The organism is Candidatus Hydrogenedentota bacterium, assembly GCA_019637335.1.
Taxonomy (GTDB): domain Bacteria; phylum Hydrogenedentota; class Hydrogenedentia; order Hydrogenedentales; family JAEUWI01; genus JAEUWI01.
In genome coordinates this window covers 1-57,671 of sequence record JAHBVV010000017.1, presented here as the reverse complement: position 1 = coordinate 57,671, position 57,671 = coordinate 1, and the positions used below count along the sequence as shown (strand labels likewise).

Sequence of the window (57,671 nt, the reverse complement as noted above, 5' to 3'; positions counted from 1 at the left end):
GCGCGGTCCTCTTCCAGGACTGGAGCTCCCTCGTGGCATTCCTGAAGTCCATGGCCCTCGCCGGGCTTGCGGGCGCCCTCCTCTCGGCGGCGGGATTCCGCGCGCCCGACCGCATGTTCCAGCGGGAAGGCCTGGCCCTGGTGGGCGTGGGCTGGCTCGTGACAGCGGCGGTCAGCGCGCTGCCCTTCATCCTGAGCGGAACGCTCACCCCGGTGGACGCCTACTTCGAGGCCATGTCGGGCCTGACAACCACCGGATCAACCGTTCTGACAGATATCGAGGCCGTGCCGCCCAGTATCCTCTTCTGGCGCTCCTTCACCCACTGGATCGGCGGCATGGGCATCATCGTCCTGTTCGTGGCGGTCCTGCCGTACATGGGGGCGGGCGGAAAGCAGCTCTTCAAGTCGGAATCGCCCGGCCCCGACCCGCGCGGCCTGAGCCCCCGAATCAAGGACACCGCAACCACCCTCTGGACCATGTATGTCGGTTTGACCGCCGTCCAAACCGCCCTGCTGATGCTCGCCGGCATGAACCTGTACGACGCCCTCACCCATACCTTCGGCACCCTGGCCACCGGCGGCTTCAGCCCGCGCGCGGATAGTATCGCCGCGTTCGACAGCCTGGCGGTCGAAGTGATCATTATCGTATTCATGGTGCTGGCCGGCACGAATTTCGGCCTCTACTTCGCCATGCTGCACCACGACTGGATGGCCCCCTTCAAGAACACGGAGTGGAAGGCCTACATCCTGATTCTCGCGATCGCGTCCTTCCTCATTACGATAAACCTGATGGGCGTGCAGGGGCGCATCGCGGTTGATACGGCCGCGCCGCCCCCGCCGGACTACAGCGCGGGCGAGGCGGCCCGCCACGCGGCATTCATGACGGTCTCCCTGATGACGACCACCGGCTATGGCACGGAGGATTTCGACAAGTGGCCCTACTTCTCGCGCATGCTGCTGGTCATACTGATGTTTGTGGGCGGTTGCGCCGGCTCCACCGGCGGGGGAATCAAGGTCGTTCGCTTCATTATGCTCTTCAAGATGGCCTACTGGCGGCTTGAAAACACCTTCCGCCCCAAGACCGTCCGCCCGATCCGCATCAACGGGCAAGTCGTGGACGAAGGCACGCAGCGGACCGTCTACGCATTCTTCTTCATCCACATGATTCTCTTTGCGGCGGGTTGCCTCTACATGTCCCTGCTCGGGCTACCGTTCCAGACGGCGATGACCTCCGTTGTCGCAACGCTGAACAATATTGGCCCCGGCCTGGAACACGTGGGGGCCGTGGAGAATTTCGCGTTCATTCCCGCCTCGGGCAAGTTGTTCCTGAGCCTGTGCATGGCGATGGGCCGCCTCGAACTCTTCAGTATCTGCGTCCTGCTGCTTCCCGCCTTCTGGAAACACAGCTGACCGCGCCGTGAAGGTGTTTCCCCGAGGCGCCGCGCGCGGCCAGCCCCCATTGCCCCGGCCCCGCAAGCCCCCTTACCTGGAATCGGCTTCGCCGTCGCGCGCACCGGGAGCGTAGCCGGCCAGCCGCTCGCGCAAGATCTTCCGCCCCCGGTACAGGCGGGACATGACCGTGCCGATGGGGCAATCCATGTACTCCGCGATTTCCTTGTAGGATTTCTCCTCCAGATCCGCCATGATGACCGCATCGCGGAAGTCCCGCGGAAGATCATCCACGGCGGCGCGGACTTCGTCGTCCAGCAGTTCGAGCATGTCCTGGACGCGATCCCCCACCGGCGCGGGCGGGATCGCGGTCTCCGCCGTATCCGCGCTGGAAAGCTCGACGGCCAGGGGCGTCCGCGCGCGCTTGCGATACTCGTTGATGAAGGTGTTGCGGAGAATCGTCAGAAGCCACGCCTTGATATACGTGCCTTCCTTGAACTTGTCGTGGAAGCGGAGGGCCTTGACGAGCGCGTTCTGCGTAAGATCATCGGCGTCGGCCGCGTTGCGGGTAAGGCGCAAGGCCACGGCATGGAGCATGTCCATATGCTCCAGCACGAGGTCTTCGAATTCTTTGGAACGCTGCGACAACGAAATGATCCCACCCCGGGGTACCGGCGGCCCGGCCGGGCGCCGGCCATGGCGGAGTCCACGGTGCCGCCGAGAGCCGCGGGCGCGCCATATGCTCGCGCCGGATAGTAGCAGGTCGTTTCGGGGCGAGTCAAAGCACGCGAGGCCCAATAGCCGCGGAATTCGCCTTCTTCGCTACCAAACTATAGCGCCTTTCCCGGACGTATCGGGGCCCGCGGCAAGCCGCTCCGCGCACGGCCTGATTCGCCCCGCGGGGCGCACTCAGAGCGCGGCGCTTTCGCACGCTTCGATTCTTGCGCGGAGCGGGTCCCAGGCGGCGTCCGCGAGTTCGGGGTCGTCCGCCAGGATCGCCTCCGCGCGGCGCCGCGTGCGGTCCAGCAGGCGCGCGTCCCCGGCCCACGCCGCCGCGTGCGGATCGTCGAAACCGGCCTGCCGGAATCCCGTCACTTCCCCCGGGCCGCGCAGACGGAGATCCGCCTCCGCCAGGTCGAACCCGCTGCTCATCTCGCAAAAGATCCGCAGCCGCTCGCGCCCCTCTTTTGTCGCGGGCTTGCCGAGCAAGAAGCAGTAGGATTGAGCGTCCCCCCGGCCCACGCGACCGCGCAACTGGTGCAGCTGGGTCAGCCCGAACTGGGACGCGTTCTCGATGAGCATTGTGGTCGCGTTGGGCACGTCAATGCCCACCTCGATGACCGTCGTGCTGAACAGCACATCCACCTCGCCCGCCGAAAAGCGCCGCATGATCTCGTCCTTCTCGCCCGCATCGAGCCGCCCGTGGATACAGGCGGTGCGCAGGCCGGAAAGCGGGCCGGTGGAAAGCTCCGCGAAGTGATCCTCCACCGCCGTGCTGTCCTGTCGAAGCTCGGACGCCTCCACCAGCGGGCACACGATAAAGCTCTGGCGGCCAAGCCGCGCCTGGTCCGCCACATAGGCATAGCAACCAGCCACCTTGCTCTCCGGGATATAGCGTGTCTTGACCGGCTTCCGTCCCGGCGGAAGGCTGTCGATAACCGACAGATCCATGCCGCCATACAGCGTCATCGCGAGTGATCGGGGGATGGGCGTCGCGGTCATATGCAGCACGTCCGGGCGCTCGCCCTTCTCCGCCAGCGCATTGCGTTGCGCCACGCCGAAGCGGTGCTGCTCGTCGATGATGACCAGCCCAAGGCGCTGGAAAGTCGTCGATTGCTGAAATAGCGCCTGCGTCCCCACGACGATCCCCGCCGCGCCCGCCGCAACGCCACGCCGTATGGATCGCGCGCCCCGCTGGCTGCCCGTAAGCAGTTCAACGCGAACCCCGAGCGGCTCAAACAGCGCCCGCAGGGTCTTGAACTGCTGTTCCGCGAGAAGCTCCGTCGGCGCCATGTAAGCCGCCTGGAAGCCGCTGTCGATCGCGGCGGCAACCGCATGCGCCGCGACAATCGTCTTCCCGGATCCAACATCCCCCTGCACCAGGCGCGTCATGGGGCGCGGCTCGGCCATGTCCCGGAGTATCTCCGCGATGCACCGCTCCTGGGCTTCGGTGAGCTTGAAGGGCAACTGGCGATCGAGGGCCTTGAACAGCGGCCCGTTCATGTGGTGTGCTACGCCCTCCTCCCCCCGGCGGTGCAGACGCTTCCGCAGAACGCCGATCTGGATGGTGAGCAGCGATTCGAAAATGAGGCGCGCGCGCGCGGCCTCCGCCGCCTCGCTGCTCTCGGGAAAGTGGATCTGCCGCAGGCACGCGCCCAGTGGGGCCAGCCCTTCCGCGGCGCGCACCGCGGGCGGCAGCGTTTCCGGAATGGTCCCGTCCACGCGATCGAGCGCCTCGGCGATCCACGTGCGCAGCATCCGCTGGGTGACTTTCTCGGTCAGCCGGTAAATCGGCACAATCCGGCCCGTATGCAGCCCCGCGCCCGCCCCCGCTTCCAACACCTCGAACTCCGGGCTCTTGAGCGCCAGCCCCTTGTACTCCTCCACAACCCCGTGGAACACCCCCGTCACCCCGGGCCGCAACGTCGAGTTCGCCAGGTAACCCCGCCCGAAAAACGTCGCCTTGATCGCGCCGGTGTCGTCCTCCAGCACGAGCACCGCCATGGATCCGCGCCCCCGCATCCGCACGTTTCGCGCTTCCTTCACCCGGGCCTCGAACGTGACGGTTTCGCCCCTGGCCGCCTCCGAAATCGGGGTAAGGCGCCGGCGGTCCTGGTAATCGCGCGGGAAGTGGTACAGCAGTTCACGCACGGTCGCCAGGCCCAGCTGTTGCAGGAGCGACGCCCGTTTCGGGCCGATTCCAGGCAGATCGCCGAGCGGCGTGTCGAGGAGAAGCGGTTCTTTCTTCGCGGAGTCGGGCATGGGCGGGCACGATAGCGCGCCGGGGAATCCGCGCGCAAGCCCGCCGCACACTGCAGACCGAAAATGTTGCGCTACCGCGCCATGGATTGGCAATCTCGCGGCGATACCGCGGCGCAATCGCGTTGTTTGCCCTCCGTCACGCGGAAGGCGCCCGCCGGTTGCGTTTTCCGGCGTTTCTTGGCTAGGATCAACGGCCCGGCGAATTGGTTGGCCGCGGGTCGCTGCCTGGCGTGCATTTCCCGGTGTCACTGGCGCGTCGTACCGTTAGAAGGATGCTGCCTCCATGATTTACAAGTACGCCGGATTCCTGAAGACGGTGCTGGAGCGCCACGATCCGGAAGGCCGCGCCGCCGCCGAGTACGTCGAGTTTACCGCCGAAGAAATTGCCCATTGGGCGCTCGTGGATGATCCGGCCGATCGCGAATGGCAGTCGATCCCGGCCGAACGTGTGCAGACCGCTTCGGGGGTAAGCCTCATCGGGCATTTCGAAGGCGTCCGGCCGATTGACAGCCTCCCGTCGAGCGACCCCAGCTTCTGGGTATCGCTCAGTTCCCGGCGGAGCCAGGACAGCCGCTTTCCGATTGACCTCAACCGCTACCCCGTGGCGGAGATCACCTACCGCTGCATTTCCATGTCCGCGCGCCCGGCCTGGGTGCTGAGCTACCGCGGCGGAACCCACTTTGACGCCCTGGAACCGGCCCAATCCTGGCAGACCGCTGCGCGCCTCGTGCAACATCACGGATTCCCCCGCTTCATCGACCATTGCGCATTCCGGCTCTACGCGACCAAGCGCAAGACCGAGACCTTCGAGATCCAGTCCATCCGATTCCGCGGCCTGAGCACCAGGGAGCACGCCGCCTGCTACGGGCCGGATAGCGGGCGCCATCCGATGGCGGAAGCCCCGCAATATCCGTTGCTCAACGAGTTCCTCCCGCTCGGTGTCTACATGAAGGCGGGCACCGCCAAGCGCATGGCGGATTGCATGGAGATTTCGTTTCGCGACTACTGGCGGTTCGCCCTGGAGGATATTGCCCGCCACCACCACAACAGCGTCGCCATCGAGGAGATCGACCGCCTCACCCCCTCGGAATGGCGCGAAGTGCTGGGCCTGGCGGATTCGTACGGAATCCGCGTGCTGGCCCACCACCACTGGCCGCGCGACGAATTCCAGCGCGACCCCGACAAGCTGATCGATCGCGATATCCGGCCCTTCGCGGATTCGCCCGCCATACTCGGCTGGGCCATCCAGGACGAGCCCCCGTCCCAATCCTTCAAGATGCACGTGGACGCCCAGGCGCGCATTCAGGAGGCGGACCCCAACCATCCGCTCGCCGCGATACACCGGGACACAACCAACGTTCCCCTGTTCGGCCCGCACTTCCCCGTCACCGGGATCTCCCATTTCAAGTCCCACGCCCCCTGGGAACTGGGCGATACCGTCCGCGAACACTACCCCCTCGCGCGGGGCCAGCAACTGTGGGTGGTCGCGCCGGCTTTCGTATTCTCGACGGACACGCCCGAATGGAATACGAGCCCGGAAATGCGCCTCATGATCAACCTGGCCTTTGCCAGTGGCGCGCGCGGATGGTTCGCGTTTGTCTACCACAACGACCCGATCTGGGTGCAGGGGAACACCCAGCGATCCCTCACTGGTCCGTTCCTCAACTTCAGCGACAACTGGGCGGAGCTCGGGCACCGGGTGGAGCGCTTCTTCGCCCTGGCCCCCCTCGTGCTGAACGCCACGCCCTGCGCCGAGCCCGAAGATTGCCCGTTCAAGATCACCTGGCAGGAACACTCCCGCTCCCAGCGCCCGGAAGGCGTGCCGGCAATCCAATGGAGCTGGCTCGCCGGTTCCGACTACCGGCTGCTCTACGTGATAAGCAACGAACTTACGGAAGTCACCACCGTCTACATCGAGGCGCCCGATTCCCCGCCCGCCGGCCTCGAAGCCTATGACGTCTCCGATTTCGTTCGCAGCCGGCTCTGGTCCCCCATGCCCTGGCGCCGCCACCTCGAAATGTTCCCCGGCCAGGGCCAGGTCATCCTCCTCGCCACAAACGGCGTCGCCGAACGATGGCGGGACGAGGTCGCCCTGCGCCTGCAGGAACAGGACCGCCGCCAGATCGCCCTCGATCTGAGCCTGGCCCGCCGGTACAACCTGGATATCCGCGAGGTCCATCGCAAACTGCGCCAGGCCGGCACGGGAAGCGCAATGGAGGAAGCCCAGCGGTCGCAGGAAGCGCGGGAACATCTCGTCAACCTGCTCTACCATGCCCCGGCGCTGGCCTCCGCGCGAACCAATCTCATCGGCGCGGGCGCCGCCCTGTGCGCCTGCGACGGAGCGCTCTGCCGCCTGCTCGGCAACGGGCGCGTGGATCCGGCCTTCGAACTGGGCCAGGAAGTGCTCCCACTCGCCCGCCGCATGGCCCGGCTCCGGCTCAACGTGCGCCGGAACCACGACGTGGACATTATTTCCGAGACCCAGGCGGTGACGCGGGAAGCCCTCGCCCTCATGGACCGGATCCGTGCGGTGCGGTGACGCGATATTGCGGGCCGCCGCCCCGCTGCGATAGGGTGAAGGCCCCGGACTCTATTCAATGGGGTCACACCCTGCCGCAGTGCAGCACGCGGCGCGCTCGGGCCAGGATTCGAAAGCAGACCATGATAAAAAACGCCAGCTACCAGTATTACGAGTTCTTCGCCGGCGGGGGCATGGCCCGCGCGGGTCTCGGCGACCGCTGGGACTGTCTCTTCGCAAACGATTTCGACCCCTCCAAGGCCCGTTCATACCGGGCCAATTGGCCGGGTGACGACTTGTTCGTCGGCGACGTCAGGCACATCACAACCGATCAACTGCCCGGCGCGGCCCACCTGGCCTGGGCCTCCTTCCCCTGTCAGGACCTGTCTCTGGCCGGAAACGGCGCCGGCCTCAACGGCGATCGCTCGGGAACCTTCTGGCCGTTCTGGAAACTCATGACGGACCTGAATCGGGAGGGCCGCGCCCCGGCGATCATCGTGCTGGAGAATGTCTGCGGCGCGATTTCGTCCCATGGCGGCCGCGATTTCGCCTCCATCTGCGACGCCCTCAACAGGCAGGGCTACCGCTTCGGCGCCGCCGTCGTCGACGCCGTCCACTTTCTGCCACAATCGCGCCCCAGGCTCTTCATCATCGCCGCGCGCGCCGATCTCGATATCCCCGCCCGCCTCACCGGCGATTCTCCACACCCCGTATGGCACACGAAAGCCCTCCGGGGCGCGGTGGAGGCCCTGAAACCCGGACTCCGGAAGCGCTGGATTTGGTGGGACTTCCCGGAACCCGCACCGCGCGAGACGCGCCTGGCGGACCTCATCGAACCCAACCCGCACGATGTCGCCTGGCACACCCCCGATCAGACGGCGAAGCTCCTCGGGATGATGAGCGACCTGAACCGGCAAAAACTCGAACAGGCGAAGGCGGAAGGCCGGCGGATTGTCGGGACTCTCTACAAGCGGACCCGCCCCGATGGCCCGGGCCGGAAAGTACAGCGCGCCGAAGTCCGGTTTGACGGTATTGCCGGCTGCCTGCGAACCCCGGCCGGCGGCTCCAGCCGACAGCTAATCATGGTGGTGGAGGGCGCATCGGTGAGGACCCGACTCCTCTCGGGCCGCGAGGCCGCGCGCCTGATGGGGCTGCCCGACACCTACACCTTACCCGCCAACTACAACGAGGCGTACCACTTGACGGGGGACGGTGTGGCCGTTCCCGCCGTTCGTCACCTCGCGGAGCATCTGATTGAGCCGCTACTGAAGTCGAATAAATCTTCCTCGAAGCACGCCGCATGAGCGCCGCGACGCCGGGGTCCACGCCCCGATTCAGCGATCCTGATGCCTGAAGACCCCGAATCCCGCAGCCGCACCATGCGCGCGGTGAAATCCAAAGACACCGCCCCGGAAATGCTCGTTCGGCGCATGATTCACGCCGAGGGTTTCCGGTACCGGCTGCACGATCCGTCCCTGCCCGGTAAGCCCGACCTGGTGTTCAAATCGCGCCGCAAGGCAATCTTCGTGCACGGCTGCTTCTGGCATGGCCACTCCTGCAAACGCGGCGCCCGCATCCCCGCGACCAACCGGGACTACTGGCGGCGAAAGATCCAGGCCAATGTGGATCGGGACAAGAAGCACCGCGCCGCGCTGCACGCCCTCGGCTGGGACGTGCTCACCGTCTGGGAGTGCGAAACCCGCGATCACGACGCCCTGCGAAGCCGTATTCTGGCCTTTCTCGGCAGGTAAATTCCCGGGCCGCCCCGCCCGCCCATTCGGGTCTCCCGCACAGGCTCCCGCGCGGCCTAAGTCCCGCGCGCGCGTTGACTTGATAACGGCCCGCTTGCTATACTCTCCAATCCCGTGACGCGCGTGTGGCGCCTGTGTGCCCGCGCTGTCGTATGCCCGGAAAGCAGGCCCGCGGGCCTGGCCGTGCAACACAGGGGCGTGGCCAAGTGGTAAGGCACCTGCTTTTGGTGCAGGTCATCGTGGGTTCGAATCCTACCGCCCCTGCCATTTAGAACTTCCGCGCCGGCTTTGCCCGGTAGAGGATCGGCATCCCGGTGGCCTACACGAGCGATTTGAAAGTTTTCAGCGGCGGCGCCTCCGAGACGCTCACCGCCGGCGTTTGCGACCATCTCGGTTGCAGCCCGGCCCGGGCGAACGTGGGCCGCTTCTCGGACGGCGAAATCCGCGTGCAGATCGCGGAGAATATCCGCGGGCGCGACGTGTTCCTCGTGAACAGCACCTCGCCGCCGGTCAACCGGCACCTGATGGAACTGCTGATCATGATCGACGCGGCGCGGCGCGCCTCGGCCGAACGGATCACGGCGGTGATGCCCTATTTCGGCTACGCCCGCCAGGACCGGAAAGACAAGGCTCGCGTGCCGATCACGGCGAAGCTCGTGGCGAATCTACTGACGGCCGCGGGCGCCAACCGCGTGCTGACGGTGGACCTGCACTGCGGGCAGATACAGGGTTTTTTTGACATACCGCTGGATCACCTGTCCGCGGAAGTGGTCTTCGTCAACCACCTGAAGAGCCGTCTGGCCCTCCAGGAGGACTTGATGGTGGTTTCGCCGGACACCGGCAGCGTGGGGCGCGCGCGCGAGTTCGCGAACCGGCTGGGCGTTCCGCTCGCCATTGTGGACAAGCGCCGCCCGAAGGAAAACGTGGCCGAAGTGATGAATATCATCGGGGACGTGCGCGGGAAACACGCGCTCCTGTTCGATGACATGATAGATACCGCGGGAACGCTGGCCAAGGCGGCCAACGCGATAAAGGCGCACGGGGCGCTCTCCGTGCGCGCCTGCGCCACCCATCCGGTCTTCAGCGGGCCGGCGCTGGATAACATAGAGAACTCGGAACTCGAAGAAATACTGGTTTGCGATTCAATCCCGTTGTCGGAAAAGGCCCGGAGCAGTTCCAAGGTTAAGGTGCTCTCGCTGGCGGCCCTGATTGGAGAGGCAATTCGCAGAATTCACAAGGATGAATCGGTAAGCAACCTGTTCAAGGGTTGAAGCCGGCTCGGAGGCCCAAGCGGATATCATGGAAATTCAAACGATTAAGGTGAAGACGCGCAGCGAGACGGGGAAAGGCCCCGCCCGGCGCAAGCGTTCGGCCGGCAGCATTCCCGCCGTAATCTACGGCGAGAACAAGGACGCCGTCGCGATCACGGTGGATGCGAAAGCCTTCTCCGCGCTCGTGCACGGCAGCCAGGGCGAGCACGCCGTGGCGCGCGTCGAGGTGGAAGACAAGCCCGAGCTCAGCGGCCCGATCCTCATCAAGGCGGTGCAGCACCACCCGGTCAAGTCCCACATCGTCCACGCCGATTTCATGCGGATCAAGCTCGACGAAACCATCCAGACGCTGATCCCGATCAACATCGTGGGCCACTGCGTCGGCCTCGTCGAAGGCGGCGTCCCGGACCAGCAGCTCCGCGAACTGGAAATCGAGTGCCTGCCGCTCGACGTGCCCGAGCAGTTCGACGTGGATATCACGAACCTCCACATCGGCGACCTGCTGCACGTTTCGGACCTCGAGACCCCCGCGAACGTCAAAATCATTACGGACCCCGAGCGCACGATCATCGCTATCCACGCACCGCGCGTCGCCGGCAAGGCCGCGGGTGAAGAGGGCGAAGGCGCCGAGGAAGCCGAGAACGCCGAAGGCTGATGTTCCGATCGCACCCGCCGAAGCGCATGGCCCGGCCGCTGTGCCCATGAAGATCGTGGCAGGACTCGGTAACCCCGGCCCGCGCTACCGGAATACGCGGCACAACCTCGGGTTCATGCTGGTGGACGCCCTGGCGGATCGGCTCGGTGTCGCCCTGGATCGCGAAAAGCATCAGGGCCTCGTCGCCCAGGCCGCGTATCGCGGAGAGAAGCTGCTGCTGGTAAAGCCGCAGACCTTCATGAACCGCAGCGGCGATTGCCTGGCGCGCGTGTGCAGGAACACCATATTCGATCCCGCGGATCTCCTCGTGATCGTCGACGACGTGAACCTCCCGCTCGGCCGCCTCCGCTTCCGCGCGGGCGGTAGCGCCGGCGGACACAACGGCCTGAAGTCGATTATTGAGCGCCTCGGAAGCCCCGAGTTCCACCGGATGCGCATGGGCGTGGGAGACGACAGGAAGGCCGCGGAATTGGCCGGCCACGTGCTGGCCACCTTCCGCCCCGACGAACGGGATGCGGTCAACGCGATGCTTGACAGGGGCGCCGACGCGGCGCTGGCCTGGGTCGCGGACGGCATCGGCCCGGCCATGAATACCTACAACGGAACGGCGGACGGAAACTGAGCTTTTCGCCGCAGGAAGGATCAGAGCGTGGAGGCCATGAAGAAACACACGATCAGTGTGCTCGTCGAAAACCATTTCGGCGTGTTGGCCCGGGTTTCCGGATTGTTCAGCGCGCGCGGGTACAACATCATCAGCCTGTGCGTCGGCGAGACGATCGACCCCTCCATTTCCCAGATGACCGTGGTCGTCCGGGGCGATGATGGCGTACTCTCCCAGATGATGCAACAGCTGAACAAGCTCGTGGAAGTCATTGAGGTGATCGATCTCACCGCCGCGTCCTTTGTCGAGCGCGAACTCGTCCTCATCAAAGTCGCCGTGGAACCCGCCCGCCGCGGCGAGGTCGTGGAAATCGCCAACATCTTCCGCGCAAACGTCGTCGATGTGGGCCCCGGCTCGCTGACCGTCGAGGTCACCGGCGCCGAGGGCAAGGTCGGCGCGTGCATCGACATGCTCCGCCCCTACAATATCACCGAATTGGTCCGCTCCGGCGAAATTGCCATTACCCGCGCGCCCAAGCGGGATTGCAAGTTGCCGCTTTAAGGGGTATGATAATCGAATGTGCAGGCGCATCGTCACATTTCACGCTCTTTGCCCGTTGCCCGGTGGCGTACGCCGCCGGGCGGCCAGCGACTGGACGGGTGCGCCTCGCCACACCGCAGCATAACGCTGCGGTTTTTTTATGCCCCCGGAGCCGGGTTTCCCCGGCGGCCGCGGGTGGAATTGAATCGAAGGATTGGCTCGACGCGGAGGCGAAGTGACTTGAAGAACCTACTGAAACTGCAGGAACTGGACCTGAAGGTCGAGAAGCTCCGTTCGCGTGAAACGGAAATCCCCAAACAGAAAAACAAGTTCGACATTCACAAAAAACGCCTGAATGACGAGCTCCAGAGCAGCGAACAGCGCCTGAAGAAACTCCAGCTTGAGCAGCGCGACTGCGAAGGCGAAATCGCCGCAAAGCAAGACGAAATCAAGCGCAAGGACGGCCAGCTCCTGGCGGTGAAGAAGAACGAGGAATACCAGGCCCTCCTGCACGAAATGGAGATGTTGAAAAAGCAGATTTCCGCGCGGGAAGAACGCGTCATCGCCATTCTCATGGAACTCGACGACGCCAAATCCGTCCTCGAGGAAGACCGCAAGCGAATCAGCGCGGAACTGGCCGAAATCGACGCGGAATGCGCCAGGATCGACGAGGAACTCGCCGTGGCGATCGCGGAACGCAAGGCCTTCGAGGCGCAGCGCGCCCCCCTCATCGCCGTGATAGATCCCGGAATCCTCAGCAAGTACGAGCGCATCCGCAAGTCCAAGAAAACCGGCCCCGCGATTGTCCCCTTGCAGGGAGAATCATGCTCCGGCTGTTTCATGACCATCACCGCGCAAAACGTGAACGAAATCCTCGCCGGCGACAAATTCATCCCCTGCCACCACTGCGGGCGCCTCGTGTATCACCCGCCGAAGTTCCAGGAGGCCGCCGCCGAGGCCCTGGAAGGAGGGCGCTGAAATGGCATTCTTCAAGCGCACGCCGTTTGGCCGGCGCAACCGCGAGGAAAAGAAGACCGTCGTGCCCGACGGCCTCTGGATCAAGTGTGAAGGCTGCAAGCAAACCCTGTACAAGCCCGATATCGAGCAGAACATGCAGGTGTGCACCCACTGCGGTCGCCACTACCGCATCGGCGCGCGCGCGCGCATCGACCTGCTGGTCGATCCCGGCAGCTTTGAGGAAACGCATACCGGCATTACCGCCGACGACCCCCTCGAGTTCGCCGTCGGCAAGGAAACCTATGCCGAGCGCATCACGCGCGCCCGGAAGCAGTCGGGGCTGAACGAAGCGCTCGTCACCGGACTGGCGCGCATCGAGGGCGTACGCCTGGCCATTGGGTGCATGGACTCCGCCTTCGTCATGGCCAGCATGGGCTCGGCCGTCGGCGAAAAGTTCTGCCGCCTGGTCGACGACGCCATCGCGAACGAGGTCCCGCTCGTCGTCTTCGCCGCCTCCGGCGGAGCCCGCATGCAGGAAGGCATCCTCGCCCTCATGCAGATGGCGAAGACCGCCGACGCCGTCCGCCGGATCAACGAGGCCCGGCTCCCCTACATTGTCGTCCAGACCGACCCGACCTCCGGCGGCGTGTTCGCCAGCTTCGCGAGCCTCGGCGACATCACCATCGCCGAGCCCAACGCCTACATCGGCTTCGCCGGCGCGCGCCTCATCGAGGGCGCTTTCAAGATCAAGCTGCCGGACGGTTTCCAGCGCGCCGAGTACCAACGCGACAACGGCTTCGTCGACCACATCGTGGCGCGGCCGGATCTGCGTAAGCACCTGGGCAAGCTCCTGCGCTACCTGGCCCCCCACGCCGCCGAAGACCTGAAGGGTTATGTCCCCCCGAAGGAGAGCGACTCCGACGTGGCGGATGCGGAGCCGGCGGGGGCGGCCACAGCGGGCGACGCTAGCGAATGACGCCCGGGGCGCTGGCGCGGCCGAACACGCCGCTGCGTCAATACCTCTTCGACCTGACCCTGCACGGCATTAAACTGGGCTTGGAGAATATCCAGGCCCTCGTCCGTGCCGCCGGGGACCCGCACTTCGCCTGCCCCGTCATCCACGTTGGCGGCACCAACGGCAAGGGCAGCGTCGTCGCCATGCTCGCCGCCATGTTCGAACGCGCTGGCTACCGCACCGCCCAGTTCACCAGCCCGCACCTGATTGACGTGTCCGAGCGCTTCCTCGTGGATGCTGAGCCGATCCCCGAGCCGGCCCTGGAGGAAAACATCGCCTTCTTCCGCGACGCCGCCCGGCGCATTGGCTGCATTCCCACGTTCTTCGAAATGAACACCGCCATCGCCTTCCGCTACTTCGCGCAGGCCCGGGCCGACATCGCCCTGATCGAAGTGGGGATGGGCGGGCGCTTCGACAGCACCAACGTCGTGCAACCGCTGGCCTGCGGAATCACCAACATCGACCTGGAGCACACCGCCTATCTGGGCGACACCATTGCAAAGATCGCCGTCGAAAAGGCCGGCATCATCAAGGCCGGCGTCACCGCCGTCACCGCGGAGCTCAACCCCGACGCCCTCGGCGTGTTCCACCGGCGCGCGGCGGAAGTCGACGCGCCCCTGCTCCAGCTCGGGCGCGATTTCGACTACCGCCTGCAGGGCACCGCCTGGGACCCCCAGTTCTCCTACGTCAGCGCGCTGAACGCCTTCGCCGCGCAGCCCCTCGCGCTGCCCGGGCGCTACCAGGGCGACAACGCCGCCGTCGCGTGCGCCCTCGCCGAAACCGCCATGCCCCACTTCCCCGCCATGGTGCGCGAACACATCCAGGACGGCCTGACCACCGTGCGCTGGCCCTGCCGCGCCGAGCGCGTCCTCGACGACCCGCCCGTCTTCATCGACGTCGCACACAACGCCGCCGGCGCCCGGCGCATCGCCGATCTCTTCGAGGAATGCGTCATCGTCTTCTCCGCCTCATCCGACAAAGACGCCGCCAGCATGCTCGCCGCGCTCCAGCCCCGCGCAAGACACCTCATCCTCACCCAGTTCGACGGCAAACGCGCCACCCCCGTCCAGGAACTCGCGGACAAAGCCGGCCCCGGCTCCGTCGAGATCAGCGCGACACTCCCCGACGCCGTCCGCCGCGGCATCGCCTGCGCCACGCCCGACTGCCCCCTGCTCATCACCGGCTCCATCTACACCGCCGGCGAAGCGCGCTCCGTCCTCATCCAGGAATTCGGCGCCCGCCCCCTCCGCTTCTGATGGCGACCGCCTCAAACCAAGGGGACTGCATCGGGCCAGGGGGACTGCATCGGGCTGGCCAGAGGCCCAATACCGAAATAGAAGCCCAAAACCAGCCCGAGGCTGTACCCGAGAAAACGCCTCGGCTTCACCACAACGGCCTCATACAAACCAGACTACAGCATCTCTCCCAAGGAAGCGACAAAGGCTGGGAGCGCAGGCGTCCCCGCCTGCCAGGCGGCGAAGTCGCCGTCCATTTCCATACGTAACCGGTGACGCAACGCCTCATAAGCAGCTGCTCTGAATTTTCGTAAGACTTTAGCCATCTGAAGCCGCGAGCAGGTATCATTCCAAGCACTCCGGGACATTGCGAGGACGCCCGGCTATCGGATCGCGGGCATTCCTGCCTGCGGCAGCGCCTGCTTCGGCTTTCAACGGGCATGGCTGGCCTGGAATAGAATCCCGGTGTCCCCAAAACCGGAATGGAATGGGGACCAGCGTCTTTTCACTCAAGCGCAGCGATCACATGAAGTGTTGCGCTCCTCCTGCCGCAGACAGGAATGTCCGCGATCCTTCGATTCACGCTGTCTTGACCGAGACATGCTCATCCACCGGGGGACTTCACTCCGCTAAAGTGTTACGAATTCTCAAAGGAAGCCACGGGTGCCACGTTCAAGCTCCGCGCCTCCGCCGCGAAGGCTTGAGCGTGCGAGCCCCCAGAAGAGCGCCAACAGTCAGGAGCAGCATTTCATCCTCAATGGGTGACGCAACGCGTCACGACCGGCTTTACGCAAAGCCCACCACCCACCAAGATGCGCGACCTCACCGCCTTCATGCTAAGATAGCCCCCGGGGCCGGGTTATTCCCCTTTTCGCCCCACATCGCACCAATAACACCACGAGGATCCCCCATGAAACTCGAGTACCGATTCCTGGCCTTCGACCTCGGCGCCGAAAGCGGGCGCGCCGTACTGGGTACGCTCGCGGGCGGGCGCATCACCCTGCGGGAAATCCACCGCTTCCGCACCGAAGGCCTTATCATGCTGGGCCGCCGCCAGTGGGACCTCGCGCGCATCTACGAAGAGATGATCGCCGCCATGACGAAGTGCGCCCGGGAATACACGCGCGATCTGGACGCCATCGCCATCGACACCTGGGGCGTGGACTTCGGCCTGCTCGACGCCGAGGGCCACGTGCTGGCCAATCCCGTCCACTACCGCGACAAGCGCACGGAAGGCATGTTCGAGGCGGCCTACGCGAAGGTCCCGAAGGAAGAAATCTACAAGTCCACCGGCATCCAGTTCCTGCCCTTCAACACGAGCTTCCAGCTGCTCGCGCTGGTCGAAGCGAACTCGCCCCAGCTGGCCGCCGCGAATGACCTGCTGCTCATGGGCGACCTGCTGGCCTACCTGCTGTGCGGCAAGAAGGCCTGCGAATACACCAACGCCTCCACCACCCAGCTCCTCGACCCCCACACGCGCACCTGGAACGATGACCTTATCCGCCGCCTGGGCATCCCGCGCGACATCCTCCTCGATCCCGTCCCCCCGGGAACGAATCTCGGCCCGATCCTGCCGGAAATCGCCGAACTCACCGGCATCAGCCCCATCGCCCCCGTGATCGCCCCCGGCACCCACGACACCGCATCCGCCGTCGTCGCCGTGCCCGCCGCGCCGGGCGCCGGAAACTGGGCCTACCTCTCCAGCGGCACCTGGTCGCTCCTCGGCGCGGAGCTGGACGAGCCCTGCATCACCGACGCCAGCATGGCCCAGGACTTCACCAACGAAGGCGGGGTCGGCGGAAAAATTCGCTTCCTCAAGAACATTTTCGGCCTCTGGCTCGTGCAGGAATGCCGACGCGTCTGGGAGCGCCAGGAAGGCGTCAAACTGGACTACGGCGCGATCACCGAAGAGGCCGCAGCCAGCGAACCCTTCCGCTCCATCATCAACCTCGACGACCCGCGCCTCTTCGCCCCGGACGACATGCCCGCGCTCATTCAGGAAATCTGCCGCGAATCCGGCCAGCCCATGCCCGAAACCCACGGCCAGATCGTGCGCTGCGCCCTCGAAAGCCTCGCGTTGAAATACCGCCAGACCCTCCGCGCCCTCGACGACACCCTCGGCCGCAAGACCGAAGTCCTCCACATCATCGGCGGCGGCACGCAGAACAAACTGCTCAACCAGATGACCGCCGACGCCTGCGGCATCCCCGTGGTCGCCGGCCCCGTCGAAGCAACCGTCCTCGGGAACATCGGCGTACAGGCCATGGCCGTCGGCGCCCTCGACTCCCTGGAAACCGTGCGCAAAGTGATCGGCGACAGTTTCGCGCTGGAGCATTACGAACCACGGAACACCGCGGAGTGGGCGAAATACTGAACGTGCAGGATAGGTGTCCCGCCTGTCAAAGTAGGATAGGCGTCCCGCCTGTCCAGGACAGCCGTTCCGGCTGTCCTACTCTTCGCCCTACCCCTCCAGCAGCAGGGCCTCGCAGGCAAGCTCATGTCGAATATTGACATATATTGCCATCCATGCTACCCTGAATCAGACATGTTAAACACAAGGTGAGTTCCCATGGCAAGTAGTCTCAACCTTTCATTAACGGACGAACTGCGCCGCTACGTTGACTTGCGCGCCAGTGATAACGATCTTTACGCAACGCCCAGTGAGTATATCCGCGATCTCATTCGCCGAGACATGCAGGATTGGACAATCGTTCGCGATGTGGCGCAAGGTCTCCGGGAAATGCGGGCGGGTGAGTTTGTATCGGAATCTATTCTGGACATCCTCGACGAGGAGTAAGCATCGTTGCCGCACGCGAAAAACTACGTTCTCACAACCACCGCACGCCGGCATTTACGCGAGGCCAGGGCGTGGTCAATGGCGAGGTGGGGCGAGAAGCGCACGCGAGCGTATTTCGACGCCCTCCACAAAGCGGCCAACGACTTGGCGAAAAATTACACGAGGTACAGGAAACGCGAAGAATTATCCGGCGGGACCGGTTTGCGTCTGTATCCCATTCGGGAACACTATTTCGTATTTGAACCCTTGGGAAAAGACAGAATTGCGATTGTCGCGCTGCTGCGTCAAGGGCGAGATATCCCGGCCATTCTCAGCAAAGGCAAGCACGTTTTCATGCGCGAATTGGAAGAACTGCGAAAAAGTGGCCCTGCTTCGTAGCCCTCGGTTATTGCGCATAGATGGAGTCGGCTCGCTGCGAGTGATCGCATTTCGCTACAGAGGAGAAATGTAGGATAGGCGTCCCGCCTGTCCAGGACAGCCGGGACGGCTATCCTACTCCAGCCCCATCGCATCCACCAGCAACTCCGCCACATCTCTCACCGCCACCTCCTCGCGCCCCTCCCGCTTCACACCGTCGCTCATCATCGTCATGCAGAACGGGCACGCCGTCGCCACGGTGGTCGCGCCGGTGGCGAGGGCCTCGCGGGTGCGTTCGGTGTTGATGTTGGTGCCGATGGTCTCTTCCATCCACATGCGCCCGCCGCCTGCACCACAGCAGAAGCCCTTCTCGCGGCTGCGCGACATCTCCACCGGCGCGGCCTGGCCCGCCGCCTGCACCAGCGCGCGCGGCGCGTCCATGACCCCGTTGTAGCGCGCCAGGTAGCACGAGTCGTGGTACGTGGCCGCCGCCGCGTTGACCGCCGGGGCCTTGGGCTTCAGCCGGCCCGCCTTCACCAGGTCCGCCAGCAATTCCGTGTGGTGCAGCACCTCGAAGTCGCCGCCGAGCTGGGGAAACTCGCTCTTGATACTGTTGAAGCAGTGCGGGCACGCCGTGACGACTTTCTTCACGCCATACCCGTTCATCGTCTCCACGTTCTGCATGGCCAGCTGCTGCGCCAGCATCTCGTTGCCGATGCGCTTGGCGCTGTCGCCCGTGCAGCACTCCTCCTCCCCGAGGATGCCGAACTTCACCCCCGCCGCCTGCATGAGCTTCGCGAAGGCCACGGTTACCTTCTGGTAGCGCTGGTCATACGACCCCGCGCATCCCACGAAGAACAGATACTCCACGTCGGCGTCCTCCGCGAGCGTCTTCACGCCCACCGATTCCGCCCATTTCCCGCGCTCGCTCTGCGGCAGCCCCCACGGATTGGACTGGGTCTCCATGTTCCGCAGCGCGCCCTGCGCCTGTTCGGGGAAATCGCCCTCCATCAGCACGCGCCCCTGCCGGATGCCGAGGAGCTTCGTCATCGGCTGGATCTCCACGGGACACGCCTCCTCACACGCGAAGCACGTCGTGCAGGACCACAACACGTCTTCCGCGATCACATCGCCATACAGCGCCTGTTTCGGCTCGGCGTTCGGATCCCTCAGCAGCGCCGGACCCTCCCGGAACAGGTGCGCCTTCAAATCCAGCACCACCTTCTTCGGGCTCAGCGGCTTGCCCGTGTTGTACGCGGGGCAGGCCTCCTGGCACCGCCCGCACTCCGTGCAGGCCGTCAGGTCGAGCAGTTCCTTGGCGGTGAAGTCGGTGATCTTCAGGATGCCGAACTGCTCGGCGTTCTCGTCTTCCAGGTCCAGGTTGGCAATACGCCCCTTGACCCGTTCCTCGCGAAAAAACAGATTCGGCAGCGCCGTCACCACGTGCAGATGCTTGGAATACGGAATATACGCCAGAAACGCCAGCACCACCAGGTTATGGATCCAGTGGAAGCCTGCAAACGTGCCTGGATAGAACTCCCGACCCACTGGGCCATCGCCGATGGTCGCCGCGCGCAGCATATCCGCGATCGGCGTGAATCCGGGCTTCGGATGCACCACCTGAAGCACATAGAACGCCGCGATCAACACCGAAATCAGCCCCAGAATGATCAGCGCATCCACCGTGTGCGCGAAGGGCCCTTCCAGCCGCTTCGGCTTCACCACCAGCCGCCGCCACAACGCCGCGCCAATCGCCAGCAGCACGAGCAGGCCGAAAAAATCCTGGCAGGTGTTCATCAACCAGTAGATCGGCCCGAGAAACGCAAAGCTGAAGTCGGGGAAGACCCCGCTGGCAAGCCCCTCGATCGTGCCAAAGGTCAGCACGAAGAAGCCCCAGAAGATAAACGCATGCCCCAAACCCGAGGGCTCGCGCAGCACGAGCTTCTGCCCGAAGCCCTTGGAAACCAAATCGGCAATGCGGCGCGGCAGCGCATCCAACCCCAGCGTCCCCCGGCCCAAATTCACCCAGCGGTAAACCTGCCACAAACGGTGGAAGAAGACCCCGTGGGCGGCGATGATGAGGGCAACCAGAACAAGGGCGCTCATTAGTTGTCTTTCAGATCCAGAAAGCGACGTAACCCCGTCGCTCGGTCCACCCTGTCCAATATGTCCACTTCGTCCACAATGTCCACCCGATCCCTAGTCAGCCCCGCGCCTGCCTCACCGCCTCCGCAAGAAGCGGGCACACTTCAAACAAATCCCCCACGATGCCATAGTCGCAAATCTTGAAGATATTCGCCTGCGGATCCTTGTTAATCGCCACGATAACCTTCGCCGTGCGCATCCCGGCCTGGTGCTGGATGGCGCCGGAAACACCGCACGCCACGTAGAGATCCGGGCTGACCACCTTGCCCGTCTGCCCGACCTGGTGGGCGTGGTGGATCCAGCCGGCGTCAACGATGGCCCGGCTCGCGCCCAGCGCGGCGCCGAACGCCTTCGCCAGATCCTCCACCACGTGCAGGTTTTCCGGCCCGCCAATCCCCCGCCCCGCCGACACCACAATCTTCGCCTCGGTCAGCTCAACAGAGCCAGCCGCCGCTTCAACGACATCCCGCACGACGGTGCGTAGCGTCACTTCGGGCATGGGGCGGCGTTCCACCCGCGGCGCGGGGCTGGCGTCGCGGGTAACGGCCACCGTGTTCGGGCGCAGCGAGACCATCGCCGGGCTGTCCTGTATCGCGACCTCCGAAAGTACTTTCCCTGCGTATACCGGCTTCGTGGCCTTCAACGCCCCGTCCCAGCGGCAGGCGATGGCGTCCTGCACAAGCTCCACGCCCAGCCGCGCGGCGACCGAAGCGCACAGCTCCCTGCCCAGCGCCGTGGCGGATCCCACGATTACCGTCGCGCCGATCTCCCGCGCGAGCTCGCGCACAATCGGCGCGTAGGCGTCGCTGGAGTAGTGGCCCAGCCGGTCGTTTTCGTAGGCATAGAGCGTGTCGATACCAAATCCTGCGAGGGCCTCCGCGTCGTCCACGAGGGACTGCCCGATAAACGCGGCGTGCAGCGGAAGCCCCGCGTCCCGCGCGATGGCGGCGGCCGCGCTCGCGGCTTCCAGCGCGCACGGCTTCAACGCGCCGCGCTGCTCCAGCAAGACCAGTACGCCCATCCTACAGCACCTTTTCGTCGTCGCGCAGCGCGTGAACCAGCGCGGCGACCTGCGCCGGCGCATCGCCCGCCATCATCCGCCCGAGCCGCTCCTGCCGGGGCAGGCGCATCGACTCCACGGCCACGCGGCCCGCGAGTTCGCCCGGGGACAGCCCCAGGTCCGCGAGGGTCCATTCCTCCAGCGGCTTCTTCTTCGCCTTCATGATATTCGGGAGCTTGGGATACTCGGGCTTATTGATGCCCTTCTCCGTGGTGAACACGGCCGGCAGCGGCAGCTCCAGCACGAAATGGCCCCCTTCAACCTCGCGGTCCACCGAGGCGGTGGCGCCGTCCAGCGTAAAACGCGTGATCGAGGACGCATGGGGCCAGCCGAGGAGCTCCGCAACGCGCTCGGGAATCTGCGCGCCGTCGCCGTCCACGGCCTGCCTGCCCGCAAACACCAGGTCGGGTTCGATCCGCCGCAATGTCGCGGCGATCGCCTCCGATATGCCCCGCGGGCCGAGCGCGTCCACCCCTTCCCCGCGCACCAGGACAGCGGAATCCGCGCCCATGGCGAGCGCGGTGCGGAGAATGTCCTTCGCGCCTTCGTCGCCCAGCGACACCGCAACAACCGTCGCGCCCGTGGCCGCCTGAAGATTGATCGCCTCCTGCACGGCATGCTCGTCGTACGGGCTCATGATGTACTTGAGCCGATCCGTGACAATGCCCGTGCCCGCCGCGTTCAGTTCAAACGCCGACGCCGTGTCCGGAACGCGCTTCACCAGCACTGCGATTTTCATGGAACCTCCCCGCCTCCAGCCGTCCCGGACAGCGCGCCCGGAAAGAGGCAGCCGCGATCGGCGCGCGCCGTCAGTTCTCGTCCGAGTTCGTGTCGCGCCGCATATACATCACCTTCCACTCCCCCTCCTGGCACACCTTTCCGCGCTGGTTCTTCACCTGGACGTCGAAGATGATGATCCCCGCGTCCGGCTTGCGCGTCGGGCGCTTCGATTTCACCGTCTGCACGACGCAAATCGTGTCGCCGATCAGGATCGGGCGCTTGAAATCCCAGGTCAGCCCCAGCCACGCCACAAGCATATGCCGCTGCGCGCCGGGATTCCGCGTCACCAGACCGGACGCCACGGACAGCCCCAGCATGCCGTGGGCGATGCGCTGGCCAAAATGCATGTTCGCGGCAAACACCTCGTCCGTATGGATCCGGTTGAAATCACCCGAAAGGCCGGCGAAATTGACGATATCCGTTTCCGTTATCGTTCGCCCCGGAGTGGTCGCGCTGTCGCCCTCGCTCAAGTCTTCAAAATAGATACCGTCTTCGTAATCCACGTACCACTCCTCGAAATAGTCCGGTTAGCACGCCGGAAGTGTAGCACCGGCAACACCTTGGGTCAAATCGCACCCGCAGCCGGAGCGGCGATCACAAGGCGCGCGCGCTTTCCTGTACAATCGCTGATGACCGGTGCGGGGCCCGGCGCGCGCTGTGCCGCGGCTCGATCGCGCCGATTGTGTAACCAAGGGAGTACCCGAAGTGAATCCTCCAGCGAAAGCCGCCCTGGTGACCGGCGGCAGCCGCGGTGTGGGCCGCGCCACCGCATTCGAGCTCGCGCGCCAGGGCTACGCCGTCACCGTCAACTACAGCGCCTCGCGCGACGATGCCGAGGCGACCGTTGAACGCATCCGCGAGTACGGTGGCGAGGCGATTGCCGTGCAGGCGAATGTGGCGGACGATGCGGCATGCCGCGCGCTGGTCGCGCAAAGCATCGAAGCCTTCGGGCGGCTTGACGTGCTGATCAACAATGCGGCCGTCACGCGCTTCATTCCGCACAACGCGCTGGATCAGGTTCAGGACGCGGACTGGGACCTCATCCTCGGTGTGAATCTGAAGGGGCCGTTCCAGATGGTGCGGGCGGCATTGCCCTCCCTGGTCCAGTCCGGCGACGGCGCGATCGTGAACGTCGCCAGCATCGCGGGGCTCTCGGGCGCCGGCAGCTCCATTCCCTACTGCGCGTCCAAGGCCGCCTTGATCAACATGACCGTCGCGCTGGCGCGCGTCTGCGCACCGAAGGTCCGCGTGAACGCCGTGGCGCCCGGTTTCATCGAGGGAGACTGGCTGAAGCAGGGCCTTGGGCCGTCCTACGACATGGTGAAGAAACAGTGTGAGGACCGTGCGCCGCTGCACCGGGTCTGCAAACCGGAAGATGTGGCCGCGGCCGTTCTCTCGCTCGTTTCGGGAAGCCCCCTGATCACCGGACAGACCCTTGTGGTGGATGGCGGAATGCTCATCGGCTCAACGCCGTGACGCGGACACGGTGCGGGGCGCGCGTAGATTGACGGGCGCGGCGCCCGCATGTAAGGATCGCGGGGATATCCTTGCGTTGCGGCAACCCACAAGGAAACACGCCATGCCCCTCCGAACGCCCCTGCATCGTGCCCTGGCATTGCTATTGATCGCCACGTGCGCGCCCGCCGAGGAAGTCTTCCGTGACCTGGCCCTGGAGGGCGGGTTCCGCCTGTCCAACGTCACCACGGCGCACGAGCCGCTGGAACTGGGCGCGATCCTGGCCACCTCCGGCGCGGCGGATCCCGCCTGGCGGCTGGCGCAGTGGGGGACCCGCTTCAACCTGCTTCCCGCCCCCGATCGGATCGGTCCGGCGGGCGCCCGCATCCGGGAAAACGAGGGCAAGGCGGTCACCATCCATCCCGGCGGGCTCTCGGGCAAGGGCGTCACGCTGGAGGTGCGGGGCGGCGCGGAATACGGCGGCAAGCTCCGCGAAAAGGGCCAGCTCTGGCCGCACCTGCTCGTCGAGCAGCGGATGCCCGATGGACTGCGGCTCGCGGACAAAGGACGCATGCCCTTTACGCTGGCCTTCCGCGTCGATCACGCCCGGCCGGCCACGGCGGAGACCCTGGATCCGTCGCTTCACACCACCCAGGTCACCGCTTATTGGACCATGAACAACCACAATCCGGACAGCGCCGACTACCGCGACATGATCTGGTTCGGCATCCCGCTCTTCGACGCGCGACAGGACATCCCAAAGGGGCATCAGGCCGTGGACGCGGGCGCGCCGGGGGCCACCGGCAAGTTCATCTGCACGCTGCCGGGCGACCGGTTCTATGACGCGCCCACGGGCAACGGCGCCTGGCACCGGATCGAAGCCGATCTGGTTCCGCTCGTGAAGGAGGCCCTGGCGGCCTCGCAGGCCCACGGTTTTCTGAAGGACACCACGTTTGAAGACCTGCACGCCACCTCCTTCAACCTGGGCTGGGAAACGCCTGGGCCCTACGACTGCGCGATTACCCTCAAGGGCCTGAGTTTGCAAGCCGTGTAGCCAACGGTGGGGCGGCGGGCCGGTTCAGGCCCTACGAGCACTAACGCAAATCGATACCGTCGCCCCGCGCGCCAATCTGGCGCTCCCATGTTCCCGGCCCGTCCGCGTCCGGCTGTTCGCCATACACGACGACGCCACCGCCGTCCAGCACGCGCAGCCCCCAGTTTTCGCAAGCAACCGCGGGCAACGCCACCCGCCACACGACCTCGCCGCCGGCGCCAATTCGATAACAGACCGGTTGCCGCGTCTCGGCGCCGCCCGGCGCGGCGAGTACATACACATCGCTCGCCGGGGCATCGGCAACCGCGGCCACGTCCGCCGCCAGTTGGTCTGGCAACGCAACGCGCCAGCGGAATTCGCCGTCGTCATCCAGGCGCAAGAGCACCAGCGCGCCGCGCGTTTCGGCTTCCGCGTCCGCGCCCGCGACGAGCAAACCACCCTCCGCAAGCGGATAAATCGCGGAAACCCGCTCCAGCCGGAGGGCCGACAAATCAACGGCCCAAATCGGCGCCAGGCGGTCATCACTGCGGATCAGCACCAGCCCCGCCGCATCGTGAAGCGCCGCCGCCCAGCCGCCATCGTCGAAGCGCGCCACGGGCGCCTGCGCGGCCAGGGCATCGGCCAGGAATTCCGCCCCTTTCAGCCAGTCGAACCAGGCCCGCGCGTCCTTCGCGGACACGGTGACCGTCACCGGCGTGTCCACCGTGAAATCTCCGAGCTCCGTGGTGATCGTGAGCGACGCCATGTACGAGCCCGCGGCAAGGTAGCTGTGCGCCGGGCTTTCGTCCGTGCTCGAATTCCCATCGCCGAAATCCCACGCCCGGGCGGATACCGTCAGATTGCCGATGTTCGACGTGTCGGCAAAGTTCACTTCCTCCATCTCCATAACGTTGTCCGGCGTGGCGGTGAACGAAACGATGGGATCAATCTCGACGGTCGTCACCAGCGCCGTCGCCGTTACGCCCTCGGCGGAATCCATCGTCACCCGGGCCTCGTAGATGCCCGGCGCCATGTATTCGTGGGTCGGGGCGGCCTCCGTGCTCGTGTTTCCGTCGCCGAAGTCCCACGCCCACGTGACCTCGGTCAATGGCGTGGGATCCGTGTTGTTGGTGAAAACCGCCATGGCCGTGCCCGCGCCCGGGGTCACCATCGCGGTCACGTCCAGCACCGGCTGCACCATGATGAAGCCGGTACGCACGCGAGAAGCCTCGCCCTGGGTGGTGGTGATGGTCAGGCTCACGTCGTAGAAGCCCGGCGTCATGTACTCGTACATCGGCGCTTCTTCGTCCATCACCGGATCGCCCTCGCCCAGGGTCCATACGCGCGCCGTCGTCTCCAGCAGGCCCGTATTCGTCGTGTCGGTGAAGGTCACCGCAAGCGGCGCGGGCCCCGACGTCGCGCTTGCGCTGAACTGGACGTCCGGCGCCACCACGATATAGCCCGCCTTGATCTCGGTGTCCGCCCCTTGCGTGCTGTTGATCGTCAATGAAACGGTGTATGTCCCCGGCTGGGTATAGGTATGGGCCGGGTTCCGCAGGGCGCTCGTCGCGCCATCGCCGAAATCCCACGCCCACGTGAGAATCTCGAGGCTGCCGGGATCGGTCTCGTCGGTAAACTGCACCCCAAGCGAATCCACGCCCTCGGTCACGTCCGCGGAAAACGCCGCGGCTGGTCGCACCACCACAAAGCCATCTCGCCGGGTGGCGCTCGCGCCCAGGTCCGTCTGCACCGTCAGCGTCACGTTGTACACCCCCGGCGCGGCGTAGCTGTGCGACGGGTTCTGCTGCGTGCTCCGCCGGCCATCGCCGAAATCCCACTCCCAGCCGACGATTTCCAGGTTGCCGGGGTCGGTCTCGTCCATGAACTGGACATCGTGCGGCGCCCCCGCCCCGTCGCGCGGCGCGGCGGAAAACGCCGGCGTGGGCCGCAGGCGCACCGCCCCGGCATGGGTCGTCGTGGCTTCGCCCTGGTCCGTGGTAATCGTCAGCGCCACATCGTAGGAGCCGGCCTGGGTGTACGTGTGCGACGGCGTCGGCAGATCGCTGGTCCCGCCATCCCCGAAATCCCAGGCCCAGAGCCCGATCGCAAACGGCGACGCGTCGGTGGTGTCGGAAAAGGACACCGTGGCCGGGGCCAGGCCGGTCGCGGGCGTCACGGTGAACGTGACATCCGGCGTTATTGTGACAAACTCCGTCTTGCGGGCGGTATTCAGGCCCGCCGCGGTGGTCACGGTAAGCGACACCGTGAAATTTCCCGGCTGGGCATAGGTGTGCAACGGGTCCTCCACCGTACTGGTGTTGCCGTCCCCGAAATCCCACGCGCGCGCCGTAATCGGCCCGGATCCCGGATCCGACGCGTCGCGGAACTGCACGGCGAGCGGCGCCACGCCCCCGGTGACATCGGCGGTGAAATCGGCGCGCGGCGCCTGCACCGCCCGGATCAACTCATTTCGGGTTGACGTGCTTTCGCCTTCTTCGGTCGTGACCGTCAGCGTAACCGTGTAGCGGCCCGGATTGCTGTATACCCGCGTGGGGTGCTGGTCGGTGCTCGTGGTCCCGTCGCCGAAGTCCCACAGCCACTCGTTAATCGGGCTGCTGCCCGGCGACGAGGTGTCGGTGAAACTCACGGAAAGCGGGGTCTGGCCCGTTTGCGGCGTGGCCGTAAACGACGCCGCCGGCGGCGCCGTAACCACAATGTAATCGGGTTCGGCCTTGAAACCGGAGCCCACGGCCGATTCGACCCGCAGCGACACCGTGTAAACCCCCGGGGCGGTATATGTGTGCGCCGGGCGCGCATCGCCGCTGAAAGTACCGTCGCCAAAACTCCACTGGCGTCCGGTAATCGGCGAATCGCCCGGCGTGGACAAATCCTGGAACTCCACCGTGAGCGGCGCATCGCCCTGCCTGACCGAGGCGCTGAAATCGGCCGCGGGCCTCGCCTGCGCGACGATATACCGCTCGCGCAGCACCGCGCTCGTTCCCGCCGCGGAGGTCACCGTCAGCGATACATCGTACGCGCCGGACGCCGCGAACTCGTGTATCGGGTTGCGATCGCTCGAACTCGTCCCGTCCCCGAAATCCCACAGCCATTCCTCGATCGGGGCCGAGCCCGAAAGTGATTCATCCAGGAAGCTCACGGCCAGGGGCGCGGCGCCTTCCCGCGGCGCGGCGCTGAAGGCCGCGGCCGGCCGTTGCGTAACCGTGATGAAATCGGCGCGCGTCCGGGTGGCTTCACCCGCATCGTTGCGCGCCGTCAGCGAAACCGTGTACGGCCCCGGCGCCGAATAGATGTGCAGCGGGTTCCGCTCGGAGCTGGTCGTGCCGTCGCCAAATTCCCAGAACCACGACGTGATCGCCGAGGTTCCCGGCATGGACCGATCGGTGAACTGCACGTTCAGCGGGGCGCTTCCCCCGGTCGGCGATGCGTCGAAGTCCACCATCGGCACGGCGCTCACCACAATGTAGCCGGGTCGAACCACGGTGTTGGCCCCCCCGTCCGTCGTCACCGTCAGCGACACTTCGTATTCGCCGGGCTGCACATACTCATGAACGGGATTGCGGTCCGTGCTGGTCTCGCCGTCGCCAAAATCCCAGAGCCATTCCGCGGACTCGTGGGGGCCCGTGTCCGATTCGTCCAGGAACCGGACGGTAAGCGGCGGCGTGCCCGCGCGCGGGGCGCCCGAAAACGAGGCGGCGGGTTCCGCCCGGACGCGGATATACTCGTTGCGCGTGCGCGTGGTCGATCCGTTGCGGTTGGACACCGTCAGGGAGACGCGGTAGAGCCCGGGCGCCTCGTACACATGCGCCGGATTCTCCATCGCGCTCTGGGATCCATCTCCGAAGTCCCACGCGAACGCGTCAATCGGCGTGCTGCCCTCGCCGGGCGCCGCCGTGAACTGCACGGCCAGCGGCGCCGCGCCCTCGGTCGGGCTGGCGGAAAAATCGGCGAAGGGCGGGGCGAAGGGACAACCCGGCAGCCACAACAGCGCCAGGAGCGCCGCCGCCATCCCAACCAACCGCCCGGAAATTGATGCGTTATTCATCCTGACCCGCCTTCATGGATTCCGGGACGCCACACGAACGCCCGCGCTGGTCCGCAAGAGCGTTTCGGCGGCGCCGCGCTGTCGACCCGCTGCCTTCCACATGTACGGGCATTCTGCCCGCCGGCGGGGCGATTGTCAACCGGGATGCGGCGTCAACCGGCGCTTGCGATGAGCTGGGAGAGCCGCCGCTCGCATTGGATCGTGGCGCGCACGGTGTGGTAGTTGATCTTCCACGCGTGCCCCATGTAGTCCCACAGCCGGTTGTTCTGCTCGTCAAACAACGGATACCACTCGCCCACCCGGTGATTAATCACGTGATCCATCACGAACCGGTGCACATTTTCGTAGCCGTCCAGGTACTTTTCCTCGCCGTACAGCAGGCAGCCGTCCAGCAGGCCCACCATCGTTTCCGCCTGCTGCCAAAACTCCTTGTTCCGCTCCCGCGCCGGACCGTCGTGCGGACCCTCGCAGAATACCCCGCCGCGCTCCCAGTCAATGCCGTAGTTGAGGCAGTGGTCGTACAGTTTCCGCATCGGTTCGCGATACGCCTCCACATCGAGCCCGAGTATGTCGATCGAATGCTTCAACAGCCACCCGAACTCCACGTTGTGCCCGAAGCTGGTGTTGTTCATCGGGCGCCCATCGTCCTCCTCGACGTCCCGGTCGGATCCCCACACATCCCGGAAGATTATCGCGCGGAGCGGTGTCCAGTCGAGTGCAAACTGGGCCACGCCCGTGCCAAACTCCGGATGGATCATGTGCTGGAAGATCAGGTCGATCACGTAGCACGCGTCCTCCTTGTACTTCTCCTCGCCCGTCGCTTCGTAGAGGTTCGTGAACGCTTCCATCAGGTGCATGTGCACGTCGAAGGACTTCCGGTCGCCGCCGTACACCCCCGGGCGCTTCGGACGCCAGTCCTCCTCAAGAAACTCCAGAAAGCCGCCATGTTCCTTGTCCGCCGCGCGGTTGATGAGCGTATTGTACGTCTCCACCGCCATCTCCAGCGCGCGCGCATCGCCCGAAGCCATCGCGTACTCGCTCAAGGCGTAAATCGCAAACGAATGCCCGTAGGTCAGCTTGCTCCGGTTCTCCGGTACGCCCTCGCGTGTCGTCGTCCAGTACCAGCCCGTGTACTCGTCGTCCCAGAAGTGTTCGATCAGGAATTCGACGCCCTGGCGCGCAATCTCCAGAAACTTACCATCCCCCAGGTTCGCCCGGTGCGCCGACGCCGCCGAATAGATCATCCGCGTCTGGCACACCAGCGTTTTCGTGCCCTCGCCCGTCGGGTTGCCGTCCTTGTCAAGGTAGGTCAGAAAGCCGCCGTATTCGTGGTCCGTGCCGTGCGTCAGCCAGAAGGGGATTAACTCGTTAAACAGGTGATTCTGGACTTCCTTGATCAGCGGGGTGAGACGTTCTTTATTCATCCGGAGTAAACCTTGCAAATACATCGCGCTTGGAATGGGCGGCTGGGGAAAAAGTGGTCAAAACAACGCCCGATCATCGCAGAAAAGCCCCGGAAAAGACAAGCGCATCGCGGCTTGCCGTCAATACTCCGGCCTGAATAGCTTGACCGCGCCGGACGGCGCAAGCTGAAGGAAGGCCCGCCCCGGCGCCTCCAGCGGCTCGGTGAACCGGTAGCGAAGCGCAAGCACACCGCGCTGCGTTTCCGGCGGCGCGTCGAGGCCCTCCCGGATCGCTTGCAACAATGGTCCCTCCTCCCGAATGTAGGCCTCCTCCACCTCGGAAATCTCGATGGTGTACGCCGGATCCCGAGCCGACATCCCGGCCCGAAACCGGGGAAGCGGCCGCGCCATGAAGATGGGTTCCAGCCCCGTCCGGAGATAGGCGCCACTCGCGGGGCGCAGTTCGATGGTGTGCGCGTCGGCGGCCGTTATCCGCGATGGGACTTCTCCGGCAATGTCGGCCGTCACGGAAAGTACCGTGAACGCCTTATCCGCGTGCCGCTCGGCGGCGAAGCGGATCGCCGGGACCAGGTAGCCGCAGGTCCAGGGCACGTCTATGAGAAAAACCTCTTCCACCTCCGGATGCGCGTCGAGATAGGCGGCCACCCGCTCGGCGGCGGCGCGCGGCAAAATCCCGGAGGCCCGGACCGCGATCGCATTGCCGGTGGAAACGAGGACCCCGAATACAATCGACGCCGGGATCATCGCCCGGGCCGCCCGCGCCCGCCACCGCACACTCGATTTGCAGCCAGCCTCGTGCAACTTTACGTACAGCACGACAACCACCGGAGCGCACAGCAGGTAGTAGATCGGGTTGTGCCCCATCGTGGCGGTGGGCGCGAGGCAGATCACGAGCCAGCCGATGAAAAAGTAGCGGAAGGGCGGCCGCATCCAGCGAAGCACCACGAACGCCGTGGCCGCCGCCGCCACAAGCGCAACCGCAAGCAACACCGGCGATCGCTCGATTATCGCGGGATAAACGAGCGCGGGAATCTGGTAGAAAAGCGCCAGCGGCGCGTGCGCGAGCTTGGCGAGAAAGAAAACCAGAAACCCGGGCTCGCCGGGATCATGGAAGTAGAACCCGCCCGGCGGTACGGGAAAGCCGTCCAGGTACACGGAGCGCACCGCAAAGTAGACCGGGATCAGCGCGTAGAACGGCGCGACCGCCCAGGCGCGCCGCCGCCACCCATCACGCCCGAGCGCCTCCGGAGGGTAGAGGAACGCCGCCGCGAGCGTGTGGAACAGCGGCAGCATCACCGCGTTCTCCTTCGATCCCAGTGCCAGCACGGCGGCGGCCAGCGCCAACGAGTACGACGCCGATCCGCCCCGCCGGTGAAACTGGCCCAGGCTGATCACCGACGCCAGCACGAATACACCGGCCACCAGTTCCGTGCGCCCGTTAATCTGGTTGACGGCAAGCTGGTTGACGGACCAGGCCGCAAACAGGACCCCAAGCAGGAAGCGCCCGCGCGCGCCGAGGCCAAAGTCCGCGCCCCACCGGTAAACCAGCAGCGTAATCAGCAGATATAGAGCGATGTTGGAGAGATAGAAGCCCGCCGCCCGCTCGCCCCACAGCGCCAGGTCCAGCTTGAGGCTCGCCATGACAACCGGGCGGAAATAGTGCAGCCGAAAATCCTGGAAATCCGGCGGGAGCCAGCCGTCCGTAATGGTTTCCTCGTCCCACTGAAAAGCCCGCGCGAGCTCCGCAAAGCTCCAGGAGGCATTGCGTGCATTGCGGACCAGAATGAAGTCGTCCCCGGCAAAGGTCCCCGCCAGGGATGCGGCATAGGTAAGCAACACCAGCCCGGAAATGGCGGCAGGCGCCAGTCGACGCATTTCAGTCCTCGCCAGTGGCCCCCGGCGCCTCGGCGCGCGCGGCCGCCTGAGTTGATTCATAAAACGCCAGAATTGTCTCATCCGCGGGAGAGGGCCTCCGCAGCGAACGGTGATAGCCCGGAATCAGCGGGGCCGCTCGCTCAATGCCAAACACGCGCCGGGTCAGCGCGCGCACCTCGCGGGTCGAAATATCAAAACGAAAATACAGCGACTCCACCGGCACGGGGAAGGGCGTGATCGGGCCGTCTTTCTCCGCCCGCGCCAGGGCCGCCGTAAGGCGAGACTCGCGCAGCCATTGCTCGCCACGAACGATATTGTCCGACGTGAAGTTGTGTCCCGCATAGCTGAAGCGTTTGGATATGGCCGCGATCGTCTTGTTCGTGTAATTCCGGAACGTCATCCGGCCGAGCCGGTTCAAATGCCCCGGAACCCCGTTGCCGATCACCAGCACCCCCGCGACCGGCGGCGCGGGATCCCGTTCACACGCGGCCAGCAGCGCCTCCAGAACAAACGGGGAAGCCAGACACAAGCCCACCACCGTGGGCGGCGACGCCGCGTCGAGGAAAATGTCCACCAGATCCGCCACCACGGCATCCGGCTCAAAGCGCCCGTCCTGGCCCTCAAAGCGGTAGTGCGCTTCAAACACGGACGGCGCCCCGGCCTCCTCCAGGAGGCTGCGGAGAACCGCGTTGCTGTATTCACCCTGGTGCGGGTCCCAGCTGCCCGGCAGCAGCACGGCGGGGCCGCGCCCCGTGTCGGGCCGCGCGCCCTCGGCCAGCCGGCTTTCCAAAAAATAAAGCCCCCGCATCGGCATGCCTCGCCACGTCGGCGCCTCCTCGCTCACTACGCCGGGCAGCGAGCGGGCGTGCAGGGGCGTGCGTTCCTCGTGTGTCATGTTAGCGCCTCCCGGGCCCGGCCTGCGCGCCGGGCGTTGAACCACACAGGTGCTACACGATACCCCAGGGGCGCATGAAAGTTACAACCAGCCGCGTGCCGGAGCCGGTCCCGGATCAGAACCCATACTCCGCCGCGAGGAACTTCCCGGGATACGCCGCGCTGTAAAAGTCGGTCCGGCCGCCGTCCAACGACGCGCAAATATCAAGGCTTTCCCGCATGCGCTCGATCCAGCCCGCTTCCATCGGCGGCACGCTCAGGCGCCCCGACGAAACAGCCTCTTCAATAATGGCCACGCCTTCCCGCGCGGCATTCAGGGTGCGCTCCATACGGCCCGGCGCAGCGACGATGGCGCGGGCCAACCGCAGCGCGGAGGAGGGCGCAATCATCAACGCCTCGGCGCTCGTGTGCACGTCCGACTCGCTCAGGAGATCGCGCAACGCGATGGCCTGTCCCGCCATCGTGGCGGTGTTCATCAGCTTGCAGTCGTACCACAGTTGTTCGAGGCAGACCGCCGGCGTATGCCCCCCAAACAGGTTCACAAACGGCACGGACTCGTTGCTCCACAGATCGCAGCAACACATGGCCACATTACCGAGAGGGCTGGAGTGGGCACACGCGGCCGATTTCCCCTCCATCGCCACCGGAATGCCCGCGATCGCCTTGAGAACCGGCCCCTCGTACGCGCAGTCCTTGTCCGGGCCCGTCGCCCCGCATTCCAGCGCCACGAGCGAACGGGCCGCCCCCATCGCGCGCACCACGGCCGCAAAGACCGTGGGGATCATCCGCTTGCCCGCCAGTTGCATCGCCGTGTTCGCAAAGCCGCAGGCCGCGTCCCCGCCCGGAACCTTGCCGTGGCGGCGGCTGATATCCACGACCCGGGTCCACACGAATTCCATGTCGCGCGACGCCAACTCACCCAGCGCAAACGCGACACCGCCCGCGTCGCAAAGCAACAGGGCCTCGTCCGACACCTCCTTCCCCCCGGTCGACTCGATGGAGAGAATATCGGAGTACGGCGCGCAACGCTCAAAGGTCTCGAACATCAGCTCGGTTTCGGCGCTGGTCCGGTTCCGGGGCGGGCGATTCCGATCGCGGATATCGGCCACCGTCGTCCGCAGCGCCACGTTCAAACCGCCATCCCGCCACGCGTCAATGACCTCGCGGGTGGCGGCAATCACACGCTCGCCCCACGCCGGATTCAGTGTCATCTCGAAAACGAGTTCGATCTCGATTACAAAAGCCGGAATCGAAAGCTGCTGCGCGCGCTCCAGCGCGTGCTCCGCCATGAGCCGGTATTCGGCCACCACCGCATCGATCGTCTCTTCCCGGACGCCGCTCCCGTGCGCCAGGATATAGTTCAACTCCGGAATGGTCTCACCGGCCCCCACCCGAATGGACGGCGTCACTTGAACCGGATTTGGACACGCGCCAAAGACAAGCTGGTCCAAGCCATCAATGCAGAGCGAAGAAAACGTACGCATGAGCGGCGCCTCCCCCCGGTGACGCGGGGTATGTGGTTACTACGGAACCATAGTAGCCGAAACGCCACGGAAAGCGTTAGCGCCATCGGTGGCGTGCGACCCTCGACCCGGGCTGCTATACTGAATCGCGAAATGCCCCCGGCCAGGAAAGGCGCGAACCATGTACAGAAGCCAACCAAAGCACCGTGAATCGCCCCGCGTGGGGCGGCGCGCCTTTCTGGCGTCCGCGGCCTTTGCCGCCGCAGGCCTGACCGCGCACGGAGCCGGGCGGCTGGCCGAGTCCGCCGCGCGCGTCGAAGCCATCGTTCAAGCGGCGGGCGATGCGCCAAGACGCGCGAACGGACGCCCGAATATCCTCGTGATCACCACCGACCAGCAATGGGGCGGCGCCATGGGATGCGCTGGAAATCCGTACCTGCGCACCCCCGCGATGGATAGCCTCGCCGCGAACGGGGTCCAGTTCGAGGCCGCCTACACACCCAACCCGATCTGTGTCCCCGCGCGCACGAGTTACATGACCGGCACCAGCTCGCACGAAAACGGCGTTGTCACCAATATGCGTCCGGGCCAGGTGGACGTCACCGCGCCCTGCCTCGCGAAGTACTTCCGCGATGGCGGCTACGATACCGGCCACGTGGGAAAGTGGCATATCCCGCGCCCGATCGAGGACACCGCCTGGAGCGGCTTCAACTACATCAATTCCGCGCGAAACAACGGCGTGGACTTCAACATCCCCGAGCATTGCGCCGAATTCATGCTGCGCCCCCGGGAGAACCCGTTCCTCCTCATCGCTTCCTTCGTGAACCCGCATGACATATGCGAGTGGGCGCGACGCCTGAGCGGTCTGGAGCAAACGCTGCCGAACGGCGAAATCGGTCCGCCGCCGCCGCCCGGGGATTGCCCGCCGCTGCCGCCAAACCGCGCAATTCCCGAGGGCGAGCCCGCCGCCATCCGACAGCACCAGTTTGACCCCAATATGACCAGCGCCTACCCAACCCGCGACTGGGCGCCGGACGACCCGCGCTGGCGCCAGTACCTCTGGGGCTACTACCGCATGACCGAGTTGGTCGACGCCTATATCGGCCAGGTCCTCGGCGTGCTCCGGGAGGCGGGCCTGGAGGAAAACACCGCCATCGTGTTCGCCAGCGACCACGGCGACGGCCTGGGCGCGCACCGCTGGAACCAGAAGACGCTCTTCTACGATGAAGTGGCGCGCGTGCCCTTTATCGTGAGCTGGAAGGGGCGAACGCGCGCCGGCCTCCGGAATCGCGAGCACCTCATCAACCTGGGAACGGACCTTTTCCCCACGCTCTTCGACCTGGCCGGCATACCCGCGCCAGAGGGGCTCCGGGGACTCAGCGCCGCGCCCGCCGCCCTGGGCCGCGCGGACGCCCCCGCCCATCCGTACATCGTCACGGAGAACAACCATCACAGCGGCGTGGGCAATCCAACGGACGTTCACGGGCGCATGCTCCGGTCCGCGCGCTACAAGTACATCCGCTACAGTCAGGGCGCGCCCGCGGAGCAACTCTTCAATCTCGAGACTGATCCGGGAGAAACCACCGATCTCGCCCATACCGGAACCGCGCCGGATGTCCTTAATCACCACCGGCGCCTGCTCGACGACCACCTCGCGGCGACCGGAGACCCCTTCCCCCGATTCCGCGCGGGATAGCTTCCGCACCCTTCATGATCGCCCGTCAAACCGGCACGCGGCCGGACCGCTGTAGCCACCAGCGCATGCACCGGTGCGGCACATCGACCGGCTCGCAGAACATCAGCGGGCAACCGCCCACAATCGGCTCAATACCCAGGCGCGCGCACTCCGAAAGCGCCTCGTCGGACACACTGCCGCCGCCGAAGGACCGGTGGAACCACAACTGCCCCACACCGCGATCCGCGCACTGCCGAACCAGATCGGTGGAAACCTTCGGGTGCGTGGCGATGACGACCCCGTCCAGTTCGCCCGGGATGGACGCGAGATCCGGATAGCACGGCGTACCCTCCACCGTCTCCGCATGGGGGTTGACGGCGAAAACCGTATACCCGGACTTCACGAGCTTCTTGAAGATCGCGTTCGCCGCCACATCCCCTCGTCGGGACACCCCGGCCACCGCGATACGCTTCCCCCGAAGGAATTCCGCCACAGGCGTTGGAATGGTGCGCATGGAAACATCCCCTTTCCCGAGCCGGCAGACGGGTATCGATGGATGCCCGGGCGGCCCGGCTGTTGCGCGCGATCACGCGCCCCTTCAGTTAATCAGAAACCGCCGAATTCCGCAATGAAAAACCGAAGCCCACCCGGCCGCGCCAAACCCGCATGTAATCTTCACTTGACACCACCGGCAAGACCAGTGATACTAACGCGCAAGGCGCAGGGCAGCCGCCGGAAGCAACGCGTGTCGTTTCTTTCCCGCATTACCGGCCTGAAGGCGGTTGCCGGCGTAACCACAACCTGGGGAGGATGTCGCCATGCGGGCGCTTGCTGTTTTTGTCTGGTGTGTTTTCGCGGGAGCCCTACTGGCGCAGAACGCCGCGGACGCCGCACTGACGACCGTGCGCGTCGCGACCGGGCTGGAGAAGCCGCTTTTTGTCACGGCCCCGCCCGGCGATACCGATCGCCTGTTCGTCGTGGGGCAGGAGGGGACCATTCACGTCCTCAATCAGGCCTTCGAGGATGGCGCAGCCACGCTGGTTCCCGAACCAACGCCCTTTCTGGACCTCACCGCCCTGGTGAGCGACACCAACCTGATTTCCCACGGTCGCAGCGAACAGGGGTTGCTCGGCCTCGCCTTTCATCCGCAATATGCCGACAACGGCTATTTCTTCGTGTCCTACACCGAGCGGAACGATGCGGATCCCTTCCACGCCGACTCCGTGGTCGCCCGCTATCAGGTCAGCGCGGACAATCCGGACCGGGCCGACCCCGGAAGCGGCGTCGAAATCGTCCGGGTGGAGAATCCGAACGAAAACCACAACGGCGGTATGATCGCCTTCGGCCCGAACGACGGCTACCTGTACTTTTCGACCGGGATCATGCAGGGAACCGGCGACAACGGTTTGAATCTCGCGCTGTTGAAAGGCAAATTGCTCCGCCTGGATGTGGACAACGGGCTCCCCTACGCCATTCCCCCGGACAACCCGTTTGTGGGCGAAGGCGGCGGCGTTCGGGAGGAGATCTGGGCCCTGGGCCTCCGCCAGCCCTGGCGTTTCTCCTTCGACCGCGCCAATGGCGACATGTACCTCGGCGATGTGGCCGGGGGCGGTCCGGAGGAACTCAACTACCAGCCCGGCTCCAGCAAGGGCGGCGAAAATTACGGGTTCAACGTGATGGAGGGCAACGCGTGCATCGGCTTCGGCGGCCCCTGCTCGGGAACCGGGTGCGTGACGGAGGGCCTGACGCTGCCCATCTACGATCGCTGCCATGGCGATATCGGAGCCCCGAAGGAAGCCATCATCGGCGGCTATGTCTACCGGGGCGACAAAATCCCCGAACTTCAGGGGGCCTATTTCTTCGGGGACTGGAGCGGACCGGCCACGGGCGCCTGCGATCCGGCCGGCCCATCGAAAATCTGGTCGCTGCGCCTCGAAAACGGCGCAATCGTGGAATTCATCGATCGCACCGTGGAACTCGATCCGGGCGCGGGCATGGTCATCAACAACCTGACTTCGTTCGGGGAGGACGCGGCGGGCGGGCTCTACATCTGTTCGCGCGGTGACATCAACACCCCCACGTGTCCGCGCGCCCGTTTTCTCGGCGAAATCTATAAGATTGTCTCCACCGACGACCCGCAACCGCTTCTGATAGGAAACGCTGTACCGTCCGAAGGTGAAGGCGAAGGTGAAGGCGAAGGCGAAGGCGAAGGTGAAGGCGAGGGCGAGGGCGAGGGTGAGGGTGAGGGTGAGGGTGAGGGTGAGGGTGAGGGTGAGGGTGAGGGTGAGGGTGAGGGTGAGGGTGAGGGTGAGGGTGAGGGTGAGGGTGAGGGTGAGGGTGAGGGTGAGGGTGAGGGTGAGGGTGAGGGCGAGGGCGAGGGCGAGGGCGAGGGCGAGGGCGAGGGTGAAGGTGAAGGTGAAGGTGAGGGCGAGGGTGAGGGCGAGGGCGAGGGCGAAGGCGAAGGCGAAGGCGAGGAGGTCGTGGTTATCCCGCCGGCGCGGGATGTCACGCTGTACGAAGATGAAGACGGCGCTATCGCCAATGGCGCCGGCGCCTTCTTGTTCGTCGGTAACACGAACATCGGCGCGGTTCGGCGATCGCTGATCGCGTTCGATGTCGCCGGCGCGCTCCCGTCGGGAGCCACCGTTACCGGCGCGACGCTGACGATGACCGTGACGCGAACCATCGACGAAACCGCGCGGGACTTCATACTCGAACGGGCCGCGCGGGACTGGGGCGAGGGCAACTCCAATGCGGGCGCGCCGGGCGGAATGGGCGCGGGGGCGGCGGCGGGCGACGCCACCTGGACCTTTGCCTTCTTCGATTCCGACGCGTGGTCGAACGCGGGCGGCGACAGGACTTCCGGCATCCGCGCCACCGCCAGTGTTGCCGGCGAAGGCGAGTACACGTGGTCCGGCCCGCTCCTGGTCGAAGATGTACAGGCCTGGGCGGATAACCCCGCGACCAATTTCGGCTGGTTTGTCCTCGGCGACGAAACGCAGCCCACCACCGCACGCCAAATCGCCTCCCGGGAAAATACCGTCGCCAGCCAACGCCCCACGCTGCGGATTACTTACACCCCGGGCGAAGTCGTGGCGCAACTTGAGGCCGATTTCGAAGCGGACGTGCAATCGGGCATCGCGCCGCTTACTGTTCAATTCACCGACCGAACCCTATCCATCGGCAGCGAGATCCAGACCTGGTTCTGGAACTTCGGCGATGGCGCGTCCAGCTTCGAGCAAAACCCGAGCCACACCTACACCGCGCCCGGGAGCTACGACGTTTCATTGAGCGTAACCAACACGAACACGGACGACACCGCGGTTCGACGCGACTACATCGTGGTCAGCGATGCAGCGGCTGAAGGCGAAGGAGAGGGTGAAGGAGAAGGAGAGGGTGAAGGAGAGGGTGAAGGAGAGGGCGAGGGCGAGGGCGAGGGCGAAGGGGAAGGGGAAGGGGAAGGGGAAGGGGAAGGGGAAGGGGAAGGGGAAGGGGAAGGCGAAGGCGAAGGCGAAGGCGAAGGAGAGGGTGAAGGAGAAGGGGAAGGCGAAGGCAACCCACCGGGATGCATGCCCGGAACAAAAGACCTGGTGGACGGATTGCGACCAATCCTCGGCGACATCTTCATGCTCGGCATGGCGCTGGTCACCTTCCTCGGCTGGCACAGCCTCGGAAAGAAGAGGTAAGGGCGGATTCTTCCCCGTATACCGGTCGCAATCGCAAGCCAATTGCCGAAAGGCGCATTGGGTGGCCCGGCGCCGCGCGTTGCCGCGCTGCGGCAGCGGCGGCGCCGGGCATTGAATTGCGGTATCACTTTGGCCGAACGAAGTACAGTGGCCAAACCAGAGCGACTTACTGAATAAAGGCTACGTGCAACTATGGAGCGCCGGCGGCCCGCCGGCAGATTGCGCCACCGGCGCAAGGCAGCGTTCTGGAAATGCTACCGTCGCATCAGAATCCGCGTGTCGTCGGAGGACTCCGGCAACGTATTCTTGCACCTTCGGCGCCATGCCGGCGGGCCGCCGGCGCTCCATACACACCGTCTCCATTAGTACGAACTCATACTGTTCCGCACTTCAGACCGCTAAAGTGTTACGAATTACGGTGCGGGATACCCCCGGCCGGCGTCATCGACGACAAGCACCCAGTCTTCACCGGAAGCGTTCGTGGGCGGTTCGCATTCCAGGGAGCCGGTGTTGGCCTGTTCCCCGGCCACCGTGAACTCCCCGGTGCGCGGATCAAACCACCCAATCCGGACGGTATCCCCCGCAATCGCCGCCGTATTGATCACCGCCCGGTGGTGTTCCGGGAAATACACGAACATATACGTGGCGTCGCCCCGCCCCGGATGGCCGTCCCGCGTCGCCTGGAGGCGTCCCAACCCATTGGGGTTCTCGGACAGGATCAGTCCCTGATCGGGGATCCGCGTAAGATAGGGCCGGCTGAGCATCAAACGCTTCAGGTGCTTCATCTGGCTGGCGCCGGGCAGATCCAGGGCCTGATGCCACGGCGTCTCCACATCCCAAAGGGGCTTGCGGCCTTCGTCGTACATTTGCCAGATCGGGTGCGTGCCGTAAGTGTGCCCGTGCGCGCCCGCAAACACCGACCAGTACGCATTCCGCCGCACCTGGACCGCGCCCACCGGCCGCTTCTCCGGCATCGCGTCGGGCGGGTATTCGTAGGCGGGCTCCGCATCCATGCACGGCTTCGGCGGAATCAACGCATAATCGCGCTCGATCGCCCCGTAATTCATGCTCTTCGGATCGTGCCCGCTCTGGATCATGTTGAAATCCAGCCAGGCCTTGCCGTGCAATTCGGGAGAGGACGCGGTGCGCGGGTGATAGGTGATGAGCTGCGAATCTCCCACGGCCTCGCGCAGGCCCGCCGCCATTTCGTCCCAAACCGCCATGCTCTTCGTGGGCTGCCGGTCGCCGCCAAGGATCCAGATCACCGGACGGCTCCGATAGCGCTCCCCGATGAAGCGGCCGTAAGCGCGGGCGTTCCCGGCGTTGAAGAAATCATTGAGCTCGCGGCCCTCGTCGTTCCCGCCCGCCCAGCGGCCCCAGGTCGGCAGCATGCCCGTATACAGCCCCTTGTCCGCGGCGCGGTCCACGATCCAGTCCACATGGGCGAAATAGGCCTCGTTCGGCCGCCCCGGATCGAGATCGTGAAAGGGCTTTTCCCCGTAGGCGTTGCCTTGCTTGATGCCGCTCAACTCCGCCACCACAACCGCCTGAACCACGGTGAAGCCGTGGGCCGCCCGGCTCTCAAGGTAGCGTTCCGCCTCCTCCCGGTTCAGGCGGTGAAACAGCTCCCAGGCCGTATCGCCCAGGTAGAAAAACGGGCTCCCGTCCGCATAGGTCAGGAAGCGGCTGTTCTCGCTCACCCGAAGCGGCTCCAGACCCATCGCGCCCGCGCACAACACAACCAACGACAGTACAAGCCCGCAACGTAACACTCGATTCGAAGACATAACTTCATATCCTCCTGTTATAACCACGCCCCCAAAAAAACACCCTTCACCCTTTCCGCTTGCGGCGGACGTGCCGCCCCTTCACTCTTCACCCTTTCCGCCTGCGGCGGACGTGCCGCACCTTCACCCTTCACCCTTCACTCTTCACTCTTTCCGCCTGCGGCGGACGTTCCGCACCTTCACCCTTTCCGCCTGCGGCGGACGTGCCGCCCCTTCACCCTTCACTCTTTCCGCCTGCGGCGGACGTTCCGCACCTTCACCCTTTCCGCCTGCGGCGGACGTGCCGCCCCTTCACCCTTCACCCTTTCCGCTTGCGGCGGACGTTCCGCACCTTCACCATTCACCATTCACCATTCACCATTCACCCTTCACCTCCCCCGCCCCGGCGCAGGCACGGTTCTCCACAACGGCCCCGGCAAGCTGCGCCGGCGAAAGGCGATCCGGCAACGACGCGGCGCGTGTGTACGCCGCACCGCCCATGAACTGGCGCACACCCTCGGCGATCCGCGCGGCATCCTCCGCACGGCACAGCGCCAGCACCACGCCCGCGATACCCGCGCCTGTCAGCGAGGCGCCCAGCGCGCCATGTTCCAGCGCCGCGTCCACCAGCGCATCCAGCGCGGGGCTGCTCGCGCCATAGGCCCCCGGGCATTCCTCGATGGGAACATCGGAAGCCGCAAGCTGATCGAGCCGCGCGTCGGTCAGCTCGTGCAACACGGGACGCCCGTCCCGATCAACGCGGCGATCGCCATCATGCCCAATGCTCATCAGCGCGCCCGCGCGGGCCCAGGCGCCCGCCTCCATCGCCAGTGCAAAGCTCCGCGCGCGCGCGGATTCCGCGATCCCGAAGAGTAAGGGGCCGCGCAGGCCAATCTCCCGGGGCTTCAACGCATCGGGGAGATCGCCGAAATAGCGCGCGTACTCGGCGTCCAGGTGTGGCAGGTCGTACGCCGCCCGCAGATCCCCCAGCGCAATGCGCTCGGGCACATCACGCAACACGCCGTATAGGTTGGCGTTGCCGCCGAGGGATTCCGCGCCGATCGCCGCCAGGGTGTTCCAGCCGCCCGCACCCTCCCCGAGCCCCGACGCGCCCGCCGCCTGCTGGAAGATAGAAAGGGCCATCGAATACGCGAATCGGTTGGTCGTGTACGCGATCTTGTCCGCCCCGCTGATATTCCGAACGGTGTGGCTGTTAATCACGAGTATGCGCAGCGCATCGGGGAACGGTATCGCGCGGGCGTCCGCAATGCTGAACCGGCGCGGGTCCAGTGCGGCGTGGATGATCGCGTTCGGCTGCCCCAGCACGATAGCCGCCTGGTCGCAGGTCCCGCAGCGCGACCCGGTGTACCATTCCGCGTCCTGCGCAGCCAGTATCAGGTCCGCCGGCTGGAGCGGCGCGCCATACCAGCCCGCCCAGCTTTGCAGCAGCGCGATGCAAAGCGCGGCCGACGAGCTCAGGGCCGCGCCCTCGGGGAGCGTGCTGTCGACCACCAGGCGCAATCCGCCCGCCCCGGGAAACGCAAACCGCGCCCGGCGCCACGCCCCCTCGATGTAGTTCCGCCAGTGCCCGGGCGCCGCGGCGTGGCGCGCGCAAACCAGGCCGCTCCCGATGAAATCGCCCCACGGCGCGCCGGGTTCGGGCTGGGGCAGCTCGGCAAGCGACACCCGGAGCGGACCGTAGGCCGGATTCGTGTTGGCGACCGACACCGCGCCATCGGGCGATGCGCCCGAAACGACAAGCACCTCGCGCTGGTGCGTCATCAAGTTGAGCCAGCCCCCGTGCGTGTCCACGTGCATGCCGCGCAGGTTGATGCGCCCCGGCGCGCGAAACACCCGCACCGGATCATCGCCGTAGACTTCTCGGTACCGCATAATCGCGGACCGCATGCGCGCGCGCCGCTCCTCGCAGAGCGCGGCGTCCCCGCCGTAAATCGCCGGCAGACCGAGGCGCGCGGCGGCGTCCGGACGGCCGATCAGCGCGATCCGGGCGGACGCCCGAAGCGGAGTGTCAATCGTCATAGCTGGTGCGCACCCCGTACTCCGACCGGAGCTTCCTCAACGCGTCAAGCAGCTCCGGCGTTTCCCCCTCGCGCGAAATGCGCCCGATGATGTAGTAGGCCTTCTGAAAAGCCCAGCCGCGGGCAATGTCCTGGCCACCGTCACTCGCCTCCTCAAAAGCGGTCCGGAAAATGACCTCCTTTTTCTGTTCGCCCGCCTGCCCCGCAAGCCACAGCGTAAACTCTTCCTCCTCGCCCGGGCGGTAGCGGCCATACAGCGTCACCGCCTGGCCCTGGAAAAAGTCCGGCATGCTGCGCGGGAAGACCTTCGACTCGTCGATGCGGCCGAAATCCGCCTCCAGCCCCACCAGGATCGGATCGCGGAGCATCTCGAAGAAGCGCGGAAACTCCCGAGCGATGCTGTCGATACTGCCCGTGACCTCCGTCACCCCCTTGTTCCGGTACGCGAGCAGGTCGAGAAGGGATCGGTTCACCGTCCGCCCGCCGCCAAACGCGTACACGCCGTTGCCATACCGGTTGTCGGCCGTGAGCCCATTGATAATCACGCGCCCATCGCGGATCCCGGCCGTCGGGCGCCCGTCGCTGAGCACCAGCACCACACCGGGGGTGCCCGGCCGCGGCTGATGCTGGACCACCGGCTGCAACGCCTTGTAGACATCGGTTTCGCCCCGCGACTGGAGATTTCCGATAAACGCCTCGGCCTCCGTCAGGTGCTCCCGGCTCGCCGGCACGACATCGGGTTTGAACGGCTGCGGGCTGTCACGAAACGCGATGACGTTGAACCGGTCCTCCGGCTTAAGCTGGCGCAGCGCTTCTCGAACACCCCGGACCGTCGTGTTCAGCTTGTGTTGCGGAATGCTGTTGGAAGCGTCGATTACAAACGTAACGTCCTTTGGCAACACCGGAATGGATTCGCCCTGTTTCGGCACAATGCGCACGCGGAAATACCCCTCCGCCTCTCCTGGATTCCGCCACGTCGAAAGCTCGATGTCCAGTAGATCGTCCAGGAACCCGTAGCCGTGCGCTTCCCGGGCCTCATCCATCGCACGGCGCACCGGCGCGCGGATCGGTTCCGCGCGGGCCTGGAGTTTCGGAATATCCGTCATGGGTTCCAGACGAACCAGCGGACGGGCGGAATCGAGCGGCTCCGCCATGTCCCGCCCTCCTTCCAGAAGCGCGCCCGGCCCCTCGGCGAGCAGGCTCGGCAGTCCCGAAGGCGGCAGGGTGACGGCCGGCGCGGCATCGAAGGAGCCGGGCTCGCGCAACGCGGGCGTGCCCTCAATAAGGGGAACATGCTCCGGGCTCGGGCGCACCAGCCGCCGGGGAACCTCCAGATCCCGCCGCGCGATATCCCGCGTGATCTCAATTATCTTGTCATCGAGACGGCGCAGCGTGTCCGCCATCGGTTCCGGCGGCTGTTGGATGCGATCGCTGGCAATCCGGCGCGCCAGGTCGGGAATCTCCACCGGTGGCGCGTCCGGGGCGGACGCCCGGACGGTGGCCTCCTCCATCTTCAGCAGATCGCGCACAGATCCGGGACGCGACGTAAAGGCCTGCCGGTCGGCTGGCGACTCGGTCGAGAGAATCTGCTCCGCATCGCGCAGGTGGACATAAAAACGCTCAAACGCGCGGTCGGGACGGATTCCGGCATGGAGCATTTCGATGCGCGGCGCCACCGCGAAAAGTGCGGCGTAGAGCAGGGCCCCAAGTACCACGCTCAGACCAAACAACGTGCGCCGGCTAAGCATTACGGGCTCCCGAGGGCCGAGAGGGCCTCCCCGGCCTTCGCGGCGAAATCGCTCTCCGGAAAATCCGCCCGCAATTCGGCGTAGGCCTTCCGCGCCGAATCCGGCTGCCCCGCCTTTTCATAGCACTGGCCCGCGCGCCAGAGCGCCTCGGGCGAAATCGACTCGTGAAGAAACAGGATCGCAACCCCCATGAAGCTCCGCGCGGCCTTGTCCCACGCCTCCTGGCCCTCCTGCAGCACACCCATTTGAAAGCGCGCGCGCGCCGCGATTTCGCCCGTGTTGGAGTTCGCCGCAACCTCGTACCATTCCAGCGCCTGGTCCAGCTCGCCGCGCGCCTCGTGAATCCGCGCCATGCGCCAGCGCGCTTCCGTGGAGACGGAATTCGTATTGGAACCTTCCGCCACCGTCTCATACATGGCCAGCGCATCCGCCGCCGCGCCGGACTGCTCCAGGCATTCCGCGATCTTCAGGCGAACCTGATCGGCGTAGGGATAGGCCGGCGCCGCCGCGAGCAGCGCCTCGAATGCCTCCGCGGCCGGCTTCCATTCCGCATTGTCAAAGTACCACTGGCCGGTCCAGGTATACGCTTCTTCGTTTAGCGCCACCCCGGGCCGCTCGCGCATGATTTCCAGGAAAAGATCGGCCGCCTGATCAAAGTCCTTATGCTCGTAGCGCGCCAGGGCCAGCCCGAGCAGCGCCCGGTCGGCGTAGGGGCCCTCGGGCGCGGCGTCGATCAGGGCCTGGTAACGCTCCACCGCCTCGACCGGTTCCCCCGCCACCTTCAGCGTGTACTCGGCGACGCGAAAGAGCGCCTCCTCGCGATACGCGGATTCCGGAAAGCGGTCCACAAGCGTCGCAAAAGCGGCCACCGCGTCCGCGTGCCGCTCCAGGTTGTTCCAGGCGAGCGCAAGCCGGTAACGCGCCTGTTCTTCCAGCGCGGGATCCAATTCGCGATCGAGCACGCGCGTGAACCGCTCCGCGGCGGTCTCGTAGTCCCCCGCCGCAAACCGGGTGTCGCCCGCGCGCAACAGCGCCTGCGGGGCCAGCGCGTGCTCCGGGTAGCGGTCCAGAAACGCGTCGAAGGTCTCCGCCGCCGGCCCGGACATCGCCAGCGCCTCCAGGCACTCGCCCGCCTTGAACAGGGCCTCCGCCCCGAACGCGCTGTCCGGGTACTGGTCCGCCACGAGCCGGAACTCGCGCTGCGCCTCCGTAAAGCTGCCCTGCGCCACGTGAATCGTCCCCAGCAAAAAGGCCGCCTCGCCGCTCAAATCCGCGGGGGGATTTCCCTGGAGAAACGCCGTCGCCCGCTCCCGGGCCTGGTCATAGCGCTTCTCCAGATAGTGGATCCACGCGATCTTGTACAGCGACCGCACCGCGAACGGCGATTCGGGATGCTCCGCCCGCAGCTTCTCAAAGGCTTCAAGCGCCTTGCCGTTGTCGCCCGTCTGCTGGAGGCAGTTCGCGGCGACATAGTCCAGCTCCACGCGCTGCGCCGTCTCGGGAAATTGCTTCAGATGATCGCGAATCGCCGACTGCGCTTCGTCGAACTTGCCCTCGTGGTAAAGCGCCCAGATATGGCCCGCGCCCGCCTGTTCGCGGAAGGGCGACTCCGGAAACTCCGCCCGCAATTGCTCGTAGGCCCCCAGCGCCGCGCTGTACCAGCCGATCTGGTCATACGTCTGCGCCGCGCGGAAGCGGCTTTCCATCCGCAGCGCGTCATCCGCCTTCGATCCCGCCACCGCCGAAAAATGTATGGCCGCATTCTCCAGATCCCCGCGCGCGGAATACCCGTAGGCAAGTTGGAACTCCGCATAGGGCGCGAGCGGGTGGCCCGGAAGATCCTCCACGAGCATCTTGAATCGCGCAATGGCGTCCGCCACGTTGTCCTGGCCGAACATCGCCTGGCCCGCAAAATACAGCGCGCGCCCCCGCGATTCGCCGTCGCTCGCGCCGCTGGCGATCGGCTCCAGCACCTGGATAGCCCGCGCGTACGCCTCCGTCAGGTAATACACCTCCCCCTGGCTCAGCTGCGCCCGCTGCTTGAACGGATTGTCCCCCGGAAGCGCCTGCAGCGCCTCGAACGCTTCCAGCGCCCGGGCGTAATCGCCCGCCGCGTACGCCGCCTCCCCAAGCCGGTACCACACCTCGGGCGGCGCGGGCTGGCCGCCCAGCAGCGCCAGGTACGCTTCGTATTCCGCGGCCGCGTCTTCGAAGAGGCCGCGCAGGAACATCCCATTCGCCACGTCGAGCTTGCGCTGCAACGCGTCCGCGTCCCGCTGGGCGGCGCACGGCAGCGCCAGCGCCACGATCAGCGCGGCCATCAAGAGCGGCGCGGGGCCATGGGTCCCAGGCCGGCGCATCTCAGCCGCCTCCCGGCGCGGCGTCGCGCGGCGGCTCCAGCGCGGCGAACGACACATTCTGGATATCCGCCTTCCGGCATGCGTCCAGCACCTGGATCGCACGGCCCAACTGCGCGGACTGGTCCCCCCGAATGATCACCGCGCCGCCCGGGAAGAATTCCGCAACGCGATCGAGCAATTCCTGCAGCTCCGGGATCGTGTGCTCCCGGTCATTCACAACAATCGCGCCGTCTTCGCGCAAGTTGATAAAAATCTCGCCGCGGTTGCGCTCGGACTGGATCGCCGTGTCCGCCGTGGGCAGGGTGATATCCACCTCGGATTCCAGCGCGCCATACACCGACGTCACCATGAAAAACACGAGCGTAAGGAACACGATGTCGATTAACGGCGCGACCTGGATGCTTTCGGAAAGCTCCGGCTGGGTGCTGCCGAACTTCATGCGTCGCTCTCCTTTACAATAAGCTCCACAAACTCGCTCGCGTTGGCCTCGACCGCAGCAATGATCTTCAGCACCCGCCCGCGAAGGAAGAAATACACCGCCAGCGCCGGAATCGCCACCAGCAGCCCGGCCGCCGTCGTAATCATCGCAAGCGAAACGCTGTACGCAAGCGTGAGACCCTTCACCTGCGCGTCCTCCAGCGCGATCGCGCCGAAGGCCTGCATCATCCCCCACACCGTCCCCAGCAGCCCCAGCAACGGCGAAAGCGACGCGATATTGTTCAGGTAGGAAATCTTTTGCCAGAGCGCCGTCGCCCCGCGCTCGCCCTCGCTCTCCATCGCCTCCTGGATCACATACCGCTCGTGGCCAGCCATCTTCAGGCCCGCCCGAAGCACCATCGCCAGGTATTCATCCCGCTCCTGGCACATCTGGTACGCCCCCCGCAGGTCGCCCGCGTGCAGCATGCCGTGCGCGCGCTTCACCAGCGTCCGCGGAGCCTCCCGACCCGGCGTTACCGTCATCAGGTAAAAAACGGAGAGCACAAACGCCACAAATCCGAGCGCCATAATCACCCAAAGAATCGCGCCGCCCTGCTTGATCATCATCATGAGCGTCAGCGCGCCGGGCGCAGCCTCGGCGCTTCCCGCGCGCAGCACCGTCACCTCGGGCGCGCCCAGGGACGCCGGCTCAAGCGGCGCCACAGGCCGCTCTTCCGCCTCGGACCGCGCTTCCGCCGGAACCGGCGCCGGCTCGTCCTGCGCCCAGGCGCCAAAAGCTGCGATTAGGAAGCCCACCAGGAGCATTCGGGACCAGGTTCGCATCGAAAAACTCCATTACAACGCAATAAATCCGCGATTCCCGCCAGAAAACCGGCCCACCGCCAGCCCGGTCCAGCTTAGTGCGTATGATACCCGTGAACGCGTAAAGGTTGCAATGATACGGGGTTGGAACAAGTTATCGAGAACGGAAACTCCAATGCGCTCACTCGTCCCCATTTTCGCGCAAAACGGAATGGTAGCAGCACACACCGCCGTCCAGTTGCCGCGCGCGCTCCGCACTTGCTACGATCAGCGCACATTTCTCCGGCGAAGCAACGGCGCGGTCGGGTGGCGCCGGGTTCCCGGATGTGCGCGGGCCGCCCGTACCGGATCGCGCGATTTCGCGGTACTTCCTATTCCCGATTTGTAACACTTTAGCGGAATGAAGTTAGCTTGATTTCTCGACGACACAAATCCGCGCCGCAACGGAGGTGCGGACCAATGGGAGCGCGGGCGGCCCGCCCGCACCGCGCCGAAGGCGCGAAATTGATAAGCGGCGGTAATCCGGGTCTAATCGTCTCTCCGTTCAATCGTGCCGGTATTGCAAACACGCCATGCACCTCCGGTGCATAGCAGGCGGGGACGCCTGCGCTCCCAGCCTTGCGCACTCTCGTCGTAATATCGCGGCATGACACAAAAAGATCTGGCGCTACTTCGTACGGCTAAAGTGTTACCCCGATTTCAACCCCCGCCGGCAACGGAAAAAGGCAATCCACCCGACATGAACTGGTTTCAGGAACTCTTCACCGGCGCCTCGATAGCCGGCACGATCGCCGTGCTGGCGCTGGTGGCCGTCACGGGCCTGGTGCTGGGCGGCATCAAGGTCCGCGGCGTGGGGCTGGGCATTGCGGGGGTCCTCTTCTCCGGCCTGGCCTTCGGGCATCTCCAGTTCGATGTGAACCACGAGATGATGGAGTTCGCGCGCGAGTTCGGCCTGATCCTTTTCGTCTACTCCATCGGCGCGCAGGTGGGCCCGGGCATCGTCGATTCGCTGCGCCGGGAAGGGCTGCCGCTCAATCTTCTCGCCGCCGGCGTGGTACTCGCGGGCGCGTTCACCGCGCTGGCGCTGGGATACCTCTTCGGCCTGGACATCCCCGTCGTGGTCGGGCTGCTGGCGGGCGCCACCACCAACACCCCAAGCCTGGGCGCGGCCCAGGAGGCTATCGCCGGGGCCGGCGCGCCGGAAGATCTCCTGGCGCTGCCGGGCCTGGGCTACGCCGTGGCCTATCCTTTCGGCATCGCCGGGGTTATCCTCGCGATGCTGCTGCTCCGGGTGCTCTTCCGCGTGAAGGTGGTGGACGAGTCCGACCGGATGCAAAAGGCGCGCGCGGGCCAATTGGAGCCGCTGGAGCGCGCCAATTACATCGTGGAAAACCCGAGCCTCGAAGGCATGGCCCTGGGCGAAATCGGCGTCTTCGAGGAATCCGGTGTCGTCATTTCCCGCGTCCAGCACGAGGGCGTGCAAAGCGTCGCCACCGCGGAGACCGTGCTCCACCGGGGTGACATCGTCCTCGCGGTGGGGACGCACCGCAAGCTACACGCCCTCCGGCTGCTCATCGGCAAGGCCGCGGACGTCGATCTCGCCGCCGCCCCGAGCAACCTGGAGCCGCGCCTGCTCGCCGTCACCAAGAAAGACGTGGTCGGCAAGTCCCTGCGCGACCTGGCCCTGCCCGCGCGCTACAACGTCCGCATAACCCGCCTGCGCCGCGCCGGCGTGGAGCTGCCGGTCCTGCCGTCCCTACGCCTGCAATACGGCGATCGCATGATGGCGGTCGGCGATCGCGAGCAGCTCGATGGCGTCGCGGCGGTGCTGGGCAATTCCCGGCGCGCGCTCGACCATCCGGAGCTGCTCCCCGTCTTCATCGGCATCGTCCTGGGCGTTGTCGTCGGCAGTATTCCGTTCACCGTCCCCGGCATCCCCGCGCCGGTCAAGCTCGGGCTCGCCGGCGGCCCGCTCCTGGTGGCCATTATCCTCAGCCGCCTCGGCCACGTGGGCAAAGTCGTCTGGTACCTGCCGGACAGCGCAAGCCTCATCATCCGCGAGCTGGGCATCGTGCTCTTCCTCGCATGCGTCGGCCTGAAGGCGGGCGGGCATCTGGTGGAGACGCTGGTCCGGGGCGACGGGCTGCTCTGGATGTTCGTCGGCGCCATGATCACCCTCATTCCCCTGCTCCTGGCCGGCATCGTCGGGCGCCTGGTGATGAAGATGAACTTCCTCAGCATCTGCGGGCTCTTCGCCGGCAGCATGACCGACCCGCCCGCGCTCCAGTTCGCCGGAACTTTCGCCGGCTCCGAGGGCCCCACCGTCGCCTACGCCACCGTCTACCCGCTCACCATGATCCTGCGCGTCATCATCGCGCAGATCCTGATCCTGATGTTCCTGTAAGCGCCCGCCGTGGCCATCATGGGGTCACCGCATCCGGTCAGGTCGTTCAGTACGTCTTCGCCCGCCAGGGGTAACTTCCCGTACGGGCGAAGACCTTTTCCACGTTTTGCTTCCGCCGCTCGCGTATTTCAGGGCAGCAGCCCCGCTCGCTGAACGCACTCTTGCCCAGTTTGAGCAAGGTGATTGACCCATTTGTCATCTGTACGTATTTTCGACACGGGGCATCGCTTTACCTATGATCCGTACCCGATCTCCAGTGACGCGATCTTTTCGCCCTCAATCCGGAATCGGGAATCCAGGATCACCGGGCTACCGTCAAAGTCGCCTGAAACCTCCATGCTCACCACCTCATGGTCGCCATCGACCACGCTTCGGATAGGTTTGAGTTGGAACCGGAACTGATCCATCGTATCGGCGAGCCAGGTTTCTATTGGCTTCGCGCCGCGATGGGTCGCCCCTTCATCGTGAACTACGGCATCCTCGGAAAAGCTGGCAAGTGCCGACCGCACGTCGTGCCGGTTGCAAGCCTCGACGTACCGATTGATTGCACCGGTGAGTTCGATTGTCATGATTTATTCTCCTAGATTGTGGGGATGGTTCCACCGTCGATGACGAATTCGCAACCTGTAATGGACGAGGCCCGATCCGACGCGAGGAATGCGACGAGTTCGGCGACTTCTTCCGGACGATTGGGCCGGCCCAGGGGTATTCCACCGAGCATTTCCATCAGCGATTCGCGCGCGATGGCCGCGTCGGTATTATTCTGATCCGCCATGCGTTGAATCATGCGTTGTGCCGCATCGGTCTCGATGAAACCGGGCGCCACGGAATTGACGCGAATGCCCTTCGGGCTCACCTCCTTTGACAGGCCCTTGCTGTAGTTGCTCAGAGCAGCCTTGGCGGCGGCGTAGGCCAGGGTCGAATCGAATAAAGGCAATGTCCGCTGGATTGAGGAAATGTGAATGATCGCGCCGGTTCCCCGGGCGATCATGGCGGGCAGCAAGGCGCGGTCCAGACGCACCGCGGGAAAGAGATTCTCATTCAGGTTCTGCTGCCAGATCTCGTCGCTAACCGTGGCGAAGCCCCCGCTCGGCGCCGAGGATCCACCTACGTTGTGGACGAGAATGTCGATCCCCTGAAGCTGTTCCATGACCTGCTCCACGACTACATTGCAGCCTTCGAACGTGGAAAGATCCGCTTGTATGAAGTGAGCCTCCGACGGGTAGTCGGGTTCCTGGCGGGCGGTTACAGCGACCGTCGCACCGCCCTGGAGAAAACGCTCGGCCATAGCCCTCCCTGTGCCCTTTGTTCCACCGGTTACCAGCACGCGCTGCTCCTGGAATTCAACTTCAATGACCTTGGACTGATTCATGGCGATTTCTCCGGGTTCAAGTACGATTCAATTTTAATACAGAATTGTTTTAAAAATCAAGAAAAACTTTGCGGAGCCCCTAAGTTCCTGTTATTATTTTACTAAAAACTTTAATTACGATGTCGTTCTGCATCGTAATTGTCGATTCTTGTCTGCGGATTTCGAATGGAGACGCGCATGAAGACCCGCAAGGGCGAAAAAGAGAAGCTAAAGACAGTGATCCTGGACCGGGCCATTGCCTATTTAAAAAAACACGGACGTGGCGAGGCGGGCACGGATCAGATCATGAAATACGCGGGATTGTCGCGCGGTGCGCTCTACAGCCATTTCAAATCCAAGGACGACCTTTTTGCCCAGGCAGTTTGCCACGATCTGGCCCGACTTGAGGCGAACCTGGCAAAGCGGTTTGACGTGGAGGGCTCGGCCGCCCTCAAAGGGATCATAGAAGATCACCTCTCCGAACGCAGCCTGACCGATGTGGGTTCGAGCTGCGCGTTTACTTCATTAAGCACGGACATGCAGCGGAGTAAGGCGGGACATCGCGCGCTGTACGAACAGCACATGGTTCGGATTTATGATATGTTCGCCGCCGCGCTGAAGGATCAGTTCCCCGAGGATCCACCCGAGGAGAACCTGGCGAAAGCCATCAACTTGTATTCGGCCCTCGTCGGCACGTTGACCATGGCGCGCACGATCAGCGATCCCGCTCTAGCCATAACAACGTTGGAGGCGGGAAAGCGCTATTTAGTGTGGACTTTCGTGCCCCGAAAACAATAGAAGTCAGCCGCGTTTATGGTCGGCGATTGAGTTCGCCCGCGCCATTACGGACCGGTCAGCCAAGACTTGCAGTAGGAGCGTGGAATGCGCTCGACCTGAAACAGCGTCGCGATCAATTCGTTGTTCTCCCCCGCGCGCTTCGGGTTGGAGAATTCCCACACCACCTCCTTGTCGGGCGTGACTTCGATGGCGCGCCCGGATTCGCTCACCGTGATCAGGGTGTTGCCGTTCGGCAGCCGGTCCGCCAGGCTCGACGTGCCCGAGTAAAACTCCGTCTCCGGCAACCCTTTTATCCCGCCGTAGGACCACACTTCGTTACACCCCGGAAAATCGTATTCCACCACCCGCGATCGCCACTCCCCGTCCGCGTTCTGGTAGCCGCTGTTGTGAAAGAGCAGCCAGTTGCCATCCGGAAGAAAGGTCGGCTGGTGGATCCGCCCCCAGTCGTGCGTCCACGACCACACAACCGTCTCGGTCTCGCCGTCGATTATCCAAACCGTGCTCTGCGTGGGCGAGCAGAACACGATATTCCCCTTCTTCAGCAGGGGCGACACGCCCGCAAGCGATCCGTCCAGCACTTCGATGGTGTTTGTGTGGAAACTCTCCGCGTGGGAGCCCGATTGCGACGCCAGAAAACGGCGGACCCGCGCGTGCATGGCGGCCCCATATGGGCCGCGCCCGAACGCCGCCAGCATCGGGAAGCGCGACAGCGTCCTCCCCGATGGGGCGATGGTCACCACCGTATCGTCGATCAGTGTGATGCGATCATGAAACTCGGGCCGGATACCGATGTCCTTGCCGAGTGCGTAAACCACCCCCTCACCCGTAACCGAAAGATCATGGTGGGTGCGCTCGGACCCGTCGCTCGCCCACAGCAGCCGGGAGTCCTGGTCCAGCTTCAGGATGCCGTGCGGGTCGCACACGGCGTACAGATCGCCGTTCTCCGCCAGGTGGACCCGACGCCAGTAGTTGCGGCTGGGTTTGACGCCGTAGCGCTCCGTGGCGTCGTGGGACCAGCGGTGGATGACGCGCCCCTCCATATCGGCCAGAACCGCCTCGGGCGCGTGGCCGGATACATACAGGTTGTAGCCGTCCTGGGCCCGCTCCGGATCGTGGTGCGTAACGCCGACCTGATCCGGCACGTCCGTATACGCGCCAAGATACCCAATGGCCTCCAGCGCCTCCAGGTCGGCCTCGCTGATTCCCGGCCCATCCCCCGCGGCGGGCGCGCGCCCGGGGATCTTGCGCCAGGCCCCCGGCGGGTCCGCGCCCGGAGTTTCCGGTGCGGCCGGCGCCCCGGCCAGGACCAGCACGACCACTAAACACGCCGCGGACGCCCACCAGCGCGGCCCCTCCGCAATCCAGCGCGAAGCGCGTTGTCTCTGCACAACACCTCCCTCCCTTCGCGAGCCCCGCGCGGAGCCGGGCCCGGCTATATCTTGATATAGATCGACTTGCGCTGCAACCACCACGCCAGCAGCGCGATGGCGGCATAGAATACGCAGAAACCCGCCAGACCCACCGGCAGGGAAAGGCTTTCCGGCTTGAAGTTACCCATGACGTCAAGCGCCAGCGCCTGAACGATGTACAGGAAAAGTGGGTTCATGCCGAGCGCCGCAAAGGTCGGGATCTTGAAGCCGATCTTGTCGCAAATCAGGTAAAACGCCAGCAGCGTCAGGAAACAGAGCCCCGTGGACCACAGCGGGAACGGCGCGGTCATGTAATACGCGGAAATCGCCCATTCCTGCTTCACGCCGGGCCATTCAACCGAGAGCAGGTAGCCCAGCGCGCACAGGCCCACGCCGAGGCCCGCCCACGCGCCCATAAACTTCTTCTCGTCGCCCGTGCGCAGCAGATCGTATGCGATCGACCCGAAAAGCAGCATCATGCACCAGCTCAGCGGGCCCAGCGGGCCGCCATTCAGCGCCACGCCGAACAACTCGCCATGTTGCGGGATCAGTTGGACCCAAAGTGGCGTTGACTCGCCGCCGATGCTGCGGTGCCCCTCGGCGCGCATAATCCACGGGCCGTACGCCGTGAAATGCACAAAGGCCTGGTAGATACCCAGATAGATGAACGCAAACGCCGCGCGGACCGCCGGCTTCTTGTCGATCAGGAAGAGCGCCAGCAGGCCCGCCAGGCCGATGTCCATGAGCGCGTCCCAGAGCCAGCCGGCGTACAGCGCAAACGCGATCAGCACCAGCAGGCCAAAGCGCTTCGCCATCGCCCAGCGCGTCTCCGAATGGCCCGCCTTCTCCGCGCGCTTGAGCCAGGAAAGCCGCATGCCCATCCCCACGACAAACACAAACAGCGGTGCGATGGTATCGGCGTACGTGAAAACGTTGCGGTGGTGGCTGAGCTGCTCCGTGAGCTGCTTCAGGTGGAAGAAACCGCTGGCGTTGACCAGGAGCATGCCGAAGATCGCGTAGCCGCGAATCTGGTCGATGGCCGTGATGCGATCTTCGGGCTTGAGCGTCGTGACGGGCATGGGCGCGAACCTTCTGTTGCGGATAGTGCGTGGCAATAAACTGGCACACGCGACGCCGCAATTACAAGGCGGCTGATTAATCCCCCACAACCACGCCCTCCATGCGAATTACCTCGAAATCGTCGCCCTGAAGCGTCTTGAGTTCGTTCAACTCCGCGTCGTTCCATCGCGCATCCGGCGCCCCGGAAACAAACCAGTCGCCGCCCTTGAACCGCGCCGCCTGACCTCACTCCCCGCCAAAGGTAATATCCCGCCGGGACGTTGAAATCGTTATCGTAAACCCCGCGATGACATCCAGCAGGGAAATCAGCGCCAGGATCATGAACGTTGCCGTGCCCGCCCCCGCCACGACGATATACTCCACCAGAAACACGATAAACACGAGCAGCGATAGAACATGATCCGCGATGGTCGTCTGCGTCGCGCGCGTCGACTTCAGAATCTCGAAGTAAAGCAGCACGATCCCCAGCATCACCAGCACATCGCCGAGCTTCAAAAACATCGCCTCGTCGTTCGCCATGAGCGGGATGCGGATCAGGTCGGGGTTCTCCGCGATAGAGGAGCCCGCCAGCATCAGTATGTTGTACGCGATCAGCGGCACGGCGAGCAGGGGAAAATGCAGTACATACTTCACGGCGGGCAACCTCCTGTAGTTTTCCAGTGGCGATTCGCAAGCGCGGCGCGACGCCCGTTATAGCAGGGCGCGCGCCCGGAAACAAATACCGCTTGACTGCCTCTTCCAAATGTACTATCTTCCTTTGGGCCTGGCAGCAGCTGGCCATGACGCATGCAGGCAGCGACCCCGGCGCGCCGGGCGCTAGAGGAAAGGAAAATACGCGATGTCGGATTTTGCTAAACGCTGGGGCGACGTCTACAACAAACAGGTGCAGCCCCTCCAGGGCAAGGGCTCCCCGCGCTCCGCGGAGGTCATCACCGTCGCCAAGGGCTCCGCGGGCCTGCTCAAGGCCCTGGTCGAATTGGACAAGAACGACCCCATGCAGAAGAACGCGGGCAAAGAGCGCGAGGCCCTGCACAAGACCTTTGAAAAGGCCGCCAAAACCTACAAATCGGAAAGCGCCAGGTACGGCAAGCTCATCGACGCCGCCATCAAGGCCACCGGCAAGGGCGAATACCCGGAGGCCTTCCGCGCGCTCAAGTCGCTCAAGGCCCACCTCGACCATACCGACGCCTCGGTCGAACACCACGCCGCGACCACGACCAAGGATGCCGACAAGGCGCAGACCGCCGCACGCGACCGCGTCGAGAAAGAGAAGGCGGAAGGGCGAAAGAAGGGCAAGACTGACGAAGAAATCAATAAGGACACCGAATACGCCAAGCAGCTCATCCAGTTCACCCAGTTCGCCACCCAGTCCAAAACCGTCGCCACCAAGGCCAAATCCGCCGTTCAGGCCATCAAAGCCGACCCCACCCCCCAGACCTACAACGACGCCATGGACAAGGGCGGCCGCAACTACACCCAGCTCATGAGCAACCTCATCAAACTCTCCAAAGAGTCCAAATGCCCCCCCAAGGTAAAGGAACTCCTCAACGGCCTCGACAAATACAAGGCCGGCCTCGACGCCTACGGCGGCGGAGACCGCCGAAAAATCCCGCTCACCACCACCCGGGACGAAGTGCTCCGCTACAACAAGGAATACGTCGAGATCCTCAAGGCCACCTACCCCTACGCCGAAAAACTCCAGGCCTTCCTCAAGAAGAACAAGCTGAAGTAGCCGTAATTCACTAGCCGTCCGAAGTGCCCCCCCTCGTCGCACGCAACGGTGGCGGCTCTTGGTAATCGATCACCGTCATCCCCACGAAAGGGGCTGTCGATTTAATATTTGTGAGGCGCGCAGAA

At 65.0% G+C, this 57,671-nt stretch carries 44 protein-coding genes and 1 tRNA gene (1 of these 45 running past the window's edge); 22 read left to right on the top strand and 23 right to left on the bottom strand.

What is annotated here, in order from left to right:
• Positions 1 to 1,409, top strand: the 3' portion of a protein-coding gene (locus tag KF886_17260) for a TrkH family potassium uptake protein (protein ID MBX3179106.1). The gene continues 79 nt to the left of window position 1, outside the view; 1,409 of the gene's 1,488 nt are visible here — the last part of the coding sequence; the start codon falls outside the window, past its left edge; it ends in the stop codon at positions 1,407 to 1,409.
• Positions 1,410 to 1,481: 72 nt separating this feature from the next.
• Here the strand turns inward: KF886_17260 and KF886_17255 are convergent, their stop codons facing one another.
• Together KF886_17255 and recG are read right to left on the bottom strand one after the other, a co-directional pair.
• Entirely contained in the window at positions 1,482 to 2,036 is a 555-nt protein-coding gene (locus tag KF886_17255) for a sigma-70 family RNA polymerase sigma factor (protein MBX3179105.1), read from the bottom strand.
• A 261-nt stretch (positions 2,037 to 2,297) separates the two neighbouring features.
• The gene (gene recG / locus KF886_17250) at positions 2,298 to 4,370 is read right to left on the bottom strand and encodes an ATP-dependent DNA helicase RecG (GenBank protein ID MBX3179104.1); all 2,073 of its coding nucleotides are present in this window, start codon (positions 4,368 to 4,370) and stop codon (positions 2,298 to 2,300) included.
• A gap of 283 nt (positions 4,371 to 4,653) precedes the next feature.
• Between recG and KF886_17245 the strand changes: the two genes are divergently transcribed.
• The 14 genes from KF886_17245 to KF886_17180 all read left to right on the top strand — a co-directional run bounded on the left by KF886_17245 (position 4,654) and on the right by KF886_17180 (position 18,088).
• Positions 4,654 to 6,909, top strand: a complete 2,256-nt coding sequence (locus KF886_17245; protein MBX3179103.1) for a hypothetical protein — start codon at positions 4,654 to 4,656, stop codon at positions 6,907 to 6,909.
• Positions 6,910 to 7,031: 122 nt separating this feature from the next.
• A complete protein-coding gene (locus KF886_17240) occupies positions 7,032 to 8,192 on the top strand; it encodes a DNA cytosine methyltransferase (protein ID MBX3179102.1) in 1,161 nt (386 codons plus the stop codon).
• 42 nt (positions 8,193 to 8,234) lie between these two features.
• Entirely contained in the window at positions 8,235 to 8,639 is a 405-nt protein-coding gene (gene vsr, locus KF886_17235) for a DNA mismatch endonuclease Vsr (GenBank protein MBX3179101.1), read from the top strand.
• A gap of 192 nt (positions 8,640 to 8,831) precedes the next feature.
• A tRNA-Gln gene (locus KF886_17230) sits at positions 8,832 to 8,906 on the top strand.
• Between the two features lie 47 nt (positions 8,907 to 8,953).
• Positions 8,954 to 9,910, top strand: a complete 957-nt coding sequence (locus KF886_17225; GenBank protein ID MBX3179100.1) for a ribose-phosphate pyrophosphokinase — start codon at positions 8,954 to 8,956, stop codon at positions 9,908 to 9,910.
• Between the two features lie 28 nt (positions 9,911 to 9,938).
• Positions 9,939 to 10,565 (top strand): 50S ribosomal protein L25, encoded by a 627-nt coding sequence (locus KF886_17220; GenBank protein MBX3179099.1) that lies wholly within the window; start codon positions 9,939 to 9,941, stop codon positions 10,563 to 10,565.
• Between the two features lie 46 nt (positions 10,566 to 10,611).
• Complete coding sequence (gene pth, locus KF886_17215; GenBank protein MBX3179098.1) at positions 10,612 to 11,187, top strand: aminoacyl-tRNA hydrolase; 576 nt, start codon at positions 10,612 to 10,614, stop codon at positions 11,185 to 11,187.
• A 36-nt stretch (positions 11,188 to 11,223) separates the two neighbouring features.
• The gene (ilvN, locus tag KF886_17210) at positions 11,224 to 11,727 is read left to right on the top strand and encodes an acetolactate synthase small subunit (protein MBX3179097.1); all 504 of its coding nucleotides are present in this window, start codon (positions 11,224 to 11,226) and stop codon (positions 11,725 to 11,727) included.
• Positions 11,728 to 11,946: 219 nt separating this feature from the next.
• Complete coding sequence (locus tag KF886_17205; protein MBX3179096.1) at positions 11,947 to 12,684, top strand: hypothetical protein; 738 nt, start codon at positions 11,947 to 11,949, stop codon at positions 12,682 to 12,684.
• Between the two features lies 1 nt (position 12,685).
• Entirely contained in the window at positions 12,686 to 13,639 is a 954-nt protein-coding gene (gene accD / locus KF886_17200) for an acetyl-CoA carboxylase, carboxyltransferase subunit beta (protein ID MBX3179095.1), read from the top strand.
• Positions 13,636 to 14,934 (top strand): bifunctional folylpolyglutamate synthase/dihydrofolate synthase, encoded by a 1,299-nt coding sequence (locus KF886_17195; protein MBX3179094.1) that lies wholly within the window; start codon positions 13,636 to 13,638, stop codon positions 14,932 to 14,934. Before accD ends, KF886_17195 begins: the two co-directional genes overlap by 4 nt.
• Before the next feature lie 889 nt (positions 14,935 to 15,823).
• Positions 15,824 to 17,287: a rhamnulokinase gene (locus KF886_17190; GenBank protein MBX3179093.1), complete on the top strand. Its 1,464-nt coding sequence runs from the start codon at positions 15,824 to 15,826 to the stop codon at positions 17,285 to 17,287.
• A gap of 195 nt (positions 17,288 to 17,482) precedes the next feature.
• Positions 17,483 to 17,710 (top strand): hypothetical protein, encoded by a 228-nt coding sequence (locus tag KF886_17185; GenBank protein MBX3179092.1) that lies wholly within the window; start codon positions 17,483 to 17,485, stop codon positions 17,708 to 17,710.
• Between the two features lie 6 nt (positions 17,711 to 17,716).
• On the top strand, positions 17,717 to 18,088 hold the full coding sequence (locus KF886_17180; GenBank protein ID MBX3179091.1) for a type II toxin-antitoxin system RelE/ParE family toxin: 372 nt from the start codon (positions 17,717 to 17,719) through the stop codon (positions 18,086 to 18,088).
• 114 nt (positions 18,089 to 18,202) lie between these two features.
• On the opposite strand, the gene KF886_17175 is transcribed toward KF886_17180, so the two are convergent.
• From KF886_17175 to KF886_17160, 4 genes are all read right to left on the bottom strand, one after another.
• Complete coding sequence (locus KF886_17175; protein ID MBX3179090.1) at positions 18,203 to 20,173, bottom strand: 4Fe-4S dicluster domain-containing protein; 1,971 nt, start codon at positions 20,171 to 20,173, stop codon at positions 18,203 to 18,205.
• 97 nt (positions 20,174 to 20,270) lie between these two features.
• The gene (locus KF886_17170; protein MBX3179089.1) at positions 20,271 to 21,233 is read right to left on the bottom strand and encodes an electron transfer flavoprotein subunit alpha/FixB family protein; all 963 of its coding nucleotides are present in this window, start codon (positions 21,231 to 21,233) and stop codon (positions 20,271 to 20,273) included.
• Position 21,234: 1 nt separating this feature from the next.
• Positions 21,235 to 22,011 (bottom strand): electron transfer flavoprotein subunit beta/FixA family protein, encoded by a 777-nt coding sequence (locus KF886_17165; protein ID MBX3179088.1) that lies wholly within the window; start codon positions 22,009 to 22,011, stop codon positions 21,235 to 21,237.
• Between the two features lie 70 nt (positions 22,012 to 22,081).
• Complete coding sequence (locus tag KF886_17160) at positions 22,082 to 22,555, bottom strand: dehydratase (GenBank protein ID MBX3179087.1); 474 nt, start codon at positions 22,553 to 22,555, stop codon at positions 22,082 to 22,084.
• Positions 22,556 to 22,784: 229 nt separating this feature from the next.
• Between KF886_17160 and KF886_17155 the strand changes: the two genes are divergently transcribed.
• Positions 22,785 to 23,528: an SDR family oxidoreductase gene (locus tag KF886_17155; GenBank protein ID MBX3179086.1), complete on the top strand. Its 744-nt coding sequence runs from the start codon at positions 22,785 to 22,787 to the stop codon at positions 23,526 to 23,528.
• Positions 23,529 to 23,631: 103 nt separating this feature from the next.
• Positions 23,632 to 24,561 (top strand): hypothetical protein, encoded by a 930-nt coding sequence (locus KF886_17150; GenBank protein ID MBX3179085.1) that lies wholly within the window; start codon positions 23,632 to 23,634, stop codon positions 24,559 to 24,561.
• Between the two features lie 40 nt (positions 24,562 to 24,601).
• Here the strand turns inward: KF886_17150 and KF886_17145 are convergent, their stop codons facing one another.
• The 5 genes from KF886_17145 to KF886_17125 all read right to left on the bottom strand — a co-directional run bounded on the left by KF886_17145 (position 24,602) and on the right by KF886_17125 (position 34,280).
• The gene (locus KF886_17145) at positions 24,602 to 28,603 is read right to left on the bottom strand and encodes a PKD domain-containing protein (GenBank protein ID MBX3179084.1); all 4,002 of its coding nucleotides are present in this window, start codon (positions 28,601 to 28,603) and stop codon (positions 24,602 to 24,604) included.
• 152 nt (positions 28,604 to 28,755) lie between these two features.
• Positions 28,756 to 30,027: an AGE family epimerase/isomerase gene (locus tag KF886_17140; GenBank protein MBX3179083.1), complete on the bottom strand. Its 1,272-nt coding sequence runs from the start codon at positions 30,025 to 30,027 to the stop codon at positions 28,756 to 28,758.
• Between the two features lie 120 nt (positions 30,028 to 30,147).
• Positions 30,148 to 31,902 (bottom strand): hypothetical protein, encoded by a 1,755-nt coding sequence (locus KF886_17135; GenBank protein ID MBX3179082.1) that lies wholly within the window; start codon positions 31,900 to 31,902, stop codon positions 30,148 to 30,150.
• 1 nt (position 31,903) lies between these two features.
• A complete protein-coding gene (locus tag KF886_17130; GenBank protein ID MBX3179081.1) occupies positions 31,904 to 32,797 on the bottom strand; it encodes a hypothetical protein in 894 nt (297 codons plus the stop codon).
• A gap of 115 nt (positions 32,798 to 32,912) precedes the next feature.
• Positions 32,913 to 34,280 carry a hypothetical protein gene (locus tag KF886_17125; GenBank protein ID MBX3179080.1) on the bottom strand — a complete coding sequence of 456 codons (1,368 nt, stop codon included), beginning with the start codon at positions 34,278 to 34,280 and terminating at the stop codon, positions 32,913 to 32,915.
• A 160-nt stretch (positions 34,281 to 34,440) separates the two neighbouring features.
• Here KF886_17125 and KF886_17120 point away from each other — a divergent pair, with 160 nt between their 5' ends.
• Positions 34,441 to 35,955 carry a sulfatase-like hydrolase/transferase gene (locus KF886_17120; protein MBX3179079.1) on the top strand — a complete coding sequence of 505 codons (1,515 nt, stop codon included), beginning with the start codon at positions 34,441 to 34,443 and terminating at the stop codon, positions 35,953 to 35,955.
• 25 nt (positions 35,956 to 35,980) lie between these two features.
• Here KF886_17120 and KF886_17115 read toward each other — a convergent pair whose 3' ends face one another.
• Entirely contained in the window at positions 35,981 to 36,448 is a 468-nt protein-coding gene (locus tag KF886_17115) for a CoA-binding protein (protein ID MBX3179078.1), read from the bottom strand.
• A gap of 304 nt (positions 36,449 to 36,752) precedes the next feature.
• On the opposite strand from KF886_17115, the gene KF886_17110 reads away from it, so the two are divergent.
• Complete coding sequence (locus KF886_17110; protein MBX3179077.1) at positions 36,753 to 39,620, top strand: PQQ-dependent sugar dehydrogenase; 2,868 nt, start codon at positions 36,753 to 36,755, stop codon at positions 39,618 to 39,620.
• Between the two features lie 413 nt (positions 39,621 to 40,033).
• Here KF886_17110 and KF886_17105 read toward each other — a convergent pair whose 3' ends face one another.
• The 6 genes from KF886_17105 to KF886_17080 all read right to left on the bottom strand — a co-directional run bounded on the left by KF886_17105 (position 40,034) and on the right by KF886_17080 (position 48,793).
• The gene (locus tag KF886_17105; GenBank protein ID MBX3179076.1) at positions 40,034 to 41,341 is read right to left on the bottom strand and encodes a glycoside hydrolase family 140 protein; all 1,308 of its coding nucleotides are present in this window, start codon (positions 41,339 to 41,341) and stop codon (positions 40,034 to 40,036) included.
• 420 nt (positions 41,342 to 41,761) lie between these two features.
• A complete protein-coding gene (locus tag KF886_17100) occupies positions 41,762 to 43,426 on the bottom strand; it encodes a hypothetical protein (protein MBX3179075.1) in 1,665 nt (554 codons plus the stop codon).
• Positions 43,416 to 45,173, bottom strand: coding sequence for a VWA domain-containing protein (locus KF886_17095; protein ID MBX3179074.1), 1,758 nt, complete (start codon positions 45,171 to 45,173; stop codon positions 43,416 to 43,418). Before KF886_17095 ends, KF886_17100 begins: the two co-directional genes overlap by 11 nt.
• On the bottom strand, positions 45,173 to 47,533 hold the full coding sequence (locus KF886_17090; protein ID MBX3179073.1) for a tetratricopeptide repeat protein: 2,361 nt from the start codon (positions 47,531 to 47,533) through the stop codon (positions 45,173 to 45,175). The genes KF886_17095 and KF886_17090 overlap by 1 nt, the downstream gene beginning before the upstream one ends.
• 1 nt (position 47,534) lies before the next feature.
• Entirely contained in the window at positions 47,535 to 47,972 is a 438-nt protein-coding gene (locus KF886_17085) for a biopolymer transporter ExbD (GenBank protein MBX3179072.1), read from the bottom strand.
• A complete protein-coding gene (locus KF886_17080; GenBank protein ID MBX3179071.1) occupies positions 47,969 to 48,793 on the bottom strand; it encodes a MotA/TolQ/ExbB proton channel family protein in 825 nt (274 codons plus the stop codon). The genes KF886_17085 and KF886_17080 overlap by 4 nt, the downstream gene beginning before the upstream one ends.
• A 718-nt stretch (positions 48,794 to 49,511) precedes the next feature.
• Between KF886_17080 and KF886_17075 the strand changes: the two genes are divergently transcribed.
• Entirely contained in the window at positions 49,512 to 51,176 is a 1,665-nt protein-coding gene (locus tag KF886_17075) for a putative transporter (protein ID MBX3179070.1), read from the top strand.
• Positions 51,177 to 51,409: 233 nt separating this feature from the next.
• Here KF886_17075 and KF886_17070 read toward each other — a convergent pair whose 3' ends face one another.
• Together KF886_17070 and KF886_17065 are read right to left on the bottom strand one after the other, a co-directional pair.
• The gene (locus KF886_17070) at positions 51,410 to 51,745 is read right to left on the bottom strand and encodes a nuclear transport factor 2 family protein (protein MBX3179069.1); all 336 of its coding nucleotides are present in this window, start codon (positions 51,743 to 51,745) and stop codon (positions 51,410 to 51,412) included.
• Between the two features lie 11 nt (positions 51,746 to 51,756).
• Complete coding sequence (locus tag KF886_17065) at positions 51,757 to 52,548, bottom strand: SDR family oxidoreductase (protein ID MBX3179068.1); 792 nt, start codon at positions 52,546 to 52,548, stop codon at positions 51,757 to 51,759.
• A 177-nt stretch (positions 52,549 to 52,725) separates the two neighbouring features.
• On the opposite strand from KF886_17065, the gene KF886_17060 reads away from it, so the two are divergent.
• Positions 52,726 to 53,325, top strand: a complete 600-nt coding sequence (locus tag KF886_17060) for a TetR/AcrR family transcriptional regulator (protein ID MBX3179067.1) — start codon at positions 52,726 to 52,728, stop codon at positions 53,323 to 53,325.
• A 44-nt stretch (positions 53,326 to 53,369) separates the two neighbouring features.
• Here KF886_17060 and KF886_17055 read toward each other — a convergent pair whose 3' ends face one another.
• From KF886_17055 to KF886_17045, 3 genes are all read right to left on the bottom strand, one after another.
• A complete protein-coding gene (locus KF886_17055; GenBank protein ID MBX3179066.1) occupies positions 53,370 to 54,713 on the bottom strand; it encodes a hypothetical protein in 1,344 nt (447 codons plus the stop codon).
• Positions 54,714 to 54,757: 44 nt separating this feature from the next.
• Complete coding sequence (locus tag KF886_17050; GenBank protein MBX3179065.1) at positions 54,758 to 55,813, bottom strand: DUF1624 domain-containing protein; 1,056 nt, start codon at positions 55,811 to 55,813, stop codon at positions 54,758 to 54,760.
• A 226-nt stretch (positions 55,814 to 56,039) separates the two neighbouring features.
• Positions 56,040 to 56,447, bottom strand: a complete 408-nt coding sequence (locus KF886_17045; protein MBX3179064.1) for a hypothetical protein — start codon at positions 56,445 to 56,447, stop codon at positions 56,040 to 56,042.
• 205 nt (positions 56,448 to 56,652) lie between these two features.
• On the opposite strand from KF886_17045, the gene KF886_17040 reads away from it, so the two are divergent.
• The gene (locus KF886_17040; GenBank protein ID MBX3179063.1) at positions 56,653 to 57,546 is read left to right on the top strand and encodes a hypothetical protein; all 894 of its coding nucleotides are present in this window, start codon (positions 56,653 to 56,655) and stop codon (positions 57,544 to 57,546) included.
• Positions 57,547 to 57,671 lie beyond the last annotated feature (125 nt).

Excerpts from the sequence above, each read along its gene's own strand:
- pth (MBX3179098.1), top strand. The coding sequence starts at position 10,612 with ATGAAGATCGTGGCAGGACTCGGTAACCCCGGCCCGCGCTACCGGAAT.
- KF886_17050 (MBX3179065.1), bottom strand. The coding sequence starts at position 55,813 with ATGCCCGTCACGACGCTCAAGCCCGAAGATCGCATCACGGCCATCGAC.
- KF886_17125 (MBX3179080.1), bottom strand. The coding sequence starts at position 34,280 with ATGCGTACGTTTTCTTCGCTCTGCATTGATGGCTTGGACCAGCTTGTC.
- KF886_17100 (MBX3179075.1), bottom strand. The coding sequence starts at position 43,426 with ATGACGATTGACACTCCGCTTCGGGCGTCCGCCCGGATCGCGCTGATC.
- KF886_17195 (MBX3179094.1), top strand. The coding sequence starts at position 13,636 with ATGACGCCCGGGGCGCTGGCGCGGCCGAACACGCCGCTGCGTCAATAC.
- KF886_17220 (MBX3179099.1), top strand. The coding sequence starts at position 9,939 with ATGGAAATTCAAACGATTAAGGTGAAGACGCGCAGCGAGACGGGGAAA.
- KF886_17040 (MBX3179063.1), top strand. The coding sequence starts at position 56,653 with ATGTCGGATTTTGCTAAACGCTGGGGCGACGTCTACAACAAACAGGTG.
- accD (MBX3179095.1), top strand. The coding sequence starts at position 12,686 with ATGGCATTCTTCAAGCGCACGCCGTTTGGCCGGCGCAACCGCGAGGAA.
- KF886_17105 (MBX3179076.1), bottom strand. The coding sequence starts at position 41,341 with ATGGGTCTGGAGCCGCTTCGGGTGAGCGAGAACAGCCGCTTCCTGACC.
- KF886_17110 (MBX3179077.1), top strand. The coding sequence starts at position 36,753 with ATGCGGGCGCTTGCTGTTTTTGTCTGGTGTGTTTTCGCGGGAGCCCTA.
- ilvN (MBX3179097.1), top strand. The coding sequence starts at position 11,224 with ATGAAGAAACACACGATCAGTGTGCTCGTCGAAAACCATTTCGGCGTG.
- KF886_17095 (MBX3179074.1), bottom strand. The coding sequence starts at position 45,173 with ATGCTTAGCCGGCGCACGTTGTTTGGTCTGAGCGTGGTACTTGGGGCC.
- KF886_17080 (MBX3179071.1), bottom strand. The coding sequence starts at position 48,793 with ATGCGAACCTGGTCCCGAATGCTCCTGGTGGGCTTCCTAATCGCAGCT.
- KF886_17075 (MBX3179070.1), top strand. The coding sequence starts at position 49,512 with ATGAACTGGTTTCAGGAACTCTTCACCGGCGCCTCGATAGCCGGCACG.
- KF886_17185 (MBX3179092.1), top strand. The coding sequence starts at position 17,483 with ATGGCAAGTAGTCTCAACCTTTCATTAACGGACGAACTGCGCCGCTAC.
- KF886_17065 (MBX3179068.1), bottom strand. The coding sequence starts at position 52,548 with ATGAATCAGTCCAAGGTCATTGAAGTTGAATTCCAGGAGCAGCGCGTG.
- KF886_17170 (MBX3179089.1), bottom strand. The coding sequence starts at position 21,233 with ATGGGCGTACTGGTCTTGCTGGAGCAGCGCGGCGCGTTGAAGCCGTGC.
- KF886_17140 (MBX3179083.1), bottom strand. The coding sequence starts at position 30,027 with ATGAATAAAGAACGTCTCACCCCGCTGATCAAGGAAGTCCAGAATCAC.
- KF886_17085 (MBX3179072.1), bottom strand. The coding sequence starts at position 47,972 with ATGAAGTTCGGCAGCACCCAGCCGGAGCTTTCCGAAAGCATCCAGGTC.
- KF886_17070 (MBX3179069.1), bottom strand. The coding sequence starts at position 51,745 with ATGACAATCGAACTCACCGGTGCAATCAATCGGTACGTCGAGGCTTGC.
- KF886_17145 (MBX3179084.1), bottom strand. The coding sequence starts at position 28,603 with ATGAATAACGCATCAATTTCCGGGCGGTTGGTTGGGATGGCGGCGGCG.
- KF886_17115 (MBX3179078.1), bottom strand. The coding sequence starts at position 36,448 with ATGCGCACCATTCCAACGCCTGTGGCGGAATTCCTTCGGGGGAAGCGT.
- recG (MBX3179104.1), bottom strand. The coding sequence starts at position 4,370 with ATGCCCGACTCCGCGAAGAAAGAACCGCTTCTCCTCGACACGCCGCTC.
- KF886_17120 (MBX3179079.1), top strand. The coding sequence starts at position 34,441 with ATGTACAGAAGCCAACCAAAGCACCGTGAATCGCCCCGCGTGGGGCGG.
- KF886_17245 (MBX3179103.1), top strand. The coding sequence starts at position 4,654 with ATGATTTACAAGTACGCCGGATTCCTGAAGACGGTGCTGGAGCGCCAC.
- KF886_17190 (MBX3179093.1), top strand. The coding sequence starts at position 15,824 with ATGAAACTCGAGTACCGATTCCTGGCCTTCGACCTCGGCGCCGAAAGC.
- KF886_17135 (MBX3179082.1), bottom strand. The coding sequence starts at position 31,902 with ATGCGTCGACTGGCGCCTGCCGCCATTTCCGGGCTGGTGTTGCTTACC.
- KF886_17175 (MBX3179090.1), bottom strand. The coding sequence starts at position 20,173 with ATGAGCGCCCTTGTTCTGGTTGCCCTCATCATCGCCGCCCACGGGGTC.
- KF886_17090 (MBX3179073.1), bottom strand. The coding sequence starts at position 47,533 with ATGCGCCGGCCTGGGACCCATGGCCCCGCGCCGCTCTTGATGGCCGCG.
- KF886_17130 (MBX3179081.1), bottom strand. The coding sequence starts at position 32,797 with ATGACACACGAGGAACGCACGCCCCTGCACGCCCGCTCGCTGCCCGGC.
- KF886_17150 (MBX3179085.1), top strand. The coding sequence starts at position 23,632 with ATGCCCCTCCGAACGCCCCTGCATCGTGCCCTGGCATTGCTATTGATC.
- KF886_17240 (MBX3179102.1), top strand. The coding sequence starts at position 7,032 with ATGATAAAAAACGCCAGCTACCAGTATTACGAGTTCTTCGCCGGCGGG.
- vsr (MBX3179101.1), top strand. The coding sequence starts at position 8,235 with ATGCCTGAAGACCCCGAATCCCGCAGCCGCACCATGCGCGCGGTGAAA.
- KF886_17165 (MBX3179088.1), bottom strand. The coding sequence starts at position 22,011 with ATGAAAATCGCAGTGCTGGTGAAGCGCGTTCCGGACACGGCGTCGGCG.
- KF886_17060 (MBX3179067.1), top strand. The coding sequence starts at position 52,726 with ATGAAGACCCGCAAGGGCGAAAAAGAGAAGCTAAAGACAGTGATCCTG.